Source organism: Nocardiopsis sp. N85 (assembly GCF_028882275.1).
In the GTDB taxonomy this organism is placed as follows: Bacteria; Actinomycetota; Actinomycetes; order Streptosporangiales; family Streptosporangiaceae; genus Nocardiopsis; species Nocardiopsis lambiniae.
On sequence record NZ_JARBUT010000024.1, the window covers coordinates 57,517 to 106,101 of the forward strand.

Genomic DNA, 48,585 nt, shown 5'->3' on the forward strand with positions numbered 1-48,585 from the left:
GGCGCCCGATCCACCGCCGTCGTCGAGTCCGCGGTCCTCCGTCTCACCGTGATCGACCTGGTCGCCCTCGGGATGATCGACGTGCCCGCCGATCTCGACCTGGCCCCCTCCTCCCCGACGGAGACCCCGACCCCCGGTGACGGGGAGGCCCCCCACCAGGACGTGCCCACGCCCGAGGGCGAGGACGGCCCCCGCCCCCAGCGACCGCCCGCCGAGGGCGACGACACGCTCCTCGGCGAGGAGTCGGAGAGCCCCGGCCCCTCCCCGAGTCCGGACGGGGGCGAGGTCGTCGCGCTCGACGACGCCGACACACGCCGGGTCTCCGCCGACAACACCCTGGAGATCTCCGTCTCCGACATCGTGACCACGGCCTCCGCCGGGTTCGACGGCCGGACCGGCACCACCTTCGAGCACGGCGCCCTCACCGCCTTCGGTGTCCCCCTGGAACCGCTGGAGGACGCCGGCGACGGTTACGTCGTCGAGGACGTCCTGGTGGTTCTGGACGAGGAGGGCGAGGTGATCGAGGAGGTCCCCGTCGCGGTCCGGTTCCTCCGTACCCAGGAGACCTTCGACGACCAGGACCCGGACTGGCGGGGGCAGGGCACCCGCTCCCGGCTCACCGTGTCGGTGCGGGTCGGCGACGCCGACGACGGCAACGGATTCGCGGTCGACTTCGCCGACTCCTGGGCGCTGGGCTCCACCTACGTCGCCGGCGCCTCCGCGAGCCCGGACGACCGGTCGGGCTCCTCCCCGCAGGCGCAGGAGCGCTCCAACGGCGACCTGGCGATGACCGGCGGCTCCCTGGCCGCCCTGGTCACCGCGGCCGTGGTGGCGATCGGCGGCGGATCCGCCGCCACCTTCCTCGCCCGCAAGCGCACCACGGCCATGGACGACCGGATCGAGGACTGACGCCGGGCCGGGGGACGCCGCGCTCCCCGGGTCAGAGCCACCCCTTCTCGTGGGCGACCCGCGCCGCCTCCGTCCGGTTGCGGGTGCCCGTCTTGCCGATCGCCGACGACAGGTAGTTGCGGACGGTGCTCTCCGACAGGTGCAGCCGGGCCGAGATGTCCGCCACCGTCGAGCCGTCCATCGCGGCCGTCAACAGCTGGCGTTCCCGGGCCGTCAGCGGGTCGGGCTGCGAACCCAGCGCGGCGGCCGCCAGCACCGGATCGATGACCGACCCGCCCGCGGCCACCCTCCGGATCGCCGCCGCCAGTTCCTCCACGGGCCCGTCCTTGCTCAGGAACCCGGCCGCGCCCGCCTCCATCGCCCGGCGCAGGTACCCGGGGCGACCGAACGTGGTGACGATGAGGATCCGACAGGACGGCGACCGCTTCCGCAGTTCCGCGGCGGCCTCCAGGCCGCTGCGACCGGGCAGCTCGATGTCCAGGACGGCGACGTCGACCCGGTGTTCCACGGCGGCCGGAACGATCGCCTCGCCGTCCGCGACCAGGGCCACGACCTCCAGGTCCTCCTCCAACCCCAGGAGGAGGGCCATGGCGTCGCGCATCATCCCCTGGTCCTCGGCCAGGAGGACCCGGATCGGGGAGGCGGGGGAGGGGGAGGGGCCGCCGGCATCGGTCATGCGGGACACCCTAGGGCACGGTCCCGGCCCCGTTCCCGGTGCCTTCCCCCGCGGCGGGGCCGTCTGCTCCCGGACCGGTCGGCAGCTCCGCCGACACCCGGAACCCGCCCCCGGGCGCGTTCCCGCTCTCCAGCCGTCCGCCCGCCAGGGCCAGCCGCTCGCCCAGGCCGGTCAGGCCGTGCCCGCCGCCCCAGGGCGCCTTCCCGCCGAACGGACCGTCCGTGAGGCCCTTCCCACGTCCGCGCCCGCCCTCCGGGAGGTCTTCGTCTCCTGGTCGGTCCTGTGCGCCTTCCGTCGGCGCGGGCCCGTCCTCCGGGCCGCTCCGGTTCCCGTCCCCCGCTTCGTTCCGCGCGCCTTCCGCCGGCGCGGGCCCGTCCTCCGGGCCGTTCCCGACTCCGGGGCCGCTCCGTGACCCGGGCCCGCCCTCCGGGCCGGGGGACCGTCCGCATCCGTCGTCGGTCACGGTGACACGGGCGTTCCCGTCCTCGTGCGCCACGACCAGTTCCACGTTCGAGGCGCCGCTGTGCCGGATCGCGTTCGTCACGGCCTCGCGCACCACCCATCCGAGCACCGCCTCGGCCTCCGTCGGAGGCGGAGGCCCCGAACGCCGTACCGTCGCCGTCATGCCCGCGCCCGCCAGCGCCGAGCGGGCCCGGTCCAGTTCGTGGGTCAGCCCGCTCTCCCGGTACCCCGACACGGCCTCCCGGATCTCGGTCAGGGACCGCCGTCCCACCTCCTCGATGTCGGCGGCCTGCGCGGCCGCCGCCGCGGCGTCGCGCGGGGCCAGCCGCCGCACCGCCTCGGCCTTGACCACGATCACCGACATGCTGTGCCCGAGCAGGTCGTGCAGGTCCCGGGAGAACCGCAGCCGTTCCCGGTCGACCGCCGCCAGGGCCAGTTCCTCCCGGGTGCGGCTCAGCTCGCGCACGGTCTCCCCGAGGCCGAGCAGCGCGGCCACCATGATCCCGGAGATGAACGTCCCGTACCCGGAGACCATCGGCAGCCACAGTTCGTCGCTCCGGTGCCCGGAGATCACCCCCGCCGACCCGCCCAGGACGATCAGCGCCCCCACCAGCGGCACCGTGGGCAGGGCGGTCCCACAGGCGAGCGCCGCCATCATGAACAGGAACACCCAGGTCCCGCCGTAGGCCAGGGACAGCACGACGGCCAGCACGGTGAGGACGACGAGCACGATGGCGACCCCCCGATCGGCCCGCCGGGGCCGGGTGGGGTCCCGGGTGACCACGCCGGCGTACAGGGCCGCGAACAGCACCAGCCCGGTACCGCCGAGCCACGGCCACGGGGCGCCGCCGAACAGGTCGGTGACGGCGCCCGCGGTCAGCAGCAGACCGGGCAGGAACGCGGTGCGTCCCGTGGGTCCGGGGTGCGAGAGGGGATCCGGCACGTCCCCGAGACCGCAGCCCCCGTCCCTCGGCTGATCCATGGCGTCCTACCCCTTCGTCGCCGGTCGCAGGAACGAGTGCACCGCGTAGGCCCCGAAGAGCAGGGTCCATCCGAGCGACCCCGCCACGGTACCGGGAGCGGGCGCGCCCCCGGCCACGGTGTCCCACCCCAGGGAACCGAACAGGTGCCCCGGGGACCAGGCCGCGACGGCCGCCAACACGGCGGGGAACTCCGAGATCGGGAACCACAGGCCGCCGAACAGCGCCAGTACCAGGTTCACCACGACGTTGGTCGTCCCGGCGGCGGAGGGGGACAGCCGGTACCCGTTGGCGATGCCCAGCAGTACGAACGGCAGCGAACCCGCCCAGAGCATCAGTGCCAGGGCGGGCCACTGCCAGGGCTCCAGCCGGACCCCGTTGAGGAGCATCCCGGTGAGCAGGACCAACAGGACGGCGGGCAGCACCATGAGCGAACCGGTGACCGCACGCCCGGCCACGATCAGACCCGGGCGCAGGGGCAGCAGTCGCAGCAGGCGCAGCCACCCGGTGGACTTGTCCTCGGCGACGGCGCTGCCGGCCGACAGCCCGGCGCCGAGCGCGCCGTAGGCGGCCAGGCCCACCATGGACGTCAGCGCCCACCCGGCGTCGACCGGCTGGGATCCCCGGCCGATGCTCGTGAACAGCACGTACATCAGCACGGGGGTGCCGAGCCCGAAGACCACGAAGCCGGGATCACGGTAGGTGCGGCGGATCTCCAGACCGACGTAGGCGGACAGGAGGGTGACGGTGCGGATCATCGGGGGTCGGCCTTCCGGGGGGCGGGAACGGTGTCGGCGCCGGAGGTGATGCCGATGAAGGCCTCCTCCAGCCCGGCGGTGGCGACCTCCAGGTCGCGCACCCGGGTGAGCCCGGCCAGGGCGTGCACGGTCTCGTCGGAGTCGGTGGTGCGCAGCCGGATCCGACCGCCGAGGTCCTCCACGGACACGACCCCGGGCAGGGTCTCCAGCCCCTCCGGGAGGTCCGTCCCGGCGGGCCGGGTGAAGGACACGAGCCCGGTGCCGAACGAGCGGCGGATCCGCTCCCCGGTGTCGTCGGCGACGATCCGGCCCCGGTCGATGACGACGACCCGGTCGGCGTTGAGGTCGGCCTCCTCCAGGTGGTGCGTGGAGAAGAGCACGGTGGTGCCGCGGTCGGTGAGGACGCGCATCGTCTCCCAGAAGGCGCGGCGGGCGGCCACGTCCAAGGCGGCGGTGGGCTCGTCCAGGACCAGTAGCCCGGGGGCGCCGACCAGGGCGAGGGCGAAGCACACCCGCTGGGTCTGGCCGCCGGAGAGCCGGTCGGCGCGGCGGCGGGCGACCTCGGTCAGCCCGGCCAGTGCGAGGGCCTCGGCGACCGGCATCGGGCGGCGGTGGGTACGGGCGACGAACCCGACCAGTTCGCGGACGGTGACCCGGGGGATCGGCCGGATGTCCTGGAGCATCGCTCCGACCCGGCCTTCGTCGACCGCCTCGCGGGGGGAACCGCCGAACAGGCCGACGGTCCCGGACGTCGGTGTGTTCAGCCCGAGCAGCATGTCGACGACGGTGGACTTGCCGGCGCCGTTGCGGCCGAGCAGGGCCACCCGCTCACCCGCGCCGATGGCGAGGTCCACCCCGTCCACGGCGCGTACCGCGCCGAACTCCTTGACGACCCCGCTCAGTGTCACGGCCGGGGGTGCCGCGTGCGTCGTGTGCATGCCCCGAACGCTACGGAGGGCCGTAGGCCCCCGGGCAGAGGGAAATGTACGGTCCTGCCCGGTACGAATGTCCCACCCGCAGGTCGGGGCGGGTGCGCCCCGGGACGAGGGCGGGCCGGCGGGTCCCGGCGCGCACCCCGGTCGCCCGGTACCTCCCGGGACGCGGAGAGCGGCACGGCGCGTGGAACGCGGAAGGGGCGGGCCTTCTCCGTGGAAGGCCCGCCCTCGGGTCTTGTCAGCCTGTATCGGCGGCCGGAGCCAGTCCGGCCGTTCCCCCCGGAAGCGGCTCAGACCGGGGAGATCACTCCGTACGCTGGCTGGGGATGCCGGCCAGCAGGGCACGGACCTCCGTCTCACGGTAGCGACGGTGTCCGCCCAAGGTGCGGATCGAGGTCAGCTTGCCCGCCTTGGCCCAGCGTGTCACGGTCTTGGGGTCCACGCGGAACATGGTGGCAACCTCGGCGGGGGTCAACAGGGGCTCCGCCTCGGGCGTGCGAGTTGACATGTGTACGGCCTCTCCTCCTGGATCTGTGTGCCGATCCTTGAGCCTGTGATCCTGGCGCTGCGCCCGGATGTCCAATAGTTCCTCTAGGTCCATATTGGCATCACCCGAGGTGATTATGCGACCACTCCTAGCAACTTTGCGCGTGGGAGGCCTCGGAAAGCCGCCCGTGGTCGCGTCACGCTAAGTGATTCTAGCGACACGTTTAGTGGCATGTGGCGTATTCGGTCAAAACTTCGTTCTCGGGCCTCGTTTTTCTCGATCCGGAGAGCACGAAGTGCTACGGCGACCTGACCGAAAACCGCCTTCAGGCTTCCGGCGGAGGGGTCGCGCCTCCGGTGGGCCCCGAGGCGGAGGGGTGGGGGACGGAGAGGTGGGCTTCCCCTCCACGCACTTCCCTCGGGTGGTCGGGTCGCGCGGGATCGCCCGCGCGGTAGGGGTTCTCCGGTGGTCGAGCGTGCTTTCAGTGATCGGACGACTACAGTCTACGTCGATCCCTAACGGGCGTTATGCCCAGTTTCACCACGCTTGATGTCGTGCGCGGACGACGTCCGGGCTCGCACCGTTGTCACGTGCGAAAACAACCGGCTCGTGGAGGAAGAAACCTGGTGTACCAGGTTGGCGAACGGCGCGTCGTCGGTGTGCCCTTGCGCGAATTTCACGACGGAATTGGGGTGGATGTCCACGAAAAAGTGGGCATTCCATCACCCTCAGTTGGCGTGCTCCAGGGCGCGGATCGACCTCCACCGGCGAAGCAGTCGATCCCGCAGCTCCCTCACCCGCCCCGCGTCGCCCTTCTCCAGCGCCCGCACCGCCTCCGCCACCTCGGCCACCGACCGGTCCTGCGTCAGCCGCTCGTCGTCGAGCAGGTGCGGCAGACCGCCGTAGTCCAGCTCCAGTAGGGACTTCGGATGGGCCACCGTCCGCAGCCAATCGATGAGCCGCTCCGTCGAGGCCGACACCGCGTGCCGCCCGACGCGCTCGCTCAGCACCGCCGCCGTGCGCTCCAGACGCTCCAGGCCCGTCGCGCTCCGCGTCAGGTACACCAGGGCCCGGGTCGGTCCCGCGGAGGGCACCAGGCGGCGCTCCCCGTCCGAGAACGGCACGAACCACGGCACCGGTATCACCCAGTTGCTCGACAGGATCCCCGGACGGATCCGCGCACCCGAGGCCCGCCACTCCCGATAGTCCGCCTCGACGCGTTCGGCCTCCCGCTCCGGCACGAAGGCCTCGCTCAACGCCGGCGCCGTCTCCTCGGTGAACTCGGTGAACGCCCGCCACGAACGCAGCCGGGTCTCCCACGGGCACACGTACAGCCTTCCGTCCACCCGCCGGAGATAGGCGTTCGCGCTCTCCACGGCCGGGGCCACCACCGGCGGGGTGACCGTCAGCCTGCCCAGGCTCTCCGCCTGCTCGGCCGCCAGGGCCTGCGCGCGACGGGGGCGGTCGGGCGAGGCGGCGTACCCCTCCCAGTGATCCCGCTCGCTCGGTCCGAAGGACTCGATCGGCTGATAGACGCGGAGATAGGCGGTGTAGGGCAGCACGGAACGCATCGTGACACACATCCCGGCATGTGGCGCTCGCCACGCCCGAAGCCCCCGTTCCCCCGCTCTTGGGGGGGTTTCCACGGCGCTGACCGAAGGGGAATCGGGTGGAGCCCGGGCCGCGCACCACATCCGTCACACCCGGGTGGCGTAGGCACGGCGGGGCCCGACCAGGTACGGTTGTACGTGTACGTAAGCTGACGCCTGTCGTCAGTGGCGTTTGACGGCCGTCAGCCCGATAGTCGGGTTGGTTAAGTGATCCGGCGTTCTGTCGGAACTCCATCGTTGAGGGGGTCGAGCCAATGGGGCGCGGCCGAGCCAAGGCCAAGCAGCAGAAGGTCGCCCGGAAGCTCAAGTACAGCACCGGTGGGACCGATCTTGATCGGCTGCGGTCGGAGCTGGGTGTCGCTGAGGATGAGGGATCTCCCGGACCTGTTCCGGACGATACCTACGCGGATTCTCACGACGACCTGATCGACCGTTACGCGGATCTCGTCGATAAGTACTCGGAGTCCGACAAGTAAGACGTCGGACAGGGGCTTCCAGGTCGCTCGGACAACACAGCCGACCTGTGGACACCACCGGTCCCCACGGGGGCCGGGCCGGACAGGTGGATATAGCCGGTGCGAACCACTGCGGTGGTTCGCACCGGCTATGTTCGTGTCCTTTTCTCACACGCCCGGGTGGTCACCGTTCAGGTGGGCCCGGCCGGAACCCGACGTCACCGTTCCCAGCCGCCAGGCGGGGACACCGCGTTCGGCGAGCACCTCCAGGGCGCGTTCGGCGGATTCCGCCGCCACGATCGCCACCATGCCCACACCCATGTTGAACGTGGCCTCCATGTCCTCGCGGGAGACCGAGCCCTTCTCCGCCAGGAATCCGAACACGGGGTCGGGCGTCCACGTGGACCGGTCCAGGTCGGCGTCCACGTGGTCGGGCAGGGACCGGGACAGGTTCGCGGCCAGCCCGCCGCCGGTGATGTGCGAGTACGCGTGTACCTCCACCGCCTCGGTCAGCGCGACGCAGTCCTTGGCGTAGATCCGGGTCGGGGTGAGCAGCACCTCGCCCAGTTCGCCGCCCAGCTCCGGAACGTGCGCCGTCAGGTCCAGGCCCGCGGTGTCCACGATGTGGCGGACCAGCGAGTACCCGTTGGAGTGCGGGCCCGAGGACGCCATCGCGATGACGGCGTCGCCCTCGCGGACCCGGTCCGGGCCCAGGATCGCGTCACCCTCCACCACGCCGGTGCCGGCACCGGCCAGGTCGTACTCCTCGGGGCCCATCGCCCCGGGGTGCTCGGCGGTCTCGCCGCCGATGAGGGAGCAACCGGCCTGGTGGCAGCCCTCGGCGATGCCGCCGACGATCTCGGCGATGCGCTCGGGCACCACCGCGCCGCAGGCGATGTAGTCGGTCATGAACAGCGGCTCGGCACCGCTGACCACGAGGTCGTCGACGACCATCCCGACCAGGTCGATGCCGATGGTGTCGTGCCGGTCCAGCTTCTGGGCCAGCAGCACCTTGGTGCCCACACCGTCGGTGGACGTCGCCAGCACCGGGTCCTCGTACTTGGCGGTGTCCAGGCGGAACAGGCCCGCGAAACCGCTGGCGTCGGTGACCTGTTCGGGCCGTCGCGTACGCGCGACGTGGCTCTTCATCAGGTCGACGGCGCGCTCCCCGGCGGCGATGTCGACGCCCGCGGCGGCGTACGCTCCCGTCGCCTTGCTGTCGGCTGCCACGCGAGTTCTCCTCGTGCTGTGATGGATGTCGCCCCGGATTCAGGGCATGGCGGACGGACGCACGGCGGTGCCGCCGTGCGAACGGCTACTTGGCGCTCGTCGCCAGAGTGGAGCCCTCGGGGGTACCGCAGGACTTCTCCAGCAGGTACTTGCCCCGGGCGGCGGGGTCCACCTCGATCGGGTACACGCCGTCGAAGCAGGCCCGGCACAGGTCGTTCTCCGGGACCGTGGTGGCGGCGATGAGCTCGTCGAGGTCGACGTAGGCGAGGCTGTCGGCGTCCACGGACGCGGCGATCTCCTCCACCGACAGGTTCGCGGCGATGAGCTCGGCGCGGGTGGCGAAGTCGATGCCGTAGTAGCACGGCCACAGCACGGGCGGGCTGGAGATGCGTACGTGGACCTCGGCGGCCCCCGCGTCGCGCAGCATCCGCACCAGGGCGCGCTGGGTGTTGCCGCGCACGATCGAGTCGTCCACGACCACCAGCCGGCGGCCCCCGATGACCTCGCGCAGCGGGTTGAGCTTGAGCCGGATGCCGAGCTGGCGCAGGGTCTGGCTGGGCTGGATGAAGGTCCGGCCCACGTAGGAGTTCTTCACCAGGCCCTGGGCGAACGGGATCCCGCTGGCCTCGGCGTATCCGACCGCGGCGGGCGTGCCGGACTCGGGCACCGGGATGACCAGGTCGGCCTCCACCGGATGCTGCTTGGCGAGCCGGCGGCCCACCTCCACCCGGGTGGAGTTGACGTTGCGCCCGGCGATGGTGGTGTCGGGGCGGGCCAGGTAGACGTACTCGAAGAGGCAGCCCTTGCGGCGGGCGGGCGCGAACCGGCGGGACCGGACGCCGCGCTCGTCGATGGTGAGCAGCTCGCCGGGCTCGATCTCGCGGACCATCTCGGCGCCCACGATGTCGAGGGCGGCGGTCTCGCTGGCGACGACCCAGCCTCCGGCGTCGGAGGACCTGCCGAGCCTGCCCAGCACGAACGGGCGGATGCCCTGCGGGTCGCGGGCCGCGTACAGGGTGTTCTCGTCCATGAACACGAGGGAGAAGGCGCCCCGCACCCGCGGGAGCAGCTCCATGGCCGCTTCCTCGACGGTGCCGCCCTCGCTGGCCCTGGCGGCCAGCAGGTTGGTGAGGACCTCGGTGTCCGTGGTCGCGTTGCGCCTGCTGTGGGGCAGGAGCGCGGCCAGTTCCGGGGTGTTGATCAGGTTGCCGTTGTGGCCGAGGGCCAGACCTCCCTCGCGCGCCGTGTAGAAGGTCGGCTGTGCGTTCTCCCAGACCGGTGAACCGGTGGTGGAGTAACGGCAGTGGCCGATGGCGAGGTGGCCGCGCAGGGAGTCCAGGGTCGCCTCGTTGAAGACCTGGGAGACCAGTCCCATGTCCTTGTAGACGACGATCCGTTCCCCGTCGCTCAATGCGATGCCCGCGGATTCCTGTCCGCGATGCTGAAGAGCGTAGAGGCCGAAGTAGGTGAGCTTGCTGACTTCTTCGCCGGGAGCCCAGACCCCGAATACACCGCAGGCGTCCTGCGGGCCGCGTTCGAGCGGATCGAGGTCCATGGAGAGCCGGCCGTCGGAGTACGACACACTCACAGCTTAGTGCCTGGCGGTGGGGGCGACACCACCCGGGGCCAGAGGGGGAGGTGTTCCGACAGGTCGGAGCGGGTGCCGCTGGCCCGCACCGCCCCGTCCCGAACCGCCTGCTCCCAGGCGGTATCGCCCACGGACAGGCGCAACCAGAGCTCCGGGGAGGTCTCCACCACACCCGGCGGGGTGCCTCGGGTGTGACGTGGACCCTCGATCGCCTGCACGGCCCCGAAGGGCGGCACCCGTACCTCCAGGGAGTTGCCGGGCGCCCGGTCGGCGAGCATCGCCAGCGAGGTCCGCACGGCCAGTTTGATCAGTGGACGGTCGCCGCCGGCCAGCGCGGCCCGGACGCACGCCTCGACGGCGCTCTCCGCGGCCTCGGGCGCGGGTTCTCCGGCGTCGGTCAGGGCCTGGCGGACCCGGCGTACCAGGGCGGGTGTGAGAGTGGACGGCATGACCGAAAGCCTAGGAGGTGGGGTGGATCACGGGGGGATCGGTGTGGAGTGACGGGCGGGGCAATGCGATCGTGAACACGGGGGATACTTGCCATTGACGCTCAATGGCCTGAAAGTGGACATCGGAGAACTCCGGTGGCGCACTCCACCGGTCTCCCACCGATCGGGTGATTCGTGTCTCAGCGCACCGCTGGTCAGCGGGCGCGGAACACGGTAGCGTCCCGAACCGTCCCGGTGTCGTTGAGATTGGGAGGAATGCGATGGGCCCCTTCCCCCAGGGAGTTCCACGCGCCGGTGCCGCCGAACAGAACAAGGAATGACCGCGCACGCGACCGACGCGACGGTCCCTCGCGTCCCGACGAGCCGCTCGGCGGACCCGCTTAACATCCACCAAGGAACACCCACCGCACCATCGGGAGAGACGACGTGCGCCTGCGTTTGCGCCCGCGTGATGACAGCTACTACGAGTTGTTCACCGACTCGGCGAACAATCTGGTCATCGCGGCCCGCCTGCTGGTGGAGCTGATGAGTGACGGGGCGGATCGTGAGGCCATCGGTGAGAAGATGCGCGCCTGCGAGCACGCGGGCGACGACGCCACCCACGCGATCATGCGCCGTCTCAACAAGAGTTCGGCGCCTCCCCTCCACCGGGAGGACATCTATCGTTTGGCCTCCAACCTCGACGACGTCATGGACTCCATGGACGCCGCCGTGGACCTCATCGGTCTCTACGGCCTGGAACGTCTGCCCAAGGGGATCATCGACCAGATCGAGGTGCTGGAGCGCGCGGCGGAGCTGACGGCCGAGGCGATGCCGCGACTGCGCACGATGCAGGACCTCACCAGGTACTGGATCGAGATCAACCAACTGGAGAACCAGGCCGACCGGATCTACCGCAAACTCCTCGCGAAGCTGTTCAGCGGCGAGTACGACGCGCTGACGGTGCTCAAGCTCAAGGACGTCATCGAGGAACTGGAGACGGCCGCCGACGCCTTCGAGCACGTGGCCAACACGGTCGAGACCATCGTGGTCAAGCACGGCTGACTCAGGGGACCTCCCCGGAGAACACCAGCGGTGGGTACAGGGGCGACCCGTCCTCATCGCGGAACTCCAGGGTCCACTGGAGCGGGACGTCGCCCTCGACGATCAGGCAGTCGGCGTCCCAGTCACCGCTCTGTCCGGGGGCCAGGCTCGCCGGCGGGTTCACGACGTCGCCCAGGAGCGGGGGGAACGACTCCCGCAACGGGGCCCCGGAGGCACAGGTCTCCAGCACGGAGCCGGTGTGCACGGGCTCGTCGGTGCCGTTGGCGGCGGTGACCGTCCAGGCGAAGTAGTGCAGGGGATCGAACCCGGCGCCCTCGTCGGGATCGGGGAGGGGTGCCTCCTCCGACGGCTCCTCCTCTTCGGATCCCTCCTCCGACGGCTCCTCCTCTTCGGATCCCTCCTCCGACGGCTCCTCCTCTTCGGATCCCTCCTCCGACGGCTCCTCCTCTTCGGATCCCTCCTCCGACGGCTCCTCCTCTTCGGATCCCTCCTCCGACGGCTCCTCCTCTTCGGATCCCTCCTCCGACGGCTCCTCCGGGGGTTCGCCCTCCGACTCCCCTCCGGAAGGCTCCTCATCGTCCCCGTCGACGGGCTCGTCCCCGTCCTCGGGGTATTCCTCCTCGACGGGCGACTCCTCGTCCTCCGGTGACCCTTCCTCCTCGGGGGAGGCCTCGTCGGTCGGCTCCCCGTCGGAGGACTCCTCCTCAGGGGATTCCTCGTCGAAGGGCGGCTCCTCGTCGGTGGGGTCGCCCTCGTCCTCCGCTCCGAAGTCCTGGGGCTCCTCTGGCTCCTCTGGCTCCCGGGGCTCCTCGGGGGTGCTCCGGTACCCCCCGTCGTCCGTACGGCGCTCCACGGCGCCCATGGTCACCGTGAAGCCGTCCTCGAACGTGTGGGAGCCGCCCAGCGGCAGGTGGACCGCCTGACCGTAGGGGAGGGGGGTCCCCGGTCCCCTCGGTTCGTTCGCGCCCTCGTCGGACCCCTCCTGGTCCTCCTGGTCGGGCGGCCTCGCCGGCTCGGTCCCGGGTCCGGTCTCCTCGGACGGGGTGTCCTCCGGGACCGTGGTCTCGGCGGGCGGTGATCCCTCTCCGCCGGTGGTCTCCACCGGGACGACGACGCAGGCGGTCGCACACAGGACGACGGCGGCGACGGCGGCGAGTGTGGAAGTCTGCACGACGGGCCCTCCTCTCATGAGGCGGACACTAGGTGACATATCCCCATAAAAGCGTCAAATTTGCCAGGCTCAAGGGAAAGCAGAACGGACCATGCCCGACACGCCTCCACCGGAGTCCACCCTCGACCTCGCGAACGGCGTCCTGAGCGCCCAGCCCTTCAGCCGTCTCCTCGGCGCCAGGGTCACCGTCTCCGAGCGGGGGCGGGCGGTCCTCGAACTCGACGTCCGCGACGACCTGCGTCAACAGAACGGCTTCGTGTACGGCGGGGTGCTCGCCTACGCGGCCGACAACGCGCTCACCTTCGCGGGCGGCACCGTCCTGGGGCCCTCGGTCCTCACCGGCGGGTTCTCCATCGAGTACCCGCGCCCGGCCCGGGGGTCGCCCTCCGTGCCCGCGCGCACGTCGTGGAGCACACCCGGCGCCGCGCCCTGTGCCGCCGCGACCTGGTGACGGCCGACGCCGAGGGCGGCGAGGAGACCGTCGCCGCCCAGGGCGTCATCGCCTTCACAGGCCCGTGATCTCGCGCTCCGGTGTCGTCTCCCGGGCCAGCAGCGACCGGATGTACTCGTAGAACCCGTCCGCGTCGACGTCCTCGATCACCCGGGCGTTGGGCTCCAGGCCGTGTACGCCCCACGACATGGCCGAGTAGCCCCGGGTCAGTTCCCCGGCGGTCTCCACGTCCACGTGGTACGGCGACGCCTCGCGCACCAGCTCCGGGTGGAGCAGCACGGCGGCGGTCAGCGAGTCGGGGTGCGTGGTGCCGTCGATGCCGACCTTGCGGTCGAACTCCAGCGTCGCCGCGCAGACGCGGGTGAAGAACCGCGACAGGGGGGTGCCGAGCGCGGCGATCTCGTCCAGCCGTTCCTGCCCGAACACCGCGCGGCGCAGCGTCAGCGGGTCCCACGGCACCACGGTGATCTCGAACCCGGCGCCGAACACGGCCTTGGCCGCCTCCGGGTCGACGTAGAAGTTGAACTCGGCGGCGGCGGTGATGTTGCCCCGGCCGTTGTTGGAGCCGCCCATGATGTACAGCGACTTCACGTTGCCCGCGAAGTCGGGGTCCTTGATCACGGCGGCGGCGATGTTGGTGAGCGGGCCGATCGCCACGATCGACAGCTCACCGGGGCTCTCGGCGGCCAGTCGCACCAGGGCGTCCACCGCGTGCTCGGCCTCCGGCTCCCGGCCGGCCTGATCCATGTCCAGACCGCCGGAGCCGTCCCCGTGGACGTTCTCCGCGCTCACCCACGCGCGCACCAGCGGTCGCCGGGAGCCCAGGTACACGGGCACGGGAGACGCGCCCGCCACGTTCAGCGTCATGAAGGCGTTGCGCACCTGCTGGTCGAAGCCGACGTTCCCGGCGACCATCGTGATCGCCCGCAGGTCGGCGGCCGGATCCAGCAACCCGACCAGCAGGGCGACGCAGTCGTCCTGCGCGGTATCGGTGTCGATCACCAACGGCACGGTCATTCCGGGGTCCCCCCAACGTCACGGGTGCCCGCTCAAGGGCCCCCTCCGCCCCCATTCAACCCCTCAACGGCCTCCTCCGGTCCCCGACCCGACCGCCCCTCGCGCCGGCGGCGGGCTCGACGATCCGCAGCCGTAGGCCTTCGCGCACCCGACACCCTGGGCCAGGGTGTCGCGGAACACGTCCGGGGTGAGGGGGCCGGTGGACGGGACCCCTCGGGTGGAGCGAATGGCGTCAGGTCACCCGAAGCGGCCCGTGATGTAGTTCTCGGTCTCCTTCTTCTCGGGACGGGTGAAGATCTTGTTGGTCTCGCCCATCTCGATCAGCCTGCCCGGCTTGCCCGGGGCCGACAGGTTGAAGAAGGCCGTGCGGTCCGACACCCGGGCCGCCTGCTGCATGTTGTGGGTGACGATGACGATCGTGTAGTCCTCCTTCAGCTTGTGAATGAGGTCCTCGATCGCCAGCGTCGAGATCGGGTCCAGCGCCGAGCACGGCTCGTCCATGAGCAGGACCGACGGCTTCACCGCCGTGGCGCGCGCGATGCACAGCCGCTGCTGCTGGCCGCCGGACAGGCCCGCACCGGGCTTGTTCAGCCGGTCCTTGACCTCTTCCCACAGGTTGGCGCCGCGCAGCGACTCCTCGACCAGCCCGTCGGCGTCCGCCTTGCTCATCCGCTTGTTGTTGAGGCGGGCCCCCGCGATCACGTTGTCGTAGATCGACATGGTGGGGAACGGGTTGGCCTTCTGGAAGACCATGCCGACCTCGCCGCGGACCAGCACCGGGTCCACGTCGGGGGCGTAGATGTCCATGTCGTCCAGCAGCACCTTGCCCTCGGCGCGGGCACCCGGGGTGACCTCGTGCATGCGGTTGAGGGTGCGCAGGAAGGTCGACTTCCCGCAGCCGGAGGACCCGATGAACGCCGTCACCGAACGCGGCTCGATGGTCATTGACACGTCCTCGACGGCGAGGAAGTCGCCGTAGTAGACGTGGAGTCCGGAGACGTCGATTCGTTTCGCCACAGGATGTTCCTCGTGATTACCGGGTTGGCGGGCTAGCGGGACTTCGGCGCGAACAGGCGGCCGATCATGCGGGCCAGGAAGAAGAGCAGCATCACCACGAGGATGAGCGTCAACGCGGCCGCCCAGGCCCTCTCGTAGTTGACCGCGCCGCCCATGCGGACCTGCGAGTAGATGAACACGGGAAGGCTCATCATCTGCCCGTCGAACAGGTTCCAGTTGATCGACACCGCCGACGATCCCGCGGTGAGGATCAGGGGCGCCGTCTCTCCGATAACGCGCGCGATGGCGAGCATGATCCCGGTGGTCAGCCCCGCCGCCGACGTGGGCAGCACCACCTTGGTGATGGTCCGCCACTTGGGCACGCCCAGCGCGTAGGAGGCCTCGCGCAGGTCCTGCGGGACCAGGCGCAGCATCTCCTCGCTGGAGCGCACCACGACCGGGATCATGAGCACGGCCAGGGAGATCGCGCCGGCGGCGCCGTTGGTGGCGCCGGGGCCGAACAGGATGATCCACAGGGCCACCACGAACAGACCGGCGACGATCGACGGGATGCCCGTCATGACGTCGACGAAGAACATGATGGTGCGCTTCATCCGACCACGCGCGTACTCCACCAGGTAGACCGCGGTCATGATGCCGATCGGCACCGAGATCAGGGTGGCCATACCGGTGATCGCCAGGGTGCCGGCGATGGCGTGGTAGGCGCCGCCGGCGTCCATGCTCGGCAGGACGCCGTTCATCGACACCGACAGGAAGTAGCCGTCGAACCGGGCCAGGCCGTTGCCGGTCACCGTCGACAGCACCGACACCAGCGGCAGCATCGCCAGCGCGAAACACACGTAGACGAGGGCGGTGACCAGACGGTCCTTGGCCTTGCGGCCGCCCTCGACCCGCGCGGAGGCCGTCACGACGATCACCGTGTAGGCGAGGGCGGTGAGCACCCCCCACAGGATGAACCCGAAGGAGGAGAAGGCGAGCAGGACGCCCGCGACCACGGCGGCCGAGGAGGCCAGCAGGGCGGCGGGGAAGTACCGGGGCAGTGACCCGCTGCGCAGGTCGCGACGGGGCGCGCCGGTGCCGGGCCCGGTCGGCTGAGCGGTCGTCAGGCTCATCAGGACTCCTTGTTGCCGCGCGCCACGATGTAGCGTGCGCCCATGTTGACGACCAGGGTGATCGCGAACAGCACCAGACCGGCGGCGATCAGCGCGGAGACGCCGTAGCCGGTGGCCTCGGGGTACTGGAGGGCGATGTGCCCGGCGATGGTCTGGTTACCGCTCTGGAGCAGGTTCCAGGAGACGATCAGGGAGGGCGACAGGATCATGGCGACCGCCATGGTCTCGCCCAGGGCGCGGCCCATGCCGAGCATGGCCCCGCCGATGACGCCGGACTTGCCGAAGGGCAGGACGGCCAGGCGGATCATCTCCCAGCGGGTGGCGCCCATGGCGAGGGCGGCCTCCCGGTGTCCCTGCGGGACCTGGTGGAAGACGTCGCGGGACATGGCGGTGATGATCGGCAGGATCATCACGGCGAGCACGATGCCCGCGGTGAGGATGGTGCGGGCCGAGGTGGAGGCGGGGCCGGCGAACAGCGGGATCCAGCCGAGGTTGCGGGCCAGCCCCTCGTAGACCGGGACCAGCTGCGGGGCGAGGAAGCCGATGCCCCACAGGCCGTAGACGACGCTGGGGATCGCGGCGAGCAGGTCCACCATGTAGCCGAGCAGCGAGGCGAGGCGGCGCGGCGCGTAGTAGACGATGAACAGCGCGATCCCGACGGCGACCGGGGTGGCCAGCAGCAGGGCGATGCCGGCGGCGAGCACGGTGCCGAACGCCAGCGCCCCCACGCCGAAGGCCGGGTTCTCGCGGACGTTGGCGTCCCACGCCTTGTCGGTGATGAAGTTCGCGGTGTTCGCGCTCAGCGAGGGCCAGGCCTGGACGATCAGGAAGGCCGCGACGCCGGCGAGGATCAGCAGGATCAGGATGCCCGAGCCTCGGGCGAGCCCGGCGAAAGCGACATCGCCGATCCGGCGCTTGCCCTTGGACGGTGGTGCCACCGTGGGCGCGTCCGTCGTCGTCATGTATCGGCTCCGGTTCGGAAAGGTTTCAGTGCCGGCCGCCCGCCCCCGCGGGCGGGTTCCGCGCCCGGTCGTGTTCGGGTGTCCTTCCTCGGGGGATCACCCCGCGGGAGGCCACCGCGACCACCGAACGCGGAGAGGTCGCGATGCGCCGAATGCGAAGGTAGGCCCGCTAAGTGACCAGACATCCCAGGAAAGATGAACGAGAGATGAACGAGATGTCGCACTACCGTGGCGACAAAGGGTTTGCCCGGTTAATGTGACAAGCGGCACGTGCGGGCGTGTCGCCCGTTCACGTGTTTCCCACGTCCCGGGGACCGCCCTCCGGCGGCGCGTACATCACGTCGGTGTCCCAGGTGTCGAATCCGAGCGAGGCGTACAACCGCACGGCCGCCTCGTTGTCCCCGTCGACGTACAGGTGCACCCAGGGCAGTCCGGCGTCGCGCAGGTGCCGCAGCCCCTCCAGCGTCAGCGCCCGGCCCAGGCCGGTGCCCCGCCAGGCGGGGTCCACCCCCACCACGTACACCTCGCCGACGGGCTCGCCGTCGGTCAGCCCGGCGCCGTCGGCGTGCACCTTGGTCCAGTGGAACGCCGCGACCCGACCGTCCTTGGTCGTGGCCAGGAAGAAACCGTGCGGATCGAACCAGTCCTCGATCTCCCGCTGCAACAGGTCGTCGAGTGTCAGCCGCCCCTGTTCGGGGTGGTGGGCGAAGGCGCGCGCGTTGGCGTCCAACCAGGCCTGCTCGTCCTGGCCCACCACGAAGGCGCGCAGCAGAACCCGCTCGGCGACCTCGGGGCGCAGTCGGACCTCGGGGAGTTCGGGCGCGCTCGCGGGGCCGCCCCTCTCCCCTTCGGTGATGTCGCGCAACGGCATGCGCATCTTGTGCAGTTCGCGGACGGCCCGCCAACCGTCCCCCTCGGCCACCGACACCGCCTGCGGGGTGCGGCCGTGCGCCCAGACGCGGACCCCGTTCGGTCCGGCGTCGCGGTGGACCGAACGCAGCAGCGCGGTTCCGTGGCCGTGTCCCCGGTGGGGCGGGTCCACGACGATCTCGCCGGAGTCGGGTTCGCCCTCGACGCGCTCGACGAACGCGAAGCCCACGATGCGACCGTCCTCGGCGATCACGTGGAACCGGCTGCTCCCCGAAGGGGCACCGTGGCGGACGCGTAGGAGGGTGTGTTCGGACAGGGGGGCCACGCCGTCGGCTCTACGGGCGGCCTCGGCGAGCGTCAACACCTGGTCGGCCGGTCCGGCCGCCAGGTCGTCGGTGACCAGCGGGGTGCTCATGGACCGAAAGCCTACGACGGCGGGGGCGTGAAGATCCCGTTGGCCTCGCCCCTGAACGGATCAGCCCCGGCCTCGCGGGTGCGGAGCCGGGGCGGATCGGACGGTCCGGGGCATCAGGCCTTGCGGCGTCGGCCCTGGTAGACGGCGATTCCGGAGCGGACTCGGCGGGTGGGGGCCAGCGGCGCGGCCAGCAACAGGGTGAGCAGGAAGGCGGCCAGCAGCACGGCCGGGGCCATGTTGGGCCCCATGTCGGTGTGCTCGGCGGCCACCTCGGTGCCCTCGGCCGCCTCCTCGGACGTCGGGGTGACCAGCGGCAGTTCCGCCAGGTCCTCCTCGCCGGGCAGCACGTCGGGCAGTTCGGCCTCGTCACGGGGCAGGGTCGGGATGACCGCCTCGCCGGTGGGAGGACTGCTCACCCCGCCGCGCGGAGGGGTCGTGGGGGTGGACGTGTTCGAGGGCGTGCCGGGGGGCCGGTTCGCGGCGCTCTCGCCGTTGCCCGGCCGGTCACCGGGGGAGGAGGTCGCGGTCTGGCTCGGGCTCGGGCTGGGACGTCCGGGGCTCTCCGACTCGCTCGGGGAGGGGGTGGACGGTCTCGTGGGCGTCGGGCTGGGCGTCGGGCTCGGGGTCGGACTGGGTGTCGGGCTCGGTGTCGGAGCGGCGACGGTGACCGCCCACACGCCCGAGGAGATGGTGTGCCGATCGGCCGTGGAGGTGTCGTCACAGCCGGTCTCGGGGTCGGCGGCCGCGAAGGTCAGGGTGGCGACCACGTCGGTCGACCCGCGCGGGGACCCGGTGACCGCGACCGCGTCGGTCGCGCCGGTGGCGAGCGGTCCGGCGACGAAGCCGTTGACCTGGAACGTGCCGGCGGTCAGATCGATCAGGCAGATGTCGAGGGGGCCGGTGTTGCTCACGGTGAGCGTGTTGGGCGGGGCCTGGGCACCGAGGGAGATCCGATCGGCGTCACGCTCGAAGGAGAGCGCCGCGACCGGCACGGGGTCGCCCGGGAGGGTCGGCTCGGCGGCGGCCGGCGACACGATCGCGATCAGGCTGGAGCCGACGAAGACCGCACCGAGGGCGATACCGACACTTCGGAGGGTGAGCGGGGTACTCGCGGCGGTAGTGGGCATCGAGGCGGTTTCACTCCTTACGACCGGCGCGCCATGCAGGGACCCGCACCCGGCCGAGGAGCCACGCCGCGCCTGACCGCTCCCCGTTCCCGGGTGCCCCACAGATCCTAGGGCGTCCTTGCTTCGAACACGAGGCCCCACACACCACCGTTTTTCCCGATCGCCGCCCGCCGGGCCCACCGGACCGCCCCCCGGTCGGCCGTCACGCTCGCGCGCCTCACCGATCACTCCCGGATGCGACGCCGGGGCGTCCGCGTGGTGCGGACGCCCCGGCGGCGGAAGGGGTCCCGGGAACCCCTGAGGCCGAGGGGTGACGGGGTCGGCCGGTCAGCCGGTGGCGGCCTCCGTACGGGCGGCGGGAAGGGCGCCGTCGGCGCCCTCGGTCGACGGCGGCTGCCCCTTGCTGACGGGGTCGGGCACGAACCGGTAGCCGACGTTGCGCACGGTGCCGATCAGCGACTCGTACTCCGAGCCCAGCTTGGCGCGCAGCCGCCGGACGTGTACGTCGATGGTCCGGGTGCCGCCGAAGTAGTCGTAACCCCAGACCTCCTGGAGGAGCTGGGCCCGCGTGAACACCCGGCCCGGGTGCTGTGCGAGGAACTTCAGCAGCTCGAACTCCTTGAACGTGAGGTCGAGGATGCGGCCGCGCAGGCGGGCGATGTAGGTGGCCTCGTCGATGACGAGGTCACCGCGACGGATCTCGTCGGGGTCGTCGGTGCCGGCCTCGGCGGAGCCGACGGCCAGGCGCAGACGGGCCTCGACCTCGGCCGGACCGGCCGAGGTGAGGACGAAGTCGTCGACCTGCCAGTCCGGGGTGAGCGCCGCGACGCCGCCCTCGGTGAGGATCACCAGCAGCGGGCAGTCCAGCCCCGTGGTGTCGAGCAGTCGACAGAAGTTCCGGGCGGCGGCCAGATCGGTGCGCGCGTCGACCAGAATGGCGTCGACCGGAGCACTGGAACCGGTTCCGGCACCGGACGCCAGGAGTGCGCCGGCTTCGGCGGGCGCCACCCGCACAGAGTGCAGGAGGAGTCCGAGAGCGGGCAGCACGTGATCGGACGGTTCGTTGGAGTTCGTCAACAGAAGCAGATGGCTCATGCGTCTCTTCCCGTCACCCCGCGCTATGCGGACGAACGAAGGCGCCTTTGCCCCCGGTGAAGATTTGTTTAATACGTCGCCTCCGAGCAACACCAAGGATAATCAACAGATGGCGAAGTGCACTATCAGGTACTGGGCGGCGGCCAAGGACGCGGCGGGAATCGCCGAGGACGCGGTCGACGCCCGGACCCTCGAACAGGCTCTCGACGCGGCGCGCCGACTCCATCCCGACGACCGCTTCCTGCGTGTTCTCGGGGTTTCCTCGTTCCTGATCGGCGAGCGCCCGGTGGGTCGCAGGCCGCACGGTGACATTCCGGTCACGGATGGGACTGTGATCGAGGTCCTACCTCCCTTCGCCGGTGGGTGAGGGGTCGGAAAAAGCCGTGGAATCCGGAGGAAACATGACCGAAATCCCTGACTGGGCGGGGCGGGCGCGCGTGGTGATGCTCGGCCGGGAAGGCTGCCATCTGTGCGAGGACGCCTGGCGGATCATCGACGCGGTGGCCGGTGAGTCCGACGCGAGTCGGATCGAGGTGTCGTTGGACGAGGTCGGTGCGGCGGACCGCGAGGAGTACTGGGACAAGATCCCGGTCACTTTCGTCGACGGCTCCCGGCACGATTTCTGGCGGGTGGACGAAGGGCGGCTGCGGGCCGCGTTGAAGGGCTGAAAGCGCGGAGATCATCGCGTCGCGAAAGTGTCCGTCATGTGTGAACGGGTTTCCCATTCGGCCCTGGAACGGTCGAGAGGGGACAGGGGATAACACACCGTCCCATCGGTGTCGTTCCGTGCCGCCGGCCGTCGGATCCTCCTCGCCGCGATCGCCCCGGAGGTCCTCGCGGAACGGCCCCGGTGGGAACTTGTGAGCCGACCGTCACAACCGACCCCACTTTGTGCGTGCTTTCACAAGCACGTAACCTAGGGTCCTCGAAGCACAACCCCCCGGGGGCGTACCCCGGGTCCCGCATCCCCGCGCCCCCGCCCGCACCACCGCCGCTCAGGAGCACCCGCCCGTGACCAGTCGCCCGCCCCGGGAGAGGGGAATCCCGGAGGCCACCGTCGCCCGGCTCCCCGTCTACCTGCGCACGTTGCAGGCGCTCCAGGACCGGGGCACCCTCACCGTCTCGTCGGAGGATCTGGCCTCGGCGGCCGGGGTGAACTCGGCCAAGCTCCGCAAGGACCTCTCCCACCTGGGCTCCTACGGAACGCGCGGGGTCGGTTACGAGGTCCGGTACCTCGTGTACCAGATCTCGCGTGAGCTTGGTCTCACCCAGGACTGGGCCGTGGCCATCGTCGGCATCGGCAACCTGGGGCGCGCCCTCGCCAACTACGGGGGGTTCGGGACGCGCGGGTTCCGCATCGCGGCACTGCTCGACGCCGACCCCACCATGGTGGGCCGGCGCGTGGCGTCCCTGGACGTGGGGCATATTGACACCCTGGAGTCCGTTGTCCGCGACAAGGGCGTCTCCATCGGGGTCATCACCACACCGGCCGTCGCCGCGCAGGCGGTCGCGACCCGTTTCGTCGAGGCGGGGGTGAGCAGCATCCTCAACTTCGCCCCGGTCGTGCTGAATGTGCCGGACGGAGTCGATGTGCGTAAGGTCGACTTGTCCATCGAACTCCAGATCCTGGCCTTCCACGCACAGCGCCGCAACGGCGACGAGGACCACGGCGCGGAACCGGCGGGACTGGAACTGACGTGAACATCGGGGCCGTGAGGCCCGCACAAGGGTCGTGAGGCCTGCATGAGCGGTGGCGATGAGCGAGCGTGCGCCGCGCTTCGGGGGGTCGCCCGTGGGGGACGGGCACCCTGCCGGAGCATTGAGAGACGCTGATGTAGTGCCTGCATAGGAGAATGCGGATGAGTGTCCTGGCCGTGGGGTTGAGCCACCGGAGTTCGCCGGTGGCGCTGCTCGAACGCGTGGCGTTGAACGGAGAGACGCGCGCCAAGGCGGTCGAGGAGATGGTCGGCGCCGAATCCGTCAACGAGGTCATGGTGGTCTCCACCTGCAACCGGACGGAGATCTACGCCGACGTCGACGCCTTCCACGGCGGCGTCTCGGCCATCACCGAGCTCCTGTCGTGGCACACCGGCGTCCCCTTGGGCGAACTCTCCGAGCACATGTACGTGCACTACGAGGAACGCGCCGTCCAGCACCTGTTCTCCGTCACCTGCGGGCTCGACTCCATGGTGCTCGGCGAGGGCCAGATCCTCGGCCAGGTCCGCGACGCCCTCAAGTCGGGGCAGGAGACCGGCTCCGTCGGCCGGGTCCTCAACGACCTCGGCCAGCGCGCCCTGCGCGTCGGCAAGCGCGCCCACACCGAGACCCACCTCGACCACGCCGGCGCCGACATGGTGAGCTTCGGCCTCACCGTCGCCCTGCGCCACCTGGGTCTGGGCCCCACCGGCGGCAACGAGCTCACCGCCGACCGCACCGTCCAGACGATCGGCGCCACGCCCCCGGTCGGCTGCCCCATGTCCGCCGCCGCCGGTGACACCCACCACGCCCCGGGCCTCGCCCGCGCCACCGCCGGCCCCCTGGAGGGCATGCGGGTCCTCATCCTCGGCGCGGGTTCCATGAGCGCCCTGTCCGCCAACACCGTCGCCCGCCAGGGCGCCGCCACCGTCATCGTGGCCAACCGCACCCGCGAGCGCGCCGACCGCCTCGCCGAGTGCCTCACCGAGGCCTACGAGGGCGTCGCCGCCCGCTCGGTGCCCTTCTCCGACGCCGCCGCGACCCTGCCCGCCGTCGACCTCGTCATCTCCTGCACCGGGGCCCAGGGCCTGGTCCTGACCGCCGACGCGGTCGCCGCGGCCACCGCCGACCGCACCCGCCCCCTGGTCTTCCTCGACCTCGCGCTGCCCCACGACATCGACCTCGCAGTCCGCGACCTGCCCGCCGTGCGCCTCGTGGACATCGAGGACCTGCGCCAGGCCGCCACCCTCGGCGGCGGCACCGGCACGGGACGCGGCGGCGTCCTCGAACTCGTCCGCGACATCGTCGACGAGGAGGTCGCCGAGTTCCGCTCCGTCCGCCGCGCCGCCCAGGTCGCCCCCACCGTCGTCGCCCTGCGCGCGCAGGCCCGCGGCGTGGTCGAGGCCGAACTGAGCCGCCTGCACGGTCGACTGCCCGAGGACCTGGACGACCGCACCCGCGAGGAGATCACCCGGGCGATGCGCCGCGTCGCCGACAAGCTCCTGCACAGACCCACCGTGCGCGTCAAGGAGTTGGCCGCGGCCCCGGACGGGGAGTCCTACGAGGCGGCCCTGCGCGAACTGTTCGACCTCGACGACACCACGATCACGGCGGTACGACCCGCCCAGGAGAAGGCATGACCGGCAGCACCGGGCCCGCCAGGCTCGCCACCCGTCGCAGCACCATGGCCACCAGCCAGTCGCAGATGGTGGCCGACGCCATCACCGAGCGCACCGGGCGGGCCATCGAGCTGGTGCTCGTCACCAGCTTCGGCGACGTCACCAAGGCCCACCTGACCCAGCTCGGCGGCACCGGCGTCTTCGTCAACGCCCTGCGCGACGAACTGCTCGCCGACACCGTGGACTTCGCGGTCCACTCGCTCAAGGACCTGCCCACGGCACCCGCCGACGGCCTGGTCCTGGCCGCCATCCCCGAACGTGACGACCCCCGCGACGCCCTGTGCGCCCGCGACGGTCTGAAGTTCGCCGACCTGCCCGCCGGGTCCAGGGTCGGTACCGGCTCGCCGCGCCGCGTCGCCCAGCTCGCCGCCCTGCGCCCCGACCTGGTCTACGTGCCGATCCGCGGCAACGCCGAGACCCGCCTGGGCAAGGTCGCCTCCGGTGAACTCGACGCCGTCGTCCTGGCCTACGCCGGACTGGGCCGGGTCGACCGGCTGGCCGACGTCACCGACGTCTTCGATCCCGAGCAGGTGATTCCCGCGCCCGGACAGGGCGCCCTCGCCGTCGAGTGCCGCACCGAACGCCGCGACGGCGACCTGGCCTACCTCGCCTCCGTCGACGACCCCGCCACCCGGCTCGCCGTCGTCGCCGAACGCGTCGTCCTGGCCGAGCTGGAGGCCGGCTGCGCCGCGCCGGTGGGCGCCCACGCCCGCTACGACGCCGACGGCCGCGAACTGCGCCTGCGCGCCGCCGTCGTCGCCACCGACGGCTCCGAGGCCGTGCGCGGCGAGCGGGCCGCCACCCTCGACGCCGTCACCGACCTGGACGGGGCCGTCGCCCTCGGACGGGACCTGGCCCGCGCCATGATCGCCGACGGGGCCGACCGGATCGTCGCCGCCGCCTTCGCGGAGAGGGACACCCCCTCCGAACCCTGACCCCGCCCGCCGGCGGGCGGGTCCGGACCCGCCGGAATCGACCACTTCTCGGCGCCCGCGCCCCGGGACACGGCCACACAGAGGAGTCCAGCACGTGAACGCCAACGTCAACCCCCTGCCGGAGGAGCGGCGCGCGACCACGCGGCCCGGGCACGTCGCCCTCGTGGGCGCCGGACCCGGCGGCGTCGAGCTGCTGACCCTGCGCGGCGCGGAGCTGCTCCGCGACGCCGACGTGGTCATCACGCTGCGCGAGCCCGCCGCCGAGGAGTTGTCCGGCTTCCGCGACGAACTCCTCACCCACTGCCGCGAGGACGTCACCACCGTCCGGGCCGAGGACATCGGCGACGTCAACGCCTTCGCGGTGGCCCGCGCCCGTGAGGGCCTGCGGGTCGTGCGGCTCTTCTCCGGCGACCCGTTCTTCGGCTGCCGGGGCGCCGATCTGGTCCTGGCCTGCCGTGAGGCCGGCGTCGACGTGGAGGTCGCCCCCGGCGTCTCCTCGATCACCGCCGTGCCGACCTTCACCGGGATCCCCCTCATGAACGAGGGAGCCACGGAGGTGCGCGTCCTCAACGCCCGCGCCCGAGGCGCCGAGGTCGACTGGCACGAGGCCGCCGCCAGTGACGCCACCCTGGTCATCCTGGGCGGGGACGCCCCCCTCGACGAACCGGTCGAGTTCCAGGGACCCGGCTTCGACGTGCTGTGCAAGACCCTCATCGCCGGCGGACGACCCGCCACCACCCCGGTCGCCGTCGTCCGCGCCGGGGGCACCACCCGCCAGACCACGGTCGCCTCGACCCTGGCCCGTCTGGTCGCCGACCTCAAGGCCAAGGACGCCAAGGGGCACCACCTCACCGCGCCCGCCATGATGATCGTCGGCGCACCCGTCGCGCGCCGGACGGAGCTGTCCTGGTACGAGAGCCGGCCGCTGTTCGGCTGGCGCGTCCTGGTGCCCCGCACCAAGGAGCAGGCCGCCGCCCTGTCCGAGCGGCTGAGCGACCACGGCGCGGTCCCCGAGGAGGTGCCCACCATCTCCGTGGAGCCGCCGCGCACCCCGCAGCAGATGGAGCGGGCCGTCCGCGGCCTGGTCACCGGCCGCTACCAGTGGGTGGCCTTCACCTCCGTCAACGCGGTCAGGGCGATCCGCGAGCGCCTGGAGTCCTACGGCCTGGACGCGCGCGCCTTCGCCGGGGTGAAGGTCGCGGTCGTCGGCGAGGCCACCGCCCGCGCCGTCCGCGAGTTCGGCATCCAGCCCGACCTGGCCCCGCCCGCCGACGCCCAGTCCAGTAGTGGCCTGGTGTCGGTGTGGCCGCCCTACGACGCCGAGATCGACCCCATCGAGCGGGTGCTGCTGCCCCGCGCCGACATCGCCACCGAGACCCTGGCCGCCGGTCTGACCGACCTGGGCTGGGAGATCGACGACGTCACCGCCTACCGGACCGTCCGTGCGGCGCCGCCGCCCGCGCCCGTCCGAGAGGCGATCAAGGGCGGCGGGTTCGACGCGGTGCTGTTCACGTCCTCCTCCACGGTGCGCAACCTGGTGGGGATCGCGGGCAAGCCGCACAACACCACCGTCATCGCGGTGATCGGGCCCGAGACCGAGAAGACCGCCATCGAGTTCGGCCTGCGCGTCGACGTGGTGGCGCCCAAAGCCTCGGTTTCGGCCCTTGTGGGGGCACTTTCGGAGTACGGTGCCGCCAAGCGCCTTGAGGCGATCGAGGCGGGCAAGCCCGTCCTCAAGCCGAGCCAGAAGCGTCGTGGCCGCCGCCGTAAGCTCTGAGGATCCCGCCCGCGCCCGTCCGACACCACCTTCTCCGGGAGCACCGACATGAACACCACCGGTCACGAAGCGGCCTTCCCCGTCGCCCGGCCGCGCCGCCTGCGCCGGGGCCCGGCCCTGCGCCGCCTGGTCGCCGAGACCAGGGTGGCCCCGGAGAACCTCGTCCTGCCGATGTTCGTCAAGGAGGGGATCCCCGAGCCGGTCGCGATCTCCTCGATGCCGGGCCAGTTCCAGCACACCCGTGACAGCCTGCGCCGGGCCGCCCACGAGGCGGCCGAGGCCGGGGTCGGCGGCGTCATGCTGTTCGGCGTCCCGGCGCGCAAGGACGAGCGGGGCTCGGGCGCCGACGACCCGCACGGGATCGTCCAGGAGGCGCTGCGCGACCTGGCCAAGGACGTCGGCGACGCCCTCGTGGTGATGGCCGACCTGTGCCTGTGCGAGTACACCTCGCACGGCCACTGCGGTCCGCTGGAGACGAGCGGGCACGTGGACAACGACCTCACCCTGGAGCGGTACGCGGCGATCGCCGCCGCCCAGGCCGAGGCGGGCGCGGCCGTGGTGGCGCCCAGCGGCATGATGGACGGCCAGGTCGCGGCGATCCGCGCCGGGCTGGACCGGGCCGGGTACGCGCAGGTGCCGATCCTGGCCTACGCCGCCAAGTACGCCTCCTCGTTCTACGGCCCGTTCCGCGAGGCCGCCGAGGGCGCGCCGCGGTTCGGGGACCGGTCCGGCTACCAGCAGGACCCGGCCAACGTCCGGGAGGCGCTGCGCGAGGTGGCCCTGGACGTCGCCGAGGGCGCCGACATGGTCATGGTCAAACCGGGCCTGGCCTACCTCGACATCGTCGCGAAGGTGGCGGAGACGTCCCCGGTGCCCGTGTCCGCCTACCAGGTCAGCGGCGAGTACGCGATGATCGAGGCGGCGGCCGAGCGCGGCTGGATCGACCGTGAGCGGGCCATCGTGGAGACCCTGACGTCGTATCGGCGGGCCGGGGCCGAGCAGGTCCTCACGTACTGGGCCACCGAGGCGGCACGTCTGCTCCGGTAGCGCGACCGGTTCCCTCCCCGGTCGCGGTCGCCGGGTGCGGGTCCGCATCACCAGGACCGCACCTGGAACATCGAGGATCACCGGGGAGGGCTCCATGGCCGATGTGTTGTACCGACGGAAGCGGCGTCCGGCGATGGACGGCATGGTCGACGCCGCGCTGGGCTACGCGGCGCTGGGGTGGCCGGTGGTGCGGGGGACCGCGCCGGGTCACGACCGCGCCTGTACCTGCGATCGGATGGGCTGTCCGGATCCGGCGGCGCATCCGGCCACGATGGCCTGGGGGGTGGAGGCCAGCACCGACGGTGACACGATCCGGCGGTGGTGGGCGGCCGACCCCGAGGCGAACGTGATCCTGCCGACGGGGCGGGTGTTCGACGTGTTCGACGTACCGCGCGCGGCCGGGGTGATGGCGCTGGCGCGGATGGGCCGGTCGGGTGTGCCCGCGGGTCCGGTGGCGGCACTGGGTTCGCGTTACCTGTTCTTCGTGGCGACCCGCTCCCCGGTGGACGAGGACGAGTGGTGGTCCTGCCATCTGGACTGCGTCCCGGAGGCGATCGAGGAGATGCCGGGGCTGCGGTGGCACTGCCGGGACAGTTTCGTCCTGGGCGCCCCCTCCCGGTTGCCGGGCGGCGGCAGCGTCTCCTGGATCCGGACCCCGCGCGACGGGGGAGGGACGGTGGTGCTCCCCGATCCGATCGCCGTACTGGGGATTCTCGCGGACGCCAGCGAGGAGTTCACCGAAGGCGATCGGTAGCATCATTGGCATGGGGGCTGTTCACTCCAGTCCCACAATTCACTTTGTCCCCTCGGCCCGCCAATAGCTTAATGCCCATTCACCGGCGGGTTCTCCATGGGATGCCGTTCGTCCCGGTACGAAATCTCTTTTTCATTCGCTGTTTACATATCACCATTGCGTGGTTACTCTCGTGGGAGCGCTCCCGCACAGAGCGCACATGCTCCTCCAGGCCCTCCCGGGCCCGCCCCGAGACCCCTCCGATACCCGTACACCACGGAACGCGCAGAAATGGGAGCGCTCCCGAGAAACGGGTCCACCCCGCCGGAGAAAGCCATGCCCCGCTCACCCCCATTCGCCACGCCCACCTTCCTCGGATTCCACGCAGTCGTCGCGAGGACCCTCTGTCCGGCGACACCTTCTTTCCTTTCCCTTCGGGTCCCCCAGCCTCAAGGAAGTAGAAGATGAGCAGAATCCACCGTGCCGCGACCTTCGGATCGTCGCGAGCACGAAGAGGCCCGGCCGCGCTCTCCGCCCTCGTGGTGGGCGCCGCCCTGGCCATCGTCCCTTCGACCCCCGCCGGCGCCGATGCCGGTTGCGCCGTGGACTACACGGTCAACGACTGGGGTTCGGGTTTCACCGCGAACGTGGAGATCACCAACCTGGGAGACGCCGTCAACGGCTGGACCCTGGAGTGGTCCTTCCCCGGAAACCAGCAGATCACCAATCTCTGGAACGGCTCCCACACCCAGAGCGGCGCGAACGTCGCGGTCACCAACGCCGGATACAACGGCTCCATCCCCACCGACGGCTCCGTGAGCTTCGGCTTCAACGCGAACTACTCCGGTTCCAACGCGGCCCCGCTCGCGTTCGAGCTCAACGGCGTCCTCTGTGACGGGGCCGTCGACCCCGATCCCGACCCGGATCCGGATCCGGACCCGGATCCCGATCCCGACCCGGATCCCGACCCGTCCGACCGCGTGGACAACCCCTATGTCGGGGCCGACGTCTACGTGAACCCGATCTGGTCGGCGAACGCCGCAGCCGAACCCGGCGGTGCCGCCGTGGCGGACGAGCCCACCGGCGTGTGGCTCGACCGCATCGGCGCCATCGAGGGCAACGACAGCCCCACCACGGGCTCCATGGGCCTGCGCGACCACCTGGACGAGGCCCTGGAGCAGGCGGACGGCGACCCCCTGGTGTTCCAGGTCGTCATCTACAACCTGCCCGGCCGCGACTGCGCCGCCCTGGCCTCCAACGGCGAGCTCGGACCCGAGGAGATCGACCGCTACAAGAACGAGTACATCGACCCGATCGCCGACATCCTCGCCGACTACGAGGACACCGAACTGCGCGTCGTGGCGACCATCGAGATCGACTCCCTGCCCAACCTGGTCACCAACGTCTCCGGACGGCCCACCGCCACCCCGGAGTGCGACGTCATGCTGGCCAACGGCAACTACGTCGAGGGTGTGGGCTACGCCCTGGCGTCCCTGGGCGCCATCGGCAACGTCTACAACTACGTCGACGCCGGCCACCACGGCTGGATCGGCTGGGAGGACAACTTCACCGCCTCGGCCCAGATCTTCTACCAGGCCGCCAACGCCGCCGGTGCCACCCCCTCCGACGTGCACGGCTTCATCGCCAACACCGCCAACTACTCGGCGCTGAAGGAGGACCACTTCGCCATCGGCCAGACCATCGGCGGCGTGCCGGTCCGCCAGTCCTCCTGGGTGGACTGGAACAACTACGTCGACGAGCTGGGCTTCGCCCAGGGCCTGCGCCAGGAACTGGTCTCCCAGGGCTTCCCCTCCGGCATCGGAATGCTCATCGACACCTCCCGCAACGGCTGGGGCGGCTCCGACCGGCCCACCGGACCGGGACCGCAGACCAGCGTCGACGCCTACGTCGACGGTGGCCGCTACGACCGTCGCATCCACCTGGGCAACTGGTGCAACCAGTCCGGGGCCGGTCTGGGAGAGCGCCCGCAGGCCGCTCCCGAACCCGGCATCGACGCCTACGTGTGGATGAAGCCCCCGGGCGAGTCCGACGGGTCCAGCGAGCTCATCGACAACGACGAGGGCAAGGGCTTCGACCGGATGTGCGACCCGACCTACGAGGGCAACGCGCGCAACGGCAACAGCATGAGCGGCGCCCTGCCCGACGCGCCGGTCGCCGGACACTGGTTCTCCGCCCAGTTCCAGGAACTGCTGGACAACGCCCACCCGCCCCTGAACTGATCCCCCGCCTCTCGGGGATCACCGGCCGGGCGGGGGACGGAATCGACCGCCTCCGCCCGGTCACCCACAGCGAGCACGGATAGCCACAGCGTCGGTGCCCACGGCACCCGCACCCGCACCCACACCACCCGACCCCGCTCCCCCGGTCCCGCCCGCGCGAGTGGCGTGGCTCCGCCATGCCCGAACGCGGCCGGGCCCCGGGGAACCGGGGAACCCGTCCAGGAGGACGCAACGTGCACACCCCCCGCACGGACGCGCGTCGCCGATGGCGCCGTCCCCTCCCGCTCCTCGCGGCCACCGTCCTGACGGCCGCACTGCTCCCGGCCGCACCGGCCGCCGCCGACCCGATCTGCTCGGTCGCCTACAACGTCACCAACGACTGGGGCAGCGGCTTCACCGCCGACGTCACCGTCACCAACCAGGGCCAGGCCGTCTCCCCCTGGCGCCTGGGCTGGGACTTCCCCGGCAGCCAGCGGATCACCAACGCCTGGAACGCCACCGTCTCCCAGAGCGGGGCCTCGGTCACCGCGACGGCCCCCGCCTGGGCGCCGGGACTGGCCACCGGGCAGAGCGCCACGTTCGGCTTCCAGGGCACCGGCTCCGGCGCCGCGCCCACCGAGTTCACGCTCAACGGGGTCTCCTGCGACGACGGCGAGGACCCCGGACCGGAGGAGGGCGAACTGCTCGTCTCCCCGGAGTCCCTCAGCGTCGACCCGGGCGGCTCGGCCACCTTCGACGTCCACCTGTCCTCCGCCCCCGAGGACGACGTCGCCGTGAACGTCGAGCGCACCTCCGGCAGCGACGCCCTCGCCGTCACCGGCGGGGCCGACCTGACCTTCACCGCCGACGACTGGGGCACGGCCCAGGAGGTCACCGTCACCTCCTCCGGCGACGGCACCGGCGACCCGGCCCAGGCCGTGTTCACCGTCGCCGCCGACGGATACGACCCCGTCACCGTCACGGTCCGCGAACGCTCCGGCGCGGCCAACGCCTACGAGGCGGAGTTCCTCACCCAGTACGACAAGCTCAAGGACCCCGACAGCGGCTACTTCCGCGAGTTCGACGGGCTCCTGGTGCCGTACCACTCGGTGGAGACCCTGATCGTGGAGGCGCCCGACCACGGGCACGCCACGACCTCCGAGGCCTACAGCTACTACCTGTGGCTGGAGGCGACCTACGGGCGCATCACCGGCGACTGGGCGCCGTTCAACGCCGCCTGGGCGTCGATGGAGACCTTCATCATCCCGGGCACCTCCGACCAGCCCACCAACGCCTCCTACGACCCGTCCGCGCCGGCGACGTACATCCCCGAGTCCATCGACCCCTCGGACTACCCGATGGCGCTCGACCAGGGCGTGCGGACCGGACAGGACCCGCTCGCGAACGAGCTGAGCAGCACGTACGGGACCGACGAGGTCTACGGCATGCACTGGCTGCTGGACGTCGACAACACGTACGGGTTCGGGTTCTGCGGCGACGGCACCGACGACGCCCCCGGCTACATCAACACGTTCCAGCGCGGCTCCAACGAGTCGGTGTGGGAGACCGTGCCGCACCCCTCCTGCGACACCTTCGAGCACGGCGGTCCCAACGGGTACCTCGACCTGTTCACCGACGACGCGAACTACTCCCAGCAGTGGCGCTACACCAACGCCCCCGACGCCGACGCGCGCGCCGTCCAGGTCGCCTACCAGGCCCACGAGTGGGCGAGCGAGCAGGGCAACGAGGCCGCCATCGCCGACAGCGTCTCCGACGCCGCGCGCATGGGCGACTACCTGCGCTACGCCATGTTCGACAAGTACTTCAAGGAGGTCGGCGACTGCGTCGGACCCCAGGCCTGCGCCCCCGGCTCCGGCAAGGACTCCGCGCACTACCTGATGTCCTGGTACTACGCCTGGGGCGGCGCCCTCGGCAGCGCCGAGTACCCGTGGGCGTGGCGCATCGGCGGATCCTCCGCCCACCAGGGCTACCAGAACGTGATGGCCGCCTACGCCCTCTCCGAGGTCGACGCCCTCACCCCCGAGTCGCCCACCGGCGCCCAGGACTGGGCCACCAGCCTGGACCGGCAGCTGGAGTTCATCCAGTGGCTCCAGTCGGCCGACGGCGGCATCGCCGGCGGCGCCACCAACAGCTGGGAGGGCGACTACGGGCAGCCGCCCGCCGGCACCCCCACCTTCCACGGCATGTTCTACGACGAGAAGCCCGTGTGGCACGACCCGCCGTCGAACCGGTGGTTCGGCTTCCAGATCTGGGACATGGAGCGGGTGGCCGAGTACCACCGCATCACCGGTGACGAGCGCGCCGGGGACATCCTCGACGCGTGGATCCCGTGGGCGATCGACAACACCACGGTCGGCACCGACGGCGAGTTCGCCATCCCCGCCGACATGGAGTGGAGCGGCGCCCCCGACACCTGGACCGGGACGTCGACCGGCAACCCGAACCTGCGGGTCGAGGTCGTCTCCCACAACCAGGACGTGGGCATCGCGGCCGGTCTGGCCAAGACGCTCATGCACTACTCCGCCGCCACCGGCCACGAGGAGTCGCTGGAGGTCGCCGAGGGGCTGCTCGACGCGCTGCTGCACCACGAGGACGAACTCGGGATCGCCATCCCCGAGGTGCGCTCCGACTACCGGCGGTTCGACGACCCCTACGACTCGCCCGACGGCGGCCTGTACGTGCCCGACGGCTGGACCGGGACCATGCCCAACGGCGACGTGATCGACTCCGACTCCACGTTCGTGTCGATCCGGTCCTTCTACGAGGACGACCCGGACTGGCCGAAGGTCCAGGCCTACCTCGACGGCGGCCCGGCCCCCGAGTTCACCTACCACCGGTTCTGGTCGCAGGTCGACGTGGCCACCGCACTGGCCGTCCACGGCGAACTCTTCGGCTGACCCACGGCGGTCCGATCGAGGCCCGCCGACCACGAGCGGGGGAGGGGCCGGGTCCGGCCCCGGTCCCTCCCCGTCACACCACGAAGGAACCATCGATGACGACGACAACGAACGGAAAGAGGGGGCGGGGACGCCGCACGGCGAGACTGCTCGCCCCGGTGTTCGCCGCGGCCCTGGCCCTGAGCGCCGGGGCGACCGCCCACGCCGAGGACCCGCCCCTGCGGGACCTGGCCGACCGGCAGGGGTCGCGCATGGGCGTGGCGGTCTCCGCCCACCTGCTCGACGACCCGAGGTACGCCGAGATCGCGGCGACCCAGTACAACTCCGTCACCCACGAGAACGAGCTCAAGTGGGAGACCGTCCAGCCGCAGCGCGGTCAGTTCAACTGGTCGGGCGCCGACCGGCTGGTGGACTTCGCCCGCGCCAACGACCAGGACGTCTACGGCCACACCCTGGTGTGGCACAGCCAGCTGCCCTCCTGGGTGGCCAACGGCGGCTTCAGCGCGCCCCAGCTCGAACAGGTGATGGACGATCACATCTCGACGGTGATGGGCCGCTACGCCGGCGACATCGGCCACTGGGACGTGGTCAACGAGGCGTTCAACGAGAACGGCACCTACCGGGACTCGGTGTTCCACCGGACCCTGGGCCCGGACTACATCGCCACCTCGCTGGAGATGGCGCACGAGGCCGACCCCGACGCGCGCCTCTTCATCAACGACTACAACGTCGAGGGGATCAACGCCAAGAGCGACGCCCTCTACAACCTGGCGTCCTCCCTGCTCGACCGGGGCGTGCCCCTGCACGGCGTGGGGTTGCAGTCGCATCTCATCGTCGGCCAGGTGCCCTCCAGCATGCAGGCCAACATCCAGCGGTTCGCCGACCTCGGGCTGGAAGTGATCATCACCGAGCTCGACATCCGCACCACCACCCCCGCCTCCGAACAGCAGCTCCGGGCGCAGGCCGCCGACTACACCCGGGTCTTCCAGGCCTGCCAGGCCGTGGACGGCTGCGGCGGCGTCACCGTGTGGGGCGTCGACGACGGCCACTCGTGGATCCCCGACGTCTTCCCCGGTCAGGGCGCGGCCCTGCCCTACACCGCGAACTACCAGGTCAAGCCCGCCTACTGGGCGATGCACGAGGCACTCGGCGGGGACCCCGGCGGCGACCCGGACCCCGGGCCGGGCGACGGCTCCTGCACGGTGACCTACACCGTCTCCAACCAGTGGAACCAGGGAGCCGTCATCGACGTGACCGTCCGCAACGACGGTGCGGCCGCGATCGAGGGCTGGAACCTCACCTGGACCCAGCCCGCCGGCCAGCGGATCACCTCCGGCTGGAACGCCACGGTGACCCAGAACGGAAGCGCCGTGACCGCGGCGGCGGCGTCCTGGAACCGGGTGCTGGCACCCGGCGGCAGCGCCTCGTTCGGCTTCCAGCTCACCCACCAGGGGCAGGTCGCGAGCCCCGACGCGTTCGCGCTGAACGGCGCCGACTGCGACTGACCCCCGCCCCCGATCCCTCCCCCAGGGCGTCCGCCGGACGCCCGCACCGACCCCCGGGGCATCCGACCCCCACCACGGGTGCCCCGGGCCCGAACCACCCACCCGGCCCCGAGGACCGGACCTCCTCCGCCCGGTCCTCGGGGCACCCCTCACCTGGAGACGCCGATGCGCACCCGGATCGCGCTGGCACTCGGGGCCGCCCTGGCCTTGGTGGCCTCCCTGTTCGCCTTCTCGCTACCCGCCCACGCCGACACCGGCTTCCGCGTTCAGGACGGACGCCTCGTGGACGCCGCCGGCAACGACTTCCTCATTCGCGGCGTCAGCCACGCCCACACCTGGTACACCCACCAGACCGGATCCTTCGCCGACATCAAGTCGCTGGGCGCCAACACCGTCCGCGTCGTCCTCAGCAGCGGCGACCGCTGGAACGAGAACAGCGCCGCGGACGTGGAGAACGTGGTCTCCCTCTGCAAGGCGAACCGCCTCGTCTGCATGCTGGAGGTCCACGACACCACCGGCTACGGCGAGGAGGGCGCCGCCGCCACCCTCGACGAGGCCGTCGACTACTGGCTGCGGATCCAGGACGTCCTCCACGGCGAGGAGGACCACGTCCTCGTCAACATCGGCAACGAGCCCTACGGCAATGACCAGAGCGTCAACCAGGCCTGGGCCGCCGACACCATCGACGCCGTCGAGCGGCTGCGCGCCGCCGGGTTCGAGCACACCCTCGTGGTGGACGCGCCCAACTGGGGCCAGGACTGGCAGGGCATCATGCGCCGGGACGCGCCGCAGGTGGCCGCCGCCGACGACAACACCGTGTTCTCCATCCACATGTACGGCGTCTACCAGCAGGAGTCCACGGTCATCTCCTACCTGGAGCACTTCGTGAACGCCGGTCTGCCGCTGATCGTCGGCGAGTTCGGCCACGACCACAGCGACGGCGATCCCGACGAGGACGCCATCATGGAGCACACCCGTCGGCTCGGGCTCGGCTACGTCGGCTGGTCCTGGAGCGGCAACGGCGGCGGTGTGGAGTACCTCGACATGGTCGAGGGCTTCGACGTGAACCGGCTCACCCCGTGGGGCGAGCGCATCTTCCACGGACCGGACGGCATCGGCGAGACGTCCGTCGAGGCTCCGATCTACGGCGGTGGCGGCGAACCGACGGACCCGCCCACCGAAGAGCCCAGCGAACCGCCCACGGAAGAGCCCAGCGAGCCGCCGACCGACCCCGAGGGCGAGTGCACCGCCGAGTTCCGGGTCACCAACGAGTGGTCCGGCGGATTCCAGGCCGAGGTCGAGGTCACCGCGCACACCGCCCTCACCGGCTGGGTCGTCACCTGGACCTCCCCGTCGGGCCAGACCGTCGCCCACTCCTGGAACACCGACCTGAGCACCTCCGGCGGCACCGTCACCGCGCGCAACGTCGCCTACAACGGCACCGTCGCCGCCGGTGCCGCCACCACCTTCGGACTCATCGGGAACGGCACCGCCGTCGCCCCCGACCCCGCGTGCGCCGCGGCCTGACCGGCCGCGACGACCCCGGCCGGGCGACCGCCCGGCCGGGACTCCCCCACCCGAAAGGAAGAACACCCCCCATGGAGAGGACCCGCACCCGCAATCTCCTCACCGCCGCGGTGGCGCTCAGCGCGCTCGCCGTCGGCTACTCGGTGGTGGTCGCGCCCGAGCCCGCCGAGGCGCACGGCGCGTTCACCTACCCCGCCTCCCGCACCTACGCCTGCTTCCAGGACGCCACCGGCGGCACCTCCGGCGGCGCCCTGGCCCCCACCAACCCGGCCTGTGCCGACGCGCTCGCCGAGGGCGGGGACTACGCGTACTGGAACTGGTTCGGCAACCTCATCGGCAACTCCGCCGGACGGCACCGTGAGTTCGTCGCCGACGGCGAGCTGTGCGGGCCGACCCCGCAGTTCAGCGCGTTCAACGCCGCCCGCGACGACTGGCCGTCCACGCCGTTGCAGGCCAACACGACGGTGGAGTTCCACCACAACGCCTGGGCCGCGCACCCGGGCACGTTCTTCACCTACGTCACCAAGTCGGGCTGGAACCCGAACCAGCCGCTGGACTGGGACGACCTGGAGCTCGTCGACACGGCCGTCAACCCGCCGCTGCGCAGCGGGGGAGTGGCGGGCGCCGAGTACTACTGGGACGTGGACCTGCCGAACCGGTCGGGCCGGCACGTCGTGTACTCGGTGTGGGAGCGGTCGGACAGCCCGGAGGCGTTCTACAACTGCTCCGACGTGGTGTTCAGCGGCGGGAACGGTCAGCCCGATCCCACCGACCCGCCCGAGCCCACGGACCCGCCGGAACCGACCGACCCCCCGGAGCCGACGGACCCGCCGACCGACCCGCCGGCGGACGAGTACTGCACCGCCGAGTACCGCGTCCTCAACGAGTGGTCGGGAGGCTTCCAGGCCGAGGTCGAGCTGACCGCCGGTGAGGACGGCGTCGACGGGTGGATGGTCGACTGGGTGTTCGCCAACGGCCAGACGATCTCCAGCCTGTGGAACGGCACGGTGGTCAACCACGGTTCGCACCACGAGGTGAGGAACCTGCCGCACAACAGCCTGCTGGGACCGGGCCAGAGCACGAGCTTCGGGTTCACGGCCAACCACCCGGGCGGTGTGAACATCGTCCCGCTCCCGGACTGCGGCCCCGCGTAGTCCCCGACCCCTGAGAGGACCAGGAGGGTCCGGGCACCCGCCCGGGCCCTCCGCCGCGTCCGAGACCGGGCCGGGTGCGACGGGCGCGGGGGCGTCCACGGGCCCTCCCGGCGGCCGGCGGGGTCCGGCCCGGCCGGGTGCGGTGGAGCGTCAGGGGCGATCGGCGCGCTCACGCGAGGCGCCCTCCCGGCGGCCGGCGGTTCACGCTGCGATGGGGAGTCCGGCCGAGCGCCATTCGACGATGCCCTCCTCCAACAGGGCGGCGCGGCGGCCGTGGGCGGTGAGCAGGCGCACGGCGTCGTAGGAGAGCACGCAGTAGCGGCCCCGGCAGTAGGCGACCACCTCGACCCCGGCGGGCAGTTCCGCCAGTCGGTCGGCCAGTTCCGGCAGGGGGATGGACACGGCGCCGGGGATGTGGCCCGCGGCGTACTCGGACTCGGGTCGCACGTCCAGCACCAGCGCGGAGCCGTCGGCGGCCGAGGACAGCAGCTCCCGGCGGCCCACCAGCCGGATGCCGTCGTGGTCCAGGTAGGCGCGGCGGACCGCCTCCACGTCCGCGTTGCGGCTGTCGGCGACCGCGCACAGCAGGGACATCAGCGCGGCCACGTCGTCTCCGGCCAGCCGGTAGTGGAGGCGGGTGCCCTCGCCGCGCACGGACACCAGCCCGGCCCGGCGCAGGGTCTGGAGGTGGGCCGAGGCGGTCGTCAGCTTCAGCCCGGCGGCGTCGGCGAGGTCCTGGACGGGGCGCTCGCCTTGGGCCAGCAGCTCCAGGATCTCCAGGCGCTTGCCGTGGGCCAACGCCTTGCCGGTACGCGCGACGGCCTCGTACAGGTCGGTCTTGTCCATCTGCCTGCCCTCCTGTTATTCCATGATTCCATGGAATAGTGTACAAAGAGCGGTCGCGGGGAGCCTCCCCGGCGCGGTGAGGAGGAGCGGGGCATGGACGAGGACCTGGGCGCGCTCCAGCGGGAGCACTGGCAGGACACCTACCGGCGCCATCCGGTCATGTACGGCTCGGAGCCCTCGCGGGCGGCGCGCTACGCCGCCGAGGTGTTCGCCGAGCGGAGCGCGGGGACCGTCCTGGAACTGGGCGCGGGGCACGGCCGCGACGCCCTGTGGCTGGCCGGGCGGGACCTGCGGGTACACGCCCTGGACTTCAGCGCCACCGCCCTGGACCGGCTGGAGCGGGACGCGGCCGAGAGAGGGCTGGCCGACCGCGTCACGGCCCGTGTACACGACGCCCGCGAGGAACTGCCGCTGTCCGACGCCTCGGTGGACGGCGTGTTCGCGCACATGCTGCTCTGCATGGCCCTGTCCACCGACCGGATCCGGGCCCTGGCGGGCGAGGTGCGCCGGGTGCTGCGCCCGGGGGGCTCCTTCGTCTACACCGTCCGCCACACCGGCGACGCCCACCACGGCACCGGGGTCCCCCACGGGGACGGGATCTTCGAGCACGGCGGGTTCGCGGTGCACTTCTTCGATCGGGCCCTGGTCGAGGAACTGGCCCTGGGGTGGCGTCTGGAGGAGGTGCATCCCTTCGAGGAGGGCGATCTGCCCCGGCGGTTGTGGCGCGTCACCATGGTCCGCCCCGCCTGAGCGCGGTTCGGGGTGCGAGGCGGCGGAGGCGGCCGGGCCGGACGCGAAGGCGCCCCCTGGTGGATGGGCCGCCGCGTCCGACCGCCGGGGAGGGAAGGGACGCCGTTCAGCGGACCTGTGCGACGAGCTGGAACAGGAGCTGGTGCACGAGGGAACGGGGGACCATCTGGTTGACGGTCGCGGAGACGTGGAGGTCCCGTTCCGGGACGTGGTACAGCGTGTTGCCGAAGGCGCCCGAGTGGCCGATCATCTCCGGGATCGGCGTGAACGGTGACAGCCACCGGGGGAGCCTGAGTCGCATGAGGCCGACCCCGTAGGCGATGGGGACGAATCGGGAGAAGACCGGGTTCCAGTGCTCCGTCATCTCCGCCAGGTAGTGCGCCGGGAACAGCTCGCCCGCCATGAACGCGCGCAGGAACCGCACCTGGTCGGCGGAGGTCGACACCACCGCGCCGTCGGGAGGGAACGAGGCGATCGTCTTCGGGACGCGCAGCGCGGTGCGGCCGTGCAGGATCGGCGCGACCTCGTCGTAGCGGTCCAGCGTGTCCGGGGTGAACAGCCAGGTGTCGCGCAGGCCGAGCGGTTCGACGATCCGGCTTCGGAAGGCCTCCTCGTAGCCGCCGGAGGTGGCCACCTCGATGATGCGTCCGAGCAGCTGGTAGTTGGTGTCGCAGTACTGCGCCCGGCCCGGCGCCGAGGGGGCGAACCGGCTCGGCATGCCCCTCGCCATCTCCAGGAATTCCTCGAAGGTCCAGGCGGCGTCGGTGCGCAGCATGTCGCCCAGGAAGGTCGTGCCGTCCGGGCGCTTCTGCTCGAAGTAGTCCGGGATCCCCGACGTCTGCGTCAGCAGTTCGCGGATCGTGATCGCCGGGCCGTGGTCCCGCCCGCCGTGCGTGTTCAGCCCGCGCATCGTGTCCTCGCCGAGGATCTCCGCCGCGCGCGTGTCGAGGGTCAGGACCTTCTCGTCGCGAAGCCGCATGAGCATCGAGACGGTGTACAGCTTGGTGATGCTGGCGATGAAGTAGGGGCGGTCGGTGTCCCCGTGGCTCCAGGTGAACCCGGTGGACGGCTGCTCGATCGTGACGCTCATGGCCGACACCGCCGGTTTCGCGGCGTAGCGGGCCGCGATCCGGTGCAGTCGGGCAGAGGTGGGCGGACTCACGACGTGATCCCCTCCAGTCGTCGTTCGGTGGCGTCCAGCCAGTCGAGTTCGGTTCTCGCGTGGGCGATGCCGTTGGCGAGCGTGGCCAGACGGAGCACACCGCCGAGCCCGAACTCGGCGGCGTCGGCCGGGACCTCGATCGCCTCCAACGCCGCGAGTTGTCCGCTCAGCTCCCGCCGGCGGGTGTCCAGCAGTTCCCGGATCCGTTCCACCGGCATCCGGTCCGCGAAGAACAGTCGTGCGAGGAAGGGTTCGCGCGAGGGCCGGGCCTTCAGCGGGGAGGCGAGCCACCGGTCCAGTTCGGCCGACCCGAGGTCGGTCACGCTGTGCAGGTGCATGTTGGGGCGCTCCTCCTGCACCACGGTGCGGCGGACGGCGAGGCCGTCCTCCACCAGGCCGGCGAGCGTGCGGTAGATCTGCGACTGATCCGCCGTCCAGAAGTGCCCGACGCTCTCGTCGATCACCTTCTTCAACTCGTAGCCGCTCATCGGCTTGATGGACAGGATTCCGAGGATGGCGTGCCGTAGGGACATGGCTAGATGCTAGCTCACATATATGCGATGTCCAATAGATGTCAGTGCATATTCATCGGCGCGGGGTCGCACTCCGGCGGACCCGTCGCCCGGCACGAGGTGACCCGCCCTGGCACCGCCTTCTCACCCGGTCGACGCGCGTCGGGAGGCCCCCACCCGGACCGTCGCGGACATCGACCCGACGGCGAGCGCCGTGCGGTCAGCCCTTCAAGACGTAGAAGCGCACCGGTGAGTTCGGCTCGAAGCCGATGCGCGGGTACAGGGGCGCCCCCGCCGCGGTCGCGTGCAGGGTGGCGCGGATCAGGCCGGTCGCCCGAGCGCCCTCGTACAGGGCCTTGCGCGTGACGGCCTCGCCGTAGCCCCGGCGCTCCCACTCCGGTGCCGTGGCCACGAGCGCGACGAAGAGGCGGCCGTCCGCCTCCACCGTTCCGGCGCACGTCACCGGAACACCGTCCCGCACACCCAGGTAGGCGTGCACCCCGTCCCTCCACAGCGTCGACCCGAGCAGACCGTCCCGCCCGTCCTCCAGGGGGAACCCGTAGGCGCGCGAGTTCAGGTCCGCGTACGCCCGCAGGTGCTCCTCGGTGGACACCCGGACGAACTCCAGCTCGGGATGGGACGGCTCGGGAAGGGGGAGGAGGTCCCCGGCCATGCCGACCCCGGAGAAGGCGTGTTCCAGACCCACCCTCTCGACGGCGGACGAAAGCCCCGCGCGCGCCTGGTCCGTGAGGAGGTCCTCGAAGAGCCACAGGAACCCGGGACGCTCCTTGGAACGCATGACGTCCGCGGCCCGGCCCAGTCCCTCCTCGACGAGCCCCGGGTCCGCGTCCACGTCGGTCAGCGTGACGCAGTTCCAGAACGCGAACCGGCTGTCGGCCCAACGGACGGACACGCCCGGAAGGTCGCGCACGTCGGCGTCCGCGTCACGGTCGAGCACCATGGCGCGCCAGGCCACGGTGAGCTGCTCCATCGACTCGACCGACTCCGCGCGATCCGCCATCTGCACCCCTTCGGACGGTGGGGCTTCGGGGGAAGCCCCTCTTCCGGTCACAGGATCGCCTGCGGGCCAAGGGTTACCGGTCGGTTCGGTCGATCCGTGACCGCCACCGCTCCGCCGGGTGTCACGGCGATGGCATGAAAAAAGGGAGAGGGCCTTCGGCCGCTCTCCTCCACTCTCAATCTATAGCGCACCCCCGGACTTGCGGCAAGACCCCCCTCGTGGCCCAGAATCGACCCTCGTGACCACTTGCCATGATCCGGGGGACGATGTGAATACGCGGGCCACCAGTGTTTTCGACCTGCCGGACAACCTCGCCGCCAAGGCCGAGCCCGAACTGATCGCCGAGGACGCGCGGCACTTCGCGGCCATCGCGGAGAGCCTGGAGCGGACGATCGCCGACCTGTCCCAGCGACTCGACACCGAGCGCATGGCGCCCGGCGGCAGGGGCCGGGCGGTGATGGACCGGGACATGGAGGTCCACCGGCTGAGCTCCCGCCTGCGCTCCCTGCGCCGTTTCGGCCTGGACCTGTGTCTGGGCCACATCGTCGCCGAGGGCGACTCCGAGCCCGTGTACATCGGACGGCTCGGCCTCAGCGACGAGGACGGGCGCCGCCTGCTGCTCGACTGGCGCTCTCCCGCCGCCGAGCCGTTCTTCGCGGCCACCCACGCCGACCCGATGGGTCTGGCGAGCCGCCGCAGGTACCGCTGGACGCGGGGGCGGATCACCGACTACTGGGACGAGGTCTTCACCCCGGCCGGGTTCGAGGGGCACCGCGCCTCGCTCGACGACCAGTCGGCGTTCATCGCCGGCCTGGGCGCCGACCGGTCCGATCGGATGCGGGACGTGCTCGGCACCATCCAGGCCGACCAGAACGCCATCATCCGGGCCGGTTCGAGCGGCACCCTCGTGGTCGACGGCGGCCCCGGTACCGGAAAGACCGTCGTCGCCCTGCACCGCACCGCCCACCTGCTGTACTCCGACCCGCGCCTGGGCCATCGGCGGGGCGGCGTGCTGTTCGTCGGTCCGCACCAGCCCTACCTGGCCTATGTCGCCGACGTGCTGCCGAGCCTGGGCGAGGAGGGGGTGCAGATCTGCACCCTGCGGGATCTCCTCCCCGAGGGCGCGACGGCCCCGGAGGAGAAGGACCCCGAGGTCGCGCGACTGAAGGCGTCCGCGAACCTGGTGAAGGCGATCGAGCCGGCCGTGGGGTTCTACGAGCAGCCGCCCACCGAGGGGATGGAGGTCACCACCCCCTGGGCCGAGGTCCGGTTGACCGTCCGGGACTGGGCCGAGGCGTTCGACGCGGTGGAACCCGGGACCCCGCACAACGAGGCGCGCACGCGGATCCTGGACGAACTGGTCGCGATCCTGTTCGACAAGCACGACCAGGACGAGAAGGAGGAGGAGGAGAGGTTCACGCCGGAGATGCTCCGCCGGGTGCTGGTGCGGAACCGGGAACTGATGACGGCCTTCTACCGCGCGTGGCCGCTGCTCGAACCCACCGACCTGGTCGGCGACCTGTGGACGGTACCCGCCTACCTGCGCAAATGCGCGCCGATGCTGAGCATCGAGGAGATCCGCGCGCTCCAGCGCGAGGAGGCCCAGGCCTGGACGGTGTCCGACCTGCCGCTGCTGGACGCGGCCCGGCAACGGCTGGGCGACCCGAAGGCGTCGAGTCGCCAGAGCCGGCACCGGGCCTCGGAGCTGGCCCAGCGCGATCGCATGTCCACGGTGATCGACAGCCTGGTCGCCGCCGACGACGACGGTGAGGGCGTGGTGACGATGCTGCTCCTCGACGACATGAAGAACAGCCTGGTCGACGAGTCCGTGCTGCCGAGCGCGGACCGGGACGTGCTGGCGGGCCCGTTCGCGCACATCGTGGTGGACGAGGCCCAGGAGCTGACCGACGCGGAGTGGCAGATGCTGCTGCTCCGGTGCCCGTCGCGGAGCTTCACCATCGTGGGCGACCGCGCCCAGGCCCGACACGGGTTCACGGAGTCGTGGCGGGAGCGTCTGGAGCGGGTCGGGCTCGACCGGGTCGACCTGACGTCGCTCAGCATCAACTACCGGACGCCGGAGGAGGTCATGGCGGAGGCCGAGCCGGTCATCCGGGCGGCGCTCCCGGACGCCAACGTGCCGACCTCCATCCGGAGCGCGGGTGTTCCCGTGACGTACGGGGCGGTGGAGGAGCTGGACCCGATCCTGGACACGTGGCTCGCCGAGAACGCGGAGGGGATCGCCTGTGTCATCGGTGATCCCACGTTCCGTGCGACGTCCCGGGTCCGGTCGCTGACGCCGACGTCGGTGAAGGGGTTGGAGTTCGACCTGGTGATCCTGGTCGACCCGGAGGCGTTCGGGGAGGGGATCGAGGGGGCGGTGGACCGCTACGTGGCGATGACCCGCGCGACCCGGCGTCTCGTCGTCCTCACGAGTTCCTGACCCGGGTCCCCTCTCCGTCGGTGGTGCGGGGCGGGTGCGGAGCACCGCCCCCACCCGGTGTCGCCCGGGTGGACGGCTTTCGGGTAGAGATGGAGACCCCGCACCGCGGCGGACCGCCGAACCCTTCGATGAACGAGTCTCCGCATGTTCCGGTCGGCACGGACGGAGGCTTCCGGGAGCGCTTCTCGTGACCGCACACCTCGACATCGACGTGATCGTCTTCGACATCCTCGGGACCATGGTCGATGAGCCCGGCGGCCTCGGACGAGGTGTCCGAGCGCTGCTCCCGGACATCGACGACGCGAGGACGGCCGCACTCGTCGCGGTGTGGCACGGGTACGTCGAGGAACAGCAGCGGGAGATGCTGGCGGGTCGCCGCCCCTACGCCGACAGCGTGGTGATCGACCGTGAGGCGGCGGCCCGCGTCGCGGCCGAGGCGGGTGTCGACGGCGAGGAGGGGATTCGTCTCCTGGCGGCCTCGGCGCAGCGGTTGGAGCCGTGGGCGGACTCCGTCGCGGGGCTGGGACGGATCGCCTCGCGGTTCCCGGTGGTCGGCCTGTCGAACGCGAGCCGCTCGGCGCTCACCCGCATCAACGCGCACGCGGGACTGCGCTGGCACCAGGCGCTCTCGGCCGAGGACGCCCGGGGTTACAAGCCCCATCCGGATGTGTACCGACTCGCGATCGCCAACGCGGGGTGCCCGCCGGAACGCCTGCTCATGGTCGCCGCCCACGCCTGGGATCTGCGGGGTGCGCGGGCGGTGGGCATGAGGACGGCCTACGTCGAGCGCCCGGTGGGGGACCCACCCGGCGCGGCGGACTCGTTCGACCTGGAGGTGAGGAGCCTCGACGAGCTGGCCGCCGGTCTCGGTGTGACCTGATCATTCGGGACCGGGCGGTCGTTCCCGAGGGGGAGAGGGCCGGGACGGAGGGAGGGGAGGGTGGCCTGAGTACCGGCGCAGGCGTTCCTCCAGTTGGTCGGGGGTGTGCTCGATCTGCGTGCGCCAGTGGGCCCGGGGGTCGCGATGGGTGGCCATCCAGAGGGATCCGGTCCAGGCGATGCGGTGGGTGGCGCCCCAGGTCCGGTTCAGGCGTTCCAGGGTGAGCGAGGGGGGTTCCCAGCGGTCGCCGCGCACGTCCTCGTGTTCGTCGGGGTGATCGAGGTCCAGGACGCACACCCGTCGGGTGCCCTGGTGGTCGAGGCGGACCTCGCCGCACAGGGGAGGGAGGAGGAGGGGCATCCGCGTCATCGCCCGCCTCCAGCGGCTTCCAGGGCCAGGTCCAGGAGGCGGACGGCCTCGTGCGCGTCGCCGGTGCGCCGGGTGTGCTCCAGCGCGGTTCGCACGGCGGAGACCCGCCCGGACAGCGGGCTCGGGAGTTCGGCCCCCGACAGGTCGAGCGCTTCGACCGCCGCTTCCAGGAGATCGTCGAGATGGATTCCGTTCACCGGTCCACCTCCGTCCGGACATGGCGGAAAGCGGTAATCTCGTGCATGTTCGCACCTGCTCATTCGTGAGAGATCCGGGAGTGGAACCACGCCCCGGGGCTGTTATCGCAGCCGCCGGGGCACTTATTCGCACAAGCACCCGATTCGTGTCCGAACGGGGTGTTTGTGAAATTATGCTGCGCGGGATTCTCCCGCGCCTCCTACAGTGTCAACTTTGCTGGCATCCCCTCTGAACTGCAACGACATCTACGTGACTGGGTAATTGTCGAAAAAGTAGTGCAGGTTGTAGAGCCCTCGTGCAAGCATGTGCACATGCCGGACAAGGTCTTCGAGGAATGGGATGGCTGGGGGCGGGAACTCCGCAGGTTGCGCGAGGAGGCGAACCTCAGCCAGCTTCAACTCGCCCACAGGCTGCCGTTCCAGAACGGCCTCATCAGCGGTTTCGAGAGGGCGACGAGAAAGCCGAAACGGGAGCATGCGGTCGCCTTGGACGGGGCGCTTTCTACAGGCGACGTCCTGGAGCGACTGTGGCTGGAGGTCACGAACACCCGCGAGATCCCCGCCGACTGGCGAGACTTCGTCCGCCTGGAGCGCCAAGCCGGCGAGATCCGCGAGTATCAGATGGCTATCTTCCCCGGCTTGCTTCAAACGCGAGAGTACGCCCATGCTCTATTGCGCAACGGCCGTAAGTGGGATAGCGACCGGAACATCGACGAACTATCGAAGGCGAGAAGCGAGCGTCTGGGGCAACTGAAGGGCGAGACTTTGTTGTGGTTCGTCATGGACGAGATCGTGATTCGCAGGGTCGTGGGATCTGACGGGGTGCTGAAGAACCAGCTGGATCACTTGCTTCGTTTGTTTGACAACCACCGCATCCGGGTTTCTTTGATGCCCGAGTATGCTCCCTACCATCCAGGCCTCAACGGTCCCTTCCGCATCATGAACCTGAGAGACGGCCGACTCGTTGGGCACGTGGAACACTGGGGTGGGCAGGAAGTTGTCGCGGGGGCGCAGGTCAATCAGCTTGCGAGCACCTTCAGCGGCCTCCAAGCAGAGGCGCTCTCCCCGATAGCCTCGTACGAGTACGTCAAGAAAACGAGAGAGGCTCTCTCATGAGCAACCCTGTCCGGGACTGGCACAAGAGTAGCTTCAGTGGGGCGAACTCCCCCAACTGCGTCGAGGTTGCGGAGGGTGCCATGACTGCTGTTCGGGACACCCAGAACCGGGAGCTTGGGCACCTGGAGTTCGTGGCGGGTGAGTGGAACGCGCTGGTGGGTACTTTCAAGGCGCAGGGCTGACCCTACGGCCGCACCAGGAAGGCTTCCCATGGGCGAACCCACCCGACGCTGGCACAAGAGCAGTTATAGCGGGGGCAGTAATAACAACTGCGTCGAGATTGCGGAGGGTGCCACGACCGCTGTCCGGGACACCCAGAACCGGCAGCTCGGGCACTTGGAGTTCTCCTCAGCCGAGTGGGCATCGCTCGTGGACACCCTCAAGTCCCACAGCTGAACGACTTCCCCCAAGGGCGGCATTCTTTCCGGGTGCCGCCCTCGCCCGTACCCCTGCCGGTAGGTTCCGGAGTATGGATCGCAAACGCCTTCTGCTCGGTGCCACCCTCGTCGGCGGGGCGCTCCTCTGGAGCGAATGGACCCTGTGGCGGGTCTCCCGCGAGGATTACCCCGCGCCCGCCCCGCACGTCGACACCGACGCCGATGAGGCGATCATCGTCCTCGGGTACCCCAGCCGCCGCGGCGACCGCCCCGGCCTGATCCAGCGCTACCGTGTCCGGGTCGCCGTCCGGTCCCGTGATCCCCGGGCCGGACGCAGCGTTCTGATCTTCACCGGTGGCAACCCCCGACGTCACCACGCCCGCCGATCCGAGGCGGCCGTGATGGCCGATTACGCCGTTGACGTCTTCGGGGTCGACCCGGCTGACATCCTCTTGGAAGAGAAAGCGAACAACACCTGGGAGAACATCGGACTCTCCCTTCCCTTGGCGGAGCCCTTCCCGGTCGTGAAGATCGCTTCCAACACCTCCCACGCCCGCCGGGGTCGCCGCTACCTCCGCAAGCAGGCCCCGGAGATCGCCGACCGCCTGCGTCCCACCCGGGATCATCGACCGGGTGAACTCCTCTGGCTGAAGCCGCTTATCGCTCTTTATCGTCGCTGACACACCCTAAAAACGCGAAACCGCCAAAGCGGACCCAAAGGCTTCCACTTCACAAAGGGAGCATTGCGCAGGGGTCGAACACCAGTGCCCTGAACTGCGAAGACGAGGAACCTTCGATCTTCTTCGGCGATCTGCCCGGAAACCGTACGCGGAACGATCGCGCGTGCCCTATTCTGGCGCCACAACCGCATATCGAGTGACCCCGCGACGCTAGTCGAGCGCCCGG

The 48,585-nt window shown here is 71.1% G+C and carries 46 protein-coding genes and 1 pseudogene (1 of these 47 only partly in view); 24 read left to right on the forward strand and 23 right to left on the reverse strand.

Annotated features, from left to right (window positions below; all coding sequences use genetic code 11):
* A protein-coding gene (locus PWG71_RS25205) for a hypothetical protein (RefSeq protein ID WP_274812488.1) crosses the window boundary here: on the forward strand, positions 1-909 show its 3' portion. Its footprint begins 303 nt before the window's first position; the window shows 909 of its 1,212 coding nt (coding positions 304-1,212); the start codon falls outside the window, past its left edge; the stop codon is at positions 907-909.
* Positions 910-940: 31 nt separating this feature from the next.
* Here the strand turns inward: PWG71_RS25205 and PWG71_RS25210 are convergent, their stop codons facing one another.
* From PWG71_RS25210 to PWG71_RS25235, 6 genes are all read right to left on the reverse strand, one after another.
* On the reverse strand, positions 941-1,585 hold the full coding sequence (locus PWG71_RS25210) for a response regulator transcription factor (protein ID WP_274812489.1): 645 nt from the start codon (positions 1,583-1,585) through the stop codon (positions 941-943).
* Between the two features lie 10 nt (positions 1,586-1,595).
* Positions 1,596-3,029, reverse strand: coding sequence for a sensor histidine kinase (locus tag PWG71_RS25215; protein ID WP_274812491.1), 1,434 nt, complete (start codon positions 3,027-3,029; stop codon positions 1,596-1,598).
* 6 nt (positions 3,030-3,035) lie between these two features.
* Positions 3,036-3,785, reverse strand: a complete 750-nt coding sequence (locus PWG71_RS25220; RefSeq protein ID WP_274812492.1) for an ABC transporter permease — start codon at positions 3,783-3,785, stop codon at positions 3,036-3,038.
* Positions 3,782-4,723 (reverse strand): ABC transporter ATP-binding protein, encoded by a 942-nt coding sequence (locus PWG71_RS25225; protein ID WP_274812493.1) that lies wholly within the window; start codon positions 4,721-4,723, stop codon positions 3,782-3,784. The genes PWG71_RS25220 and PWG71_RS25225 overlap by 4 nt, the downstream gene beginning before the upstream one ends.
* Before the next feature lie 301 nt (positions 4,724-5,024).
* A complete protein-coding gene (gene bldC, locus PWG71_RS25230) occupies positions 5,025-5,228 on the reverse strand; it encodes a developmental transcriptional regulator BldC (RefSeq protein ID WP_013155387.1) in 204 nt (67 codons plus the stop codon).
* 707 nt (positions 5,229-5,935) lie between these two features.
* The gene (locus tag PWG71_RS25235; RefSeq protein WP_274812494.1) at positions 5,936-6,769 is read right to left on the reverse strand and encodes a hypothetical protein; all 834 of its coding nucleotides are present in this window, start codon (positions 6,767-6,769) and stop codon (positions 5,936-5,938) included.
* Positions 6,770-7,071: 302 nt separating this feature from the next.
* Between PWG71_RS25235 and PWG71_RS25240 the strand changes: the two genes are divergently transcribed.
* Entirely contained in the window at positions 7,072-7,293 is a 222-nt protein-coding gene (locus PWG71_RS25240; RefSeq protein WP_274812496.1) for a DUF3073 domain-containing protein, read from the forward strand.
* 147 nt (positions 7,294-7,440) lie between these two features.
* On the opposite strand, the gene purM is transcribed toward PWG71_RS25240, so the two are convergent.
* From purM to PWG71_RS25255, 3 genes are all read right to left on the reverse strand, one after another.
* The gene (purM, locus tag PWG71_RS25245; protein ID WP_274812497.1) at positions 7,441-8,502 is read right to left on the reverse strand and encodes a phosphoribosylformylglycinamidine cyclo-ligase; all 1,062 of its coding nucleotides are present in this window, start codon (positions 8,500-8,502) and stop codon (positions 7,441-7,443) included.
* A gap of 85 nt (positions 8,503-8,587) precedes the next feature.
* Entirely contained in the window at positions 8,588-10,084 is a 1,497-nt protein-coding gene (purF, locus tag PWG71_RS25250) for an amidophosphoribosyltransferase (protein WP_274812498.1), read from the reverse strand.
* A 2-nt stretch (positions 10,085-10,086) separates the two neighbouring features.
* Positions 10,087-10,539 carry a sterol carrier family protein gene (locus PWG71_RS25255; protein WP_274812499.1) on the reverse strand — a complete coding sequence of 151 codons (453 nt, stop codon included), beginning with the start codon at positions 10,537-10,539 and terminating at the stop codon, positions 10,087-10,089.
* A gap of 426 nt (positions 10,540-10,965) precedes the next feature.
* Here PWG71_RS25255 and PWG71_RS25260 point away from each other — a divergent pair, with 426 nt between their 5' ends.
* Positions 10,966-11,583 (forward strand): DUF47 domain-containing protein, encoded by a 618-nt coding sequence (locus PWG71_RS25260; protein ID WP_274812500.1) that lies wholly within the window; start codon positions 10,966-10,968, stop codon positions 11,581-11,583.
* 1 nt (position 11,584) lies between these two features.
* Here PWG71_RS25260 and PWG71_RS25265 read toward each other — a convergent pair whose 3' ends face one another.
* Complete coding sequence (locus PWG71_RS25265) at positions 11,585-12,754, reverse strand: hypothetical protein (protein ID WP_274812501.1); 1,170 nt, start codon at positions 12,752-12,754, stop codon at positions 11,585-11,587.
* Between the two features lie 91 nt (positions 12,755-12,845).
* Here PWG71_RS25265 and PWG71_RS25270 point away from each other — a divergent pair.
* Positions 12,846-13,273: pseudogene (locus PWG71_RS25270) on the forward strand (PaaI family thioesterase).
* On the opposite strand, the gene PWG71_RS25275 reads toward PWG71_RS25270, so the two are convergent.
* The 7 genes from PWG71_RS25275 to PWG71_RS25305 form a co-directional block, all read right to left on the reverse strand.
* Entirely contained in the window at positions 13,260-14,222 is a 963-nt protein-coding gene (locus PWG71_RS25275; RefSeq protein ID WP_274812503.1) for a nucleoside hydrolase, read from the reverse strand. The pseudogene PWG71_RS25270 and the gene PWG71_RS25275 sit on opposite strands and share 14 nt — an antisense overlap.
* Before the next feature lie 237 nt (positions 14,223-14,459).
* Complete coding sequence (gene pstB / locus PWG71_RS25280) at positions 14,460-15,239, reverse strand: phosphate ABC transporter ATP-binding protein PstB (protein ID WP_274812504.1); 780 nt, start codon at positions 15,237-15,239, stop codon at positions 14,460-14,462.
* 32 nt (positions 15,240-15,271) lie between these two features.
* Positions 15,272-16,351, reverse strand: a complete 1,080-nt coding sequence (pstA, locus tag PWG71_RS25285; RefSeq protein WP_274812505.1) for a phosphate ABC transporter permease PstA — start codon at positions 16,349-16,351, stop codon at positions 15,272-15,274.
* Complete coding sequence (pstC, locus tag PWG71_RS25290; RefSeq protein WP_274812506.1) at positions 16,351-17,313, reverse strand: phosphate ABC transporter permease subunit PstC; 963 nt, start codon at positions 17,311-17,313, stop codon at positions 16,351-16,353. The genes pstA and pstC overlap by 1 nt, the downstream gene beginning before the upstream one ends.
* A gap of 289 nt (positions 17,314-17,602) precedes the next feature.
* A complete protein-coding gene (gene mshD, locus PWG71_RS25295; RefSeq protein WP_274812507.1) occupies positions 17,603-18,598 on the reverse strand; it encodes a mycothiol synthase in 996 nt (331 codons plus the stop codon).
* A 113-nt stretch (positions 18,599-18,711) separates the two neighbouring features.
* Positions 18,712-19,725, reverse strand: a complete 1,014-nt coding sequence (locus tag PWG71_RS25300) for a hypothetical protein (RefSeq protein ID WP_274812508.1) — start codon at positions 19,723-19,725, stop codon at positions 18,712-18,714.
* A gap of 327 nt (positions 19,726-20,052) precedes the next feature.
* Complete coding sequence (locus PWG71_RS25305) at positions 20,053-20,820, reverse strand: winged helix-turn-helix transcriptional regulator (protein ID WP_274812509.1); 768 nt, start codon at positions 20,818-20,820, stop codon at positions 20,053-20,055.
* A gap of 109 nt (positions 20,821-20,929) precedes the next feature.
* Between PWG71_RS25305 and PWG71_RS25310 the strand changes: the two genes are divergently transcribed.
* The 13 genes from PWG71_RS25310 to PWG71_RS25370 all read left to right on the forward strand — a co-directional run bounded on the left by PWG71_RS25310 (position 20,930) and on the right by PWG71_RS25370 (position 38,009).
* Complete coding sequence (locus PWG71_RS25310) at positions 20,930-21,187, forward strand: MoaD/ThiS family protein (protein ID WP_274812539.1); 258 nt, start codon at positions 20,930-20,932, stop codon at positions 21,185-21,187.
* 34 nt (positions 21,188-21,221) lie between these two features.
* Positions 21,222-21,488, forward strand: a complete 267-nt coding sequence (locus tag PWG71_RS25315) for a glutaredoxin family protein (protein WP_274812510.1) — start codon at positions 21,222-21,224, stop codon at positions 21,486-21,488.
* A 343-nt stretch (positions 21,489-21,831) separates the two neighbouring features.
* Positions 21,832-22,521: a redox-sensing transcriptional repressor Rex gene (locus PWG71_RS25320; protein WP_274812511.1), complete on the forward strand. Its 690-nt coding sequence runs from the start codon at positions 21,832-21,834 to the stop codon at positions 22,519-22,521.
* A gap of 158 nt (positions 22,522-22,679) precedes the next feature.
* A complete protein-coding gene (locus PWG71_RS25325; RefSeq protein WP_274812512.1) occupies positions 22,680-24,155 on the forward strand; it encodes a glutamyl-tRNA reductase in 1,476 nt (491 codons plus the stop codon).
* Positions 24,152-25,129: a hydroxymethylbilane synthase gene (gene hemC, locus PWG71_RS25330; RefSeq protein ID WP_274812514.1), complete on the forward strand. Its 978-nt coding sequence runs from the start codon at positions 24,152-24,154 to the stop codon at positions 25,127-25,129. Before PWG71_RS25325 ends, hemC begins: the two co-directional genes overlap by 4 nt.
* A 94-nt stretch (positions 25,130-25,223) precedes the next feature.
* The gene (locus PWG71_RS25335) at positions 25,224-26,906 is read left to right on the forward strand and encodes a uroporphyrinogen-III synthase (protein WP_274812515.1); all 1,683 of its coding nucleotides are present in this window, start codon (positions 25,224-25,226) and stop codon (positions 26,904-26,906) included.
* A 48-nt stretch (positions 26,907-26,954) separates the two neighbouring features.
* Entirely contained in the window at positions 26,955-27,953 is a 999-nt protein-coding gene (hemB, locus tag PWG71_RS25340; RefSeq protein WP_274812516.1) for a porphobilinogen synthase, read from the forward strand.
* A 94-nt stretch (positions 27,954-28,047) separates the two neighbouring features.
* Positions 28,048-28,707, forward strand: coding sequence for a bifunctional DNA primase/polymerase (locus tag PWG71_RS25345; protein WP_446725099.1), 660 nt, complete (start codon positions 28,048-28,050; stop codon positions 28,705-28,707).
* A 443-nt stretch (positions 28,708-29,150) separates the two neighbouring features.
* Positions 29,151-30,926: a glycoside hydrolase family 6 protein gene (locus PWG71_RS25350; protein WP_274812518.1), complete on the forward strand. Its 1,776-nt coding sequence runs from the start codon at positions 29,151-29,153 to the stop codon at positions 30,924-30,926.
* A 233-nt stretch (positions 30,927-31,159) separates the two neighbouring features.
* Positions 31,160-33,823, forward strand: a complete 2,664-nt coding sequence (locus PWG71_RS25355; protein WP_274812519.1) for a glycoside hydrolase family 48 protein — start codon at positions 31,160-31,162, stop codon at positions 33,821-33,823.
* A gap of 95 nt (positions 33,824-33,918) precedes the next feature.
* Entirely contained in the window at positions 33,919-35,328 is a 1,410-nt protein-coding gene (locus PWG71_RS25360) for an endo-1,4-beta-xylanase (protein ID WP_274812520.1), read from the forward strand.
* 165 nt (positions 35,329-35,493) lie between these two features.
* On the forward strand, positions 35,494-36,855 hold the full coding sequence (locus PWG71_RS25365) for a cellulase family glycosylhydrolase (RefSeq protein WP_274812521.1): 1,362 nt from the start codon (positions 35,494-35,496) through the stop codon (positions 36,853-36,855).
* Positions 36,856-36,926: 71 nt separating this feature from the next.
* Positions 36,927-38,009 (forward strand): lytic polysaccharide monooxygenase, encoded by a 1,083-nt coding sequence (locus tag PWG71_RS25370; RefSeq protein ID WP_274812522.1) that lies wholly within the window; start codon positions 36,927-36,929, stop codon positions 38,007-38,009.
* Between the two features lie 201 nt (positions 38,010-38,210).
* On the opposite strand, the gene PWG71_RS25375 is transcribed toward PWG71_RS25370, so the two are convergent.
* Entirely contained in the window at positions 38,211-38,855 is a 645-nt protein-coding gene (locus tag PWG71_RS25375; protein ID WP_274812523.1) for an ArsR/SmtB family transcription factor, read from the reverse strand.
* A 93-nt stretch (positions 38,856-38,948) separates the two neighbouring features.
* Here PWG71_RS25375 and PWG71_RS25380 point away from each other — a divergent pair, with 93 nt between their 5' ends.
* A complete protein-coding gene (locus PWG71_RS25380) occupies positions 38,949-39,605 on the forward strand; it encodes a class I SAM-dependent methyltransferase (protein ID WP_274812524.1) in 657 nt (218 codons plus the stop codon).
* Between the two features lie 106 nt (positions 39,606-39,711).
* On the opposite strand, the gene PWG71_RS25385 is transcribed toward PWG71_RS25380, so the two are convergent.
* The 3 genes from PWG71_RS25385 to PWG71_RS25395 form a co-directional block, all read right to left on the reverse strand.
* Positions 39,712-40,767 (reverse strand): serine hydrolase domain-containing protein, encoded by a 1,056-nt coding sequence (locus tag PWG71_RS25385; protein WP_274812525.1) that lies wholly within the window; start codon positions 40,765-40,767, stop codon positions 39,712-39,714.
* Positions 40,764-41,300, reverse strand: coding sequence for a PadR family transcriptional regulator (locus PWG71_RS25390; RefSeq protein ID WP_274812526.1), 537 nt, complete (start codon positions 41,298-41,300; stop codon positions 40,764-40,766). The genes PWG71_RS25385 and PWG71_RS25390 overlap by 4 nt, the downstream gene beginning before the upstream one ends.
* A 199-nt stretch (positions 41,301-41,499) precedes the next feature.
* A complete protein-coding gene (locus PWG71_RS25395) occupies positions 41,500-42,300 on the reverse strand; it encodes a GNAT family N-acetyltransferase (protein WP_274812528.1) in 801 nt (266 codons plus the stop codon).
* 268 nt (positions 42,301-42,568) lie between these two features.
* On the opposite strand from PWG71_RS25395, the gene helR reads away from it, so the two are divergent.
* Positions 42,569-44,740 carry an RNA polymerase recycling motor ATPase HelR gene (helR, locus tag PWG71_RS25400; protein ID WP_274812529.1) on the forward strand — a complete coding sequence of 724 codons (2,172 nt, stop codon included), beginning with the start codon at positions 42,569-42,571 and terminating at the stop codon, positions 44,738-44,740.
* Between the two features lie 187 nt (positions 44,741-44,927).
* The gene (locus tag PWG71_RS25405; protein WP_274812530.1) at positions 44,928-45,620 is read left to right on the forward strand and encodes a haloacid dehalogenase type II; all 693 of its coding nucleotides are present in this window, start codon (positions 44,928-44,930) and stop codon (positions 45,618-45,620) included.
* Here PWG71_RS25405 and PWG71_RS25410 read toward each other — a convergent pair whose 3' ends face one another.
* Both PWG71_RS25410 and PWG71_RS25415 read right to left on the reverse strand, forming a co-directional pair.
* Positions 45,621-45,989, reverse strand: coding sequence for a hypothetical protein (locus PWG71_RS25410; protein WP_274812531.1), 369 nt, complete (start codon positions 45,987-45,989; stop codon positions 45,621-45,623). It lies immediately after the preceding gene.
* Positions 45,986-46,186, reverse strand: coding sequence for a hypothetical protein (locus PWG71_RS25415; protein WP_274812532.1), 201 nt, complete (start codon positions 46,184-46,186; stop codon positions 45,986-45,988). Before PWG71_RS25415 ends, PWG71_RS25410 begins: the two co-directional genes overlap by 4 nt.
* 312 nt (positions 46,187-46,498) lie before the next feature.
* On the opposite strand from PWG71_RS25415, the gene PWG71_RS25420 reads away from it, so the two are divergent.
* From PWG71_RS25420 to PWG71_RS25435, 4 genes are all read left to right on the forward strand, one after another.
* Positions 46,499-47,302, forward strand: coding sequence for a helix-turn-helix domain-containing protein (locus PWG71_RS25420; protein WP_274812533.1), 804 nt, complete (start codon positions 46,499-46,501; stop codon positions 47,300-47,302).
* Positions 47,299-47,484, forward strand: coding sequence for a DUF397 domain-containing protein (locus PWG71_RS25425; RefSeq protein WP_274812534.1), 186 nt, complete (start codon positions 47,299-47,301; stop codon positions 47,482-47,484). The genes PWG71_RS25420 and PWG71_RS25425 overlap by 4 nt, the downstream gene beginning before the upstream one ends.
* A 28-nt stretch (positions 47,485-47,512) precedes the next feature.
* Complete coding sequence (locus PWG71_RS25430; RefSeq protein ID WP_274812535.1) at positions 47,513-47,698, forward strand: DUF397 domain-containing protein; 186 nt, start codon at positions 47,513-47,515, stop codon at positions 47,696-47,698.
* Between the two features lie 73 nt (positions 47,699-47,771).
* Positions 47,772-48,359, forward strand: coding sequence for a YdcF family protein (locus PWG71_RS25435; protein ID WP_274812536.1), 588 nt, complete (start codon positions 47,772-47,774; stop codon positions 48,357-48,359).
* Positions 48,360-48,585 lie beyond the last annotated feature (226 nt).

Coding starts and splice junctions, on each gene's coding strand:
- PWG71_RS25300 (WP_274812508.1), bottom strand. CDS start 19,725: ATGCCCACTACCGCCGCGAGTACCCCGCTCACCCTCCGAAGTGTCGGT.
- PWG71_RS25425 (WP_274812534.1), top strand. CDS start 47,299: ATGAGCAACCCTGTCCGGGACTGGCACAAGAGTAGCTTCAGTGGGGCG.
- mshD (WP_274812507.1), bottom strand. CDS start 18,598: ATGAGCACCCCGCTGGTCACCGACGACCTGGCGGCCGGACCGGCCGAC.
- PWG71_RS25360 (WP_274812520.1), top strand. CDS start 33,919: ATGACGACGACAACGAACGGAAAGAGGGGGCGGGGACGCCGCACGGCG.
- PWG71_RS25410 (WP_274812531.1), bottom strand. CDS start 45,989: ATGACGCGGATGCCCCTCCTCCTCCCTCCCCTGTGCGGCGAGGTCCGC.
- PWG71_RS25275 (WP_274812503.1), bottom strand. CDS start 14,222: ATGACCGTGCCGTTGGTGATCGACACCGATACCGCGCAGGACGACTGC.
- PWG71_RS25430 (WP_274812535.1), top strand. CDS start 47,513: ATGGGCGAACCCACCCGACGCTGGCACAAGAGCAGTTATAGCGGGGGC.
- hemB (WP_274812516.1), top strand. CDS start 26,955: ATGAACACCACCGGTCACGAAGCGGCCTTCCCCGTCGCCCGGCCGCGC.
- pstA (WP_274812505.1), bottom strand. CDS start 16,351: ATGAGCCTGACGACCGCTCAGCCGACCGGGCCCGGCACCGGCGCGCCC.
- PWG71_RS25370 (WP_274812522.1), top strand. CDS start 36,927: ATGGAGAGGACCCGCACCCGCAATCTCCTCACCGCCGCGGTGGCGCTC.
- PWG71_RS25395 (WP_274812528.1), bottom strand. CDS start 42,300: ATGGCGGATCGCGCGGAGTCGGTCGAGTCGATGGAGCAGCTCACCGTG.
- PWG71_RS25380 (WP_274812524.1), top strand. CDS start 38,949: ATGGACGAGGACCTGGGCGCGCTCCAGCGGGAGCACTGGCAGGACACC.
- PWG71_RS25325 (WP_274812512.1), top strand. CDS start 22,680: ATGAGTGTCCTGGCCGTGGGGTTGAGCCACCGGAGTTCGCCGGTGGCG.
- PWG71_RS25390 (WP_274812526.1), bottom strand. CDS start 41,300: ATGTCCCTACGGCACGCCATCCTCGGAATCCTGTCCATCAAGCCGATG.
- PWG71_RS25365 (WP_274812521.1), top strand. CDS start 35,494: ATGCGCACCCGGATCGCGCTGGCACTCGGGGCCGCCCTGGCCTTGGTG.
- PWG71_RS25225 (WP_274812493.1), bottom strand. CDS start 4,723: ATGCACACGACGCACGCGGCACCCCCGGCCGTGACACTGAGCGGGGTC.
- PWG71_RS25350 (WP_274812518.1), top strand. CDS start 29,151: ATGAGCAGAATCCACCGTGCCGCGACCTTCGGATCGTCGCGAGCACGA.
- bldC (WP_013155387.1), bottom strand. CDS start 5,228: ATGTCAACTCGCACGCCCGAGGCGGAGCCCCTGTTGACCCCCGCCGAG.
- PWG71_RS25310 (WP_274812539.1), top strand. CDS start 20,930: ATGGCGAAGTGCACTATCAGGTACTGGGCGGCGGCCAAGGACGCGGCG.
- PWG71_RS25210 (WP_274812489.1), bottom strand. CDS start 1,585: ATGACCGATGCCGGCGGCCCCTCCCCCTCCCCCGCCTCCCCGATCCGG.
- PWG71_RS25375 (WP_274812523.1), bottom strand. CDS start 38,855: ATGGACAAGACCGACCTGTACGAGGCCGTCGCGCGTACCGGCAAGGCG.
- PWG71_RS25420 (WP_274812533.1), top strand. CDS start 46,499: ATGCCGGACAAGGTCTTCGAGGAATGGGATGGCTGGGGGCGGGAACTC.
- PWG71_RS25220 (WP_274812492.1), bottom strand. CDS start 3,785: ATGATCCGCACCGTCACCCTCCTGTCCGCCTACGTCGGTCTGGAGATC.
- PWG71_RS25345 (WP_446725099.1), top strand. CDS start 28,048: ATGGCCGATGTGTTGTACCGACGGAAGCGGCGTCCGGCGATGGACGGC.
- pstC (WP_274812506.1), bottom strand. CDS start 17,313: ATGACGACGACGGACGCGCCCACGGTGGCACCACCGTCCAAGGGCAAG.
- PWG71_RS25255 (WP_274812499.1), bottom strand. CDS start 10,539: ATGCCGTCCACTCTCACACCCGCCCTGGTACGCCGGGTCCGCCAGGCC.
- hemC (WP_274812514.1), top strand. CDS start 24,152: ATGACCGGCAGCACCGGGCCCGCCAGGCTCGCCACCCGTCGCAGCACC.
- PWG71_RS25305 (WP_274812509.1), bottom strand. CDS start 20,820: ATGAGCCATCTGCTTCTGTTGACGAACTCCAACGAACCGTCCGATCAC.
- PWG71_RS25215 (WP_274812491.1), bottom strand. CDS start 3,029: ATGGATCAGCCGAGGGACGGGGGCTGCGGTCTCGGGGACGTGCCGGAT.
- PWG71_RS25240 (WP_274812496.1), top strand. CDS start 7,072: ATGGGGCGCGGCCGAGCCAAGGCCAAGCAGCAGAAGGTCGCCCGGAAG.
- PWG71_RS25435 (WP_274812536.1), top strand. CDS start 47,772: ATGGATCGCAAACGCCTTCTGCTCGGTGCCACCCTCGTCGGCGGGGCG.
- PWG71_RS25315 (WP_274812510.1), top strand. CDS start 21,222: ATGACCGAAATCCCTGACTGGGCGGGGCGGGCGCGCGTGGTGATGCTC.